The sequence below is a fragment of the Micromonospora sp. NPDC127501 genome, assembly GCF_040302185.1.
Taxonomy (GTDB): domain Bacteria; phylum Actinomycetota; class Actinomycetes; order Mycobacteriales; family Micromonosporaceae; genus Micromonospora.
The window spans coordinates 113,366-170,790 of record NZ_JBEORJ010000003.1; the positions used below are offsets into that span (position 1 = coordinate 113,366).

Genomic DNA, 57,425 nt, shown 5'->3' on the forward strand with positions numbered 1-57,425 from the left:
CGAGACCGACAGCTCCCCCGCGCCGAAGAGCAGACCGAGCAGCCGGGTCACGCCGATCGAGATCCCCACCCCCGGGTACGAGACGGTGCCGGCGCTGGCCAGGTTGTCGTACCGGCCGCCGGAACAGATCGAGCCGAAGCGCTCGTAGCCGCGCAGCTGGGTCTCGTAGACGGTGCCCGTGTAGTAATCCAACCCACGGGCGATGCGCAGGTCCGCCACGCAGAGGCCGGGCGAGTGCTCGGCGGCGGTGTCCACCACCCGGACCAGCTCCTCGATGCCCTCGTCCAGCAGCGGGTCGCTCACCCCGAGCGCCCGCACGGCGTCGGCGAACGAGGCGTCCGGGGCGGAGATCTCGGCCAGCGCCAGGCACGCCTTGGCCTGCGCCTCGCTCGCCCCGGCGGTCTGGGCCAGCAGCTCGGCCACCTTCGCCGGGCCGATCTTGTCCAGCTTGTCCACGGCGCGCAGCGCCGCCTCCGGGTCGGTCAGCCCGATGCCCCGGTAGAAACCCTCGCAGATCTTGCGGTTGTTCACCTGGATCGTCACCGGTGGGATCGGCAACGAGCGCAGCGCGTCCCCGATGACCAGCGGCATCTCCGCCTCGTGGTGCGCGGCGAGGGTGTCCCGGTCGACGATGTCGATGTCGGCCTGGACGAACTCCCGGTAGCGGCCCTCCTGCGGCCGCTCGCCCCGCCACACCTTCTGGATCTGGTAGCGGCGGAACGGGAAGCTCAGCTTGCCGGCGTTCTCCAACACGTACCGGGCGAACGGCACGGTCAGGTCGAAGTGCAGGCCGAGCTGGTCGTCACCACCGGCGCCCTCGGCGTCGGCGTGCAGCCGCCGGATCACGTAGACCTCCTTCGAGGTCTCGCCCTTGCGCAGCAGCTGGTCCAGCGGCTCCACGGCGCGGGTCTCCAGCGGCGCGAAGCCGTACAACTCGAAGGTGGCCCGGATCTTGTCGAGCACGAACTGCTCGATCATCCGCTGGCCGGGGGTCCACTCCGGGAAGCCGGAGATGGGCGTGGGCTTGCTCATCGGCGTACTCCTTGCGGTTCCGCGCCGGTGGCGCGGTGGTGTCGTGGGTCCGCGCGCGGCGCGGACAGAAGATCTAGAGGCCCCGGGTGGGAGCGGCCGGCGACGTGCCAGCCACCTCGATGAGGTACGGGTTGCTGGCGCGCTCACGACCGATGGTGGTGCTGGGGCCATGGCCGGGCAGCACGACTGTGTCGTCAGCCAGCGGAAGGATCTTGTCGCGCAGGCTGGTGAGCATGGCCGGCATGCTCCCGCCCGGCAGGTCGGTGCGGCCGATCGACCCGGCGAAGAGGACGTCACCGGAGAGGCACAGCTCGTCAGCCTCCCAGCTCGACCCGGCACCGGGCAGCCGGAACAGCACCGACCCGCCGGTATGGCCCGGAGCATGGTCGACGGCGATCTCCAGGCCGGCGAGCGTGAGGGTGGCGCCGTCGGTCAACTCCGCCACGTCCTCCGGCTCGGTGTAGCTCAGCCGGCCGCCGAAGAGCGACGTCAGGTCGGTCGAGAGGCCCTTGGACGGGTCGGCCAGCATCTCCCGGTCACCGGGGTGCACGTACGCGGTGATGCCGCGCGCGCCGCAAACCGGCGCGACCGAGAAGGTGTGGTCGAGGTGGCCGTGGGTGAGCAGCACGGCGGCCGGATGCAGGCGGTGCTCGGCGAGCAGCGCGTCGAGCTGGTCGAGCACCCCGATGCCGGGGTCGACCACCACGCACTGCTCCCCCGGCGCGGTGGCAACCACGTAGCAGTTGGTGCCGAAGGCGTCCGCGGGAAAGCCGGCCACGAGCACGGGCGCTGTCCTTTCCGTCAAGCAGCTGTCGTCCTGCACAGCAGCCTATCGGGCGGGCCGAACGAGTTTGCCGCGTCCGTCCCAGGGGCCCCGTAGGGCACAGTGACAACCTCCGATAAGCGCTGCTCGGGATGGGGTGGACCTCGTACACCACATTCCCAGTCACTAGCCGTACACTCTGGCGGGCGTGTGGCGCGGCACACGTGACGCCCGGACGGGCCGGGGCGACCGGCCGCCGGCGACGACCAGGTAGAGGAAAGGGGAGCACGGGTGGCTTCCAGCAGGGACCGGCAGCGCAAACTGGCGCGGGCCAAGCTCGACCGGCAGTTGGCTCGCCGGGCCGCCTCGACGCGGCGCCGACGGCAGATCCAGGCCGGAGTTGGCGCCGCTCTGATCCTCGTGCTGGTCGTGGCCGGCTCAGCCTGGGCGCTCGGGGCGTTCGACTCCGACCCGAAGCAGAACACGGCCGCGGAGGAGACCTGCCTCTGGACGCCGCAGGACGCGACGGCCAACACCAACCTCAAGGACGTCGGCACGCCGGCCACCAAGGATCTGCCCACCGACGGCACCCGGGCGATGACCGTGACCACCAACCAGGGCGCGCCGATCACCGCGGAACTGAACCTGACCAACTCCCCGTGCGCGGCCGCGAGCATCGCCCACCTGGCGAGCCGGTCGTTCTACGACAACACCAAGTGCCACGAGATCACCGCCGAGGGCGCGCTGCGTTGCGGCGACCCCAGCGGCACGGGTCTCGGTGGGCCGACCTACTCGTTCTACGACGAGGAGTTGCCGACCGTGCCGTCGGCGTCGCCGTCGGCCAGCCCGGCCCCCGGCCAGCCGCCGACGTACCCGAAGGGCACGGTGACCATGGTCTCCAACCCGCCGGGCAGCAACGGCAGCCAGTTCCTGATCTTCTTCAAGGACTTCACCACCGCCGACCCGAAGTACCCGGTCATCGGCCGGGTGACCGGCGGGCTGGACGTGGTGGAGAAGATCGGCGCCCTCCCGACCGTGGACAATGGGACCGGGGCGAAGGTCAAGCCCAGCACCGATGTGACGATCCAGAGCCTCACGGTCGGTGAGCCGGTCACCGGTGCGGCACCGGCTCCCTCGGCCTCCGGCACCCCGGCCAGCAGCCCGAGCGCCGGCTGACCGGGCGCCACCACCCACCCAAGCGGCACCCAGCAGCAGACAGCCAGGAGGATCCAGGCGTGACGTCCACCAGAGAGCGGCAGCGCGCGGCGGCACGCGCCCGGCTCGAGAAGGAGATGGCCGAGCGCGCGGCCAAGGCCCGCAAGCGCCGGCAGACGACGGCGATCGTCAGCGCGGCTGCCGCGCTGGTGCTCGTGGTCGCCGGCACCGTCTGGCTGGCGGTGAGCCTCGGCGGCGACGACGACAACAAGAGCGACACCGCCGCGCCGGCGGCGGGCGCGGCCGAGTGCGCGTACACCACGCTGCCCACCGAGCAGCGCCCCCCGCAGATCAAGGACGTGGGGGTGCCGAGCAACCAGCAGTCCGCCAAGGGCATCCAGACCATGACGATCGACACCAACCTCGGCCCGATCACCGCCAAGGTCGACCGGTCGCTGGTGCCGTGCACGGCGGGCAGCTTCACCTACCTCGCGGAGAAGAACTTCTTCGACAACACCAAGTGCCACCGCCTGGTGACCGAGGGCATCAAGGTGTTGCAGTGCGGTGACCCCAGCGCCACCGGCAACGGCTGGCGGGACACCGACGGCCAGGGCGGCCCGAGCTACCGCATGGCCGAGGAGAACCTGCCCACCGACAAGCGCCCGCCGTACCCGGAGGGCGTCATCGCGATGGCCAAATCCCAGGATCCGGGGAGCACGGGCAGCCAGTTCTTCATCGTCTTCGGCGACTCTCCGCTGGACCCGGCGTACACCGTGCTGGGCACCATCACCGGCGGCATGGACCTGGTCAAGGACGTGGCCAAGACCGGCGACGACGGGGCGTTCGCCCAGCAGGCCGGCGGCGGCCACCCGAAGAAGGAGGTCGTCATCAAGGACCTCACGATGAGCAACCCGCAGGGCTGACCCCCGCGCGCACGACGAAGCGCCCGCCGGCTGAGCCGGCGGGCGCTGTCGTTTCCGGGGTACCCGTCGAGCCCCGAGACTAATCAGGTGGGCGTCAGGCGCCGGAGGCGACCCGGTACGCGTCGGAGACGCCTTCGACCTCGCGAACTGTGGCCCAGCAGCAAGAAGCCCTGAACTGCCGCTACGGCGTTCAGGGCTTCTTGTGTGGATGATTCGCTGGATCTCGTTCGGAATAGCTTCAGCTACCGGCTTGGTCGCTGGAAACCCGTCTCATCCGCGGACTGGCGAATCATGGGTTGAAAATCGAGACGCTCGTCAAGCTCGCACCGGGAAGCGGCCACCGATAACTTCCGCCCGGCCGGAGGAGAAGGCTACTCCCGTTCGACAGCCTGACCGAAGCATCGTTGCTCCCAGCCTTGAAGGACACGAAGCTACCAATGAGGGCAGTAGTGCCGTTGCCCGAGAAGCAGGAGCGGATATTGAGAGCGTTGATCAATTCAACGGTGGAACTGGTGCACGGCACCTTCGCGATGGCGAATGCTGGCGTGCTCGGCAGAACCATCGTAGTGAGCCCCATCGCAACTGAAGCAATGAGAGCCCGCTTGACTCCTCTTCGCATCTGAAACACCTTTCTCGCAGCCTGGAATTAGCAGGGTGCAGAGCCCCCGTTGAGGATCACTCCCCGAGGTCAAGCTATCACGGATTTCCATATGACAATGTCCCGGATGGCAGTCTCGCTACGGTGGCCCCGTCGGCGTCGGCCGGCAGGTGCGGTGCCGCTAGTTGGATCGGGGTAGCCGTGGTACCTGGCTCGACCATGACCGGCCGCCGGCGGGCCGCCCATCGGGATCACGTCACCGCCGCGCTCGGCGAGCAGCCTGACGAGTTCGCGGATCTGCGCGGGCTACAGCCCCCAGCGAACGGAAGAACCCACTCCGAGCGGACCGCCGAGGTCACCCGCAGCTCTGCGGCAACCGTCGATGACAGAACCAGGTTCAGGCGCCGGAGGTGACCCGGTAGGCGTCGAAGACGCCGTCGACCTTGCGGACCGTGGCCAGCAGGTGGCCCAGGTGCTTCGGGTCGGCCATCTCGAAGCTGAACCGGCTCACCGCCACCCGATCACGGGTGGTGGTGACGGTCGCGGAGAGGATGTTGACCCGCTCGTCGGAGAGCACCCGGGTGACGTCGGCCAGCAGCTTGTGCCGGTCCAGAGCCTCGACCTGGATGGCGACCAGGAACGTCGAGGCTGAGGTGAGCTTCCAGCTCACCTCGACGACCCGCTCGCTCTGCGCGCGCAGGTCCTCGGCGTTGGCGCAGTCGTCGCGGTGCACGCTCACCCCGCCGGAGCGGGTGACGAAGCCGAACACCGAGTCCGGTGGGACCGGTGTGCAGCAGCGGGCCAGCTTGATCCAGACGTCGCTGACGCCCCGGACCACCACACCCGGGTCGCTGCTGCTCTGCCGGCTACGCGGCGGACGGGTGGCGACGGCGGTCTCGGCGATGTCCTCCGCCGCGCCCTCCTCGCCGCCGTACGCGGCCATCAGCTTCTGCACCACCGACTGCGCGGAGACCTGGCTGTCGCCGACCGCCGCGTAGAGCGAGGCCACGTCGGCCAGGTGCAGGTCCCGGGCGATCGACATGAGCGCGTCGGAGGTGAGCATCCGCTGCAACGGCATGCCCTGCTTGCGCATCGCCTTGACGATGGCGTCCTTGCCGGCCTCGATCGCCTCCTCGCGGCGCTCCTTGTTGAAGTACTGCCGGATCTTCGTCCGGGCGCGCGGGCTCTTCACGAAGCCCAGCCAGTCCTGCGTGGGGCCGGCCGTCTCGGACTTCGACGTGAAGATCTCGATCACGTCGCCGTTGGACAGCGTCGATTCCAACGGCACCAGCTTGCCGTTGACCCGCGCCCCGATGCACTTGTGCCCCACCTCGGTGTGCACCGCGTACGCGAAGTCCACTGGTGTCGACCCGGTCGGCAGCGGGATGACGTCACCCTTCGGGGTGAAGACGTACACCTCCTGGCTGGACAGGTCGAAGCGCAGCGCGTCCAGGAACTCGCTCGGGTCGGCCGCCTCACGCTGCCAGTCGAGCAACTGCCGCAGCCAGGTCATCTCGTCGATGTGCGCGGGCGGACCGACGATCTGGGTGCCCTTGTGCTCCTTGTACTTCCAGTGCGCGGCGATGCCGAACTCCGCGGTGCGGTGCATCGCGTACGTGCGGATCTGCATCTCCACCGGCTTGCCGGTGGGCCCGATGACCGTCGTGTGCAACGACTGGTACATGTTGAACTTGGGCATCGCGATGTAGTCCTTGAACCGACCCGGCACCGGCTGCCAGTTGGCGTGGATGACCCCCAGCGCCGCGTAGCAGTCCCGAACCGTGTCGACCAGGATCCGCACACCGACCAGGTCGTAGATGTCGTTGAAGTCGCGACCCCGCACGATCATCTTCTGGTAGATCGAGTAGAGGTGCTTGGGCCGCCCGGTGGTCTCCGCCTTGATCTTGGCGGCCTTCAGGTCGGTCTGCACCTTCTGCGTCACCTGCCGCAGCAGCGCCTCGCGCTGCGGCTGGTGCTCCCCGATCAGCCGGTTGATCTCCTCGTAACGCTTCGGGAACAGCGTCCCGAAGGACAGGTCCTCCAGCTCCCACTTGATCGTGTTCATACCGAGCCGGTGCGCGAGGGGCGCCAGGATCTCCAGCGTCTCCTTGGCCTTCTGCTCCTGCTTGGGGCGGGGCAGGAAGGTCAGGGTACGCATGTTGTGCAGCCGGTCGGCCAGCTTGATCACCAGCACCCGCGGGTCCTTGGCCATGGCCACGACCATCTTGCGGATCGTCTCGGCCTTGGCCGCGTCGCCCAGCTTGACCTTGTCGAGCTTGGTGACGCCGTCGACCAGCAGGGCGACCTCGCCACCGAAGTCGGCGCGCATCTGGTCGAGGGTGTACTCGGTGTCCTCGATGGTGTCGTGCAGCAGCGCGGCGACCAGCGTGGTGGTGTCCATCCCCAGGTTGCCGAGGATCGTCGCCACCGCGAGCGGGTGGGTGATGTAGGGGTCACCGGACTTGCGGTACTGCCCGGAGTGCCACCGCGCGGCCGTGTCGAAGGCGCGCTGGAGCAGCCGGGCGTCCGCCTTGGGGTGGTTGTCCCGGTGGCTGGCGATGAGCGGCTCCAGCACCTCGCTGACCTGGGAGGTCTGCCAGGGCGCGTTGAACCGGGCCAGCCGGGCCCGGACCCGCCGACCGGTGGGCGCATTGGACAGCCCGAAGCCACCGCCGGGCGACGGGTCGATGCCGGCGTCGGTCGGGAACGGCACCACGACGCCATCGGCGCCGGGGGACGCCTCGACGCTCGGCGGGCCGCTGGTCGGACGCACCGCGCTCTCGCCGGGAACCCGGCCGGAGCCGTTACCGGTGCCCGTCACCCGGGCCGGCGCGTCGCCTGTCCGGTCGGTCACCGAGCCGTCAGCGTCGCCTGTCGGGTGCACCGTGCCCTCCGCCGGAGGGACGACATCGTGGGACACCGGCCTCCTCACCGCTCGCCGGAAACATGCCGGCCGAAGATCGGCCGGCCTGGTCTCGCCCGCCGGACGGGATACCGCCGACGTCAGCAAAGGGCAATGCTACCCGCACGGACGGCCCCCTGCCGCTCCGCCGGACGGTCGGCGCCGGGTCCATCCGACGGGTCCGGGATCAAACGGTCAGCAGAGTATCGACCGGTTCAAACAGTCAGCAGGGCGTGGACGGGACGCGGCGACAGTCGCTCGCGACCACCCAGGAAGCCGAGCTCCAGCAGCACCGTGAAGCCGGCGACGGTGCCGCCGGCCCGCTCGACCAGGTCCAGCGTCGCCTCGGCGGTGCCACCGGTGGCCAGCACGTCGTCGACCACCAGCACCCGGTGCCCGGCGGTGAAGGCGTCCTCGTGCACTTCGAGGGTGGCTTCGCCGTACTCCAACTCGTAGGAGACCGAGTGCGCCGGGCGGGGCAGCTTGCCAGCCTTGCGCACCGGCACCACGCCCACCCCGGTCGCGTACGCGATGGCCGCCGCGACGACGAACCCGCGCGCCTCGATGCCGACCACCACGTCGAAGGCGTCCCGTCCGTGGTACGCGACGATCCCGTCAATCACCTCACGGAAGACCTTGCCGTCGGCGAACAGTGGCATCAGGTCCTTGAACATGACGCCGGGCTTGGGGAAGTCGGGCACGTCCAGCACCCGGCTGGCGACCAGTCGGGCGACCTCCGGGCCACTGTCCCCGCGCGCTGCGGTGCTGTGGGTCTCCGTCACGGCTGTTTCGCTCTCCTTCGACGACGAACGGCGTCCGGCAACAGCATGCCGGACGCCGTTCGGGTGTTTCCTGTCGGGTCAGCGCCGCTTGGCGCCACCCGGCCGGTTGCCGCCGGCACCCGGGCGACCGCCCCGGGCACCGGTGGGCCGCTTGCCCGCCGGCCGGGCGCCCACCTTGGGGGCGGCACCGGCCAGCGCGGCGGCGTCCTGGTCGACCGGCTCGTCGGTCGCGTCGGCCTGGGCCACCGGCCTCGCGGCAGCACCCTTACCGGTGACCTCGCCGCGGGCGACCGCGCCCCGCCGGGTCAGGACGCGCTTGTTGTGCGCCTGGATCCGCGGGTCGTAGTTCTTCAACAGCGCCAGCAGCGGGGTGGCCACCAGGATGGAGGTCAGGAACGCCACCGCCATACCGACGAACAGCACCAGACCGAGGTCCTTCAGCGTGCCGGCACCGAGCAGGCCGGCACCGATGAAGAGCAGACCACCGACCGGCAGCAGGGCGACCACCGAGGTGTTCAACGACCGCATCAGGCTCTGGTTGACGGCCAGGTTGGACGCCTCGCCGTACGTCTGGTTGTTGTTGGCGGTGATACCCCGGGTGTTCTCCTGGACCTTGTCGAAGACCACCACCACGTCGTAGAGCGCGAAGCCCAGAATGGTCAGGAAGCCGATGATCGTCGACGGGGTGACCTCGAAGCCGACCAGCGAGTAGATGCCGGCGGTGAGGATCAGGTTCGTGATCAGCGAGGCGACCGCGGCCACTGCCATCCGCCACTCGAAGCGCAGGATCAGGTAGACCATCACCAGCGCGATGAAGATGACCAGACCGAGCACGGCCCGCTCGGTCACCTGGCTGCCCCAGGCCTCACTGACCTGGTTGCTGCTGATCTGGTCGGCGCTGATGCCGAGGTCCTCGGCGATCTGGGCCTTGACCGAGTTGGCCTGCTCCACGGTGAGCTGCGGCGTACGCAGCTCGTAGGAGTCGCCGCCCGGGCCGCCCACCTTCTGCGTGGTGGCCACCGTGACGCCGGTGTTCTCCGCGGCGAGGGCCGAGTTGACCTCCCGCTCGGCGTCGTCCAGGGTGCCGACGCTGGCCGGCACCTGGAACGAGTTACCGCCGGCGAACTCGATGCCCAGGCTGAACCCACGGATCGAGAAGCTGAGGATCGCGATCAGGACCAGGACCCCGGCGACGCCGAACCAGAGCTTGCGCCGGCCGACGATGTTGAGACCGGCCTCGCCGTTGTAGAGGCGGCTCGCCAGACCGTTTTCAGCCATCTCAGGCCTCCTTGGCGCGCGGGTTGCGGGGCTGAGTCGGCTGGTTGCGGGCCGGCAGTGCCCGGCCCAGACCGCTGACCCGCGGGGACAGGAACGCCCGGGTCCGGGCGAACATCGTCATGATCGGGTGCCGGAAGAGGAAGACCACCACCAGGTCCAGCACGGTGGCCAGGCCGAGGGCGAAGGCGAAGCCCTTGACCGTGCCGACCGAGACCACGTAGAGCACCACAGCGGAGAGCAGGGTGATCGCGTTGGCCGAGATGATCGTCCGGCGGGCCCGGATCCAGGCGCGGGGCACCGCGCTACGCGGGCTGCGCCCCTCCCGGATCTCGTCTTTCAGTCGTTCGAAGTAGATGACGAACGAGTCCGCCGCCACACCGAGCGAGACGATCATTCCGGCGATGCCTGCGAGGGTGAGCGTGAAGCCGATCTGCCGGCCGAGCACCACCAGCGCGCCGAAGACCAGCAGCGCGGAGAGGATGAGGCTCAGGAAGATCACCGAGCCGAGCAGCCGGTAGTAGAAGAACGCGTAGATGATGACCAGCAGCATGCCGATGCCGGCCGCGAGCAGACCGGCGCGCAGGTGGCTGGCACCCAGCGTGGCGGTGACGTTCTGCGCCTCCTGCTGCTCGAAGGTCACCGGCAGCGCGCCGTAGCGCAGCTGACCGGCGAGGGTGCTGGCGTCCTTCTGGGTGAAGGTGCCGGTGATCTGGGAGTTGCCGGTCAGCACGGCCTGGATCTCCGGGGAGGAGACGATCTCGTTGTCCAGCACGACTGCCACCCGGCACTTGCCGTCCTGGCCCAACGCGGTCGCGTCGCAGGCCTGGCCCTCGTTCTGGAACGCCTCACGGGTCAGCGAGGTCCACTTGCCCTGGCCGTCCTTGGTGAAGTCCAGGCTGACCACCCAGGCGTTGGTCTGGTCGAGCACCGCGTCGGCGTCGGACACGTCGGTGCCCAACACCTTGGCCTGGTCGAGCAGGTACTTCGACGCGCCGTCCTCGCAGGAGACCACCTGCTGCTTCGGGTCGGAGATCGACGCCGGGGGGCGCTGGTCGAGCTGCGCGCAGCCGATCGTCGGCACGTTGAACTGCATCTGCGCCGGCAGCACCGCTACCTCCTGCGGAGACAGCGTGCCGAACGGCTTGAGCTTCTCGGCCAGCGAGGGGTCGGCGGTCAGGTCGGCCGGGGCCTGCAGCCCGTTGGCGGCCTGCCACGCGGCCGCGCCGACCTTCTGCTCGACGACCTTGCGCTGCTCCTCGACGCTGGCCGGCACCGGCTCGGCGCTGGCGCTGGGCGCGGCGGCGCTCGGCGAGGCCGTGGCGGACGCGGCGGGGGTCGGCGTGGCGCTGGGCGATGCCGGTGCCATTCCGCCCTGACCGCCGCTGGGCGACGAGGTCACCTTCGGCGAGGCGCTGCCCGTCGGGGTCGTGGTCGCGGCGCCGGACGGGGTCGCGCTGCCGGTCGGGGCGGCGCTACCGGACGGGGCCGGCGTGGCGGCGGGCGGCGCCTCGGCCACCCCGCTGCCGGAAGCGGCCTTGAGCACCTTGCGGAAGCGCAGTTCGGCCGCGCTGCCCACGTCGGTGAGGTCCCGGTTCTCGCCGGGCAGGGAGATGACGATGTTGCGATTGCCCTCGGTGACCACCTCGGCCTCGGCCACGCCGAACGCGTTGACCCGGCTCTCGATGATCTCCCGGGCCTCCTCGAGGTTCTCCGCCGTCGGGGGCTTGCCGTCGACGCTGTTGGTCGCCTCCAGTGTCACCCGCGTGCCGCCGATGAGGTCCAGGCCGAGCTTGGGCTCGAGCCGGTCCTTCCAGCTGCCGCTGGCGCCAGCGAAGAACACCAGAAGATAGAGGACCACGAAGATGAACCCGAGCACGGCGAGCTGCCGCCCGGGGCGCATCTGTCCCTGAGGTGGTGCCACGGCTGTCCTGTCTCCCTGTACGGTCGCGCCGCTGTCGCAGCGGCGGCGGTGTCGGGCCGGGGGTCCCGCCCGACGGGGTCTGCCTTGAGCCGACGGAATGCCGACACGAGGACCGGGCACCCCCGGCGCGGAACGCCGACGGTCACGGGAACGTGCCGACGCCCGGCGTCGACCCAACTATCCAGTTTTCACGTCTCGCCCGCTGCCCCGTTCGGCGCGATGACCCGGAAGCCGACCGACCGGCCGTACGCCGGACTCGCCGCTCCCGAGGGGAGGGGTCAGTCCTTGACGGTGTCCGCGTCCTCGGTGACCGGCTCGCTCGGCAGCTCCGCGCGGGTGACCACCCGCGCGATCGCCGGGCGGGCGTAGCGGGTCTGCACGCCCGGGGCGACCTCGATCAGGACGGTGTCGTCCTCGATGCCGGTGACCGTGCCGTAGAGCCCACCGATGGTCACGACCTCGTCGCCGGGGCCGAGGTTGGACTGCATCGCCTCCGCCTCTTTGCGGCGCTTCTGCTGGGGCCGGATCATCATGAAGTACATGACGCCAAAGAGCAGGGCGATCATCAGGATCGGCGTGAAACCGCCGGCCCCGCCACTCGGTGCTGCCAAATGCACGGTTACTGACCTTCCCATTGGCCACCTCCCCGGCACCGTGGGTGCCGGAGCGGAGGCGGATTCTCACGTCCTGTACAGACCGCGGCGAAGTCTAAACCCTGCACCTGAGAACGCCGAATGCGGCACAGATCACGTTCACATCACGGCTGATCGACATCCAAGGAGAACAAGTCGGGCACAGGTGGACTATCCGTACCAAATATACCATTCGGCGGTGTGCGCCCCAGATGCCGCCAGGCGGCCTCGGTCGCCACCCGCCCCCTGGGCGTACGGGCCAACAGCCCAGCCCGCACCAGGAACGGCTCGCAGACCTCCTCGACCGTGTCCGGCTGCTCCCCCACCGCCACGGCGAGGGTGGACAACCCGACCGGGCCGCCCCGGAACGAGTCGACCAACGCGGTCAACACCGCCCGGTCCAGCCGGTCCAGGCCGAGCGCGTCCACGTCGTACACGATCAGAGCCGCGCGGGCGGTGTCGAGATCGACCACCCCGTCCGCCCGGACCTCCGCGTAGTCGCGGACCCGGCGCAGCAGCCGGTTGGCGATCCGCGGCGTGCCCCGGGACCGACCGGCGATCTCGGTCGCGCCCTCCGGCGTGATGGGCACCCCCAGGATCCGCGCCGAACGGTGCAGCAACGTCTCCAGATCCGCCGGGGCGTAGAAGTCGAGGTGCGCGACGAAGCCGAACCGGTCCCGCATCGGCCCGGTCAACAGGCCCGAGCGGGTCGTCGCGCCAACCAGGGTGAACGGCTCGACGTCCAGCGGGATCGCCGTCGCCCCGGGCCCCTTGCCCACGACCACGTCGACCCGGAAGTCCTCCATCGCGCTGTAGAGCAGCTCCTCGGCCGGGCGCGCGATCCGATGGATCTCGTCGATGAAGAGCACGTCGCCCTCGGCGAGGCTGGTCAGGATCGCCGCCAGATCACCGGAACGCTCAATCGCCGGGCCGCTGGTCACCCGGATGCCCGCGCCCAGCTCGGCGGCGACGATGTTGGCCAGACTCGTCTTGCCCAACCCGGGTGGGCCGGAGAGCAGGATGTGATCCGGCGGCGACCCCCGCCGCATGGCGCCCTGCAACAACAGGTCGAGCTGGTCGCGTACCCGGTCCTGGGCGATGAACTCGGCCAGCCGCCTCGGCCGTACCGTGGCCTCCGCGTCCCGATCGGCGTCGCTGACGTACGCCGAGACGAGCCCCTCGGTCTCGCTCATCGTGCGGCCCGGGCGGTCATCGGGTACGACCGAGCAGTCGGATGGCCTGCTTGAGCAGGACCGGCACCGGCGGGGTCTCACCCTCGATCGACTCCGCCACCGCGGCCACCGCCTGGTCGGCCTGACCGGCCGTCCAGCCCAGCCCCACCAGCGCCTGGCGGACCTGGTCGGGCCAGCTGCCGCGGGTCACCCCGGCCACCCCGTCGGCGCCGATCGGCACCGGGCCGATCCGGTCACGTAGCTCCAGCACCAGACGTTCCGCGCCCTTCTTGCCAATCCCGGGTACGCGGGTCAGGGCGGCCGTGTCGGCGTTGGCGATCGCCTTGCGAACCGCGTCGGGGGTGTGCACCGCCAGCACCGCCTGGGCCAGTCGCGGGCCGACCCCACTGGCGGTCTGGAGCAGCTCGAACAGCGACTTGGCGTCGTCGTCGGCGAAGCCGTAGAGGGTCAGCGAGTCTTCCCGCACGATCAAGCTGGTGGCGAGCCGGGCGACCTGGCCGACCCGCAGCTCCGCGAGGGTCCCCGGGGCGCAGTGCACGGCGAGCCCGACCCCGCCGACCTCGATCACGGCCTGGTCCGGACCCGTCGCGGTCACCGTGCCGCGCACGCTGGCGATCATCGTGCTCCTCCTCGTCGTGCCCGGTCGGCCGCGGCGGCCAGCTTGGAGCGGGTGCCGCCGCGCCAGACGTGGCAGATGGCCAGGGCCAGCGCGTCGGCGGCGTCCGCCGGCTTCGGCGGCTCGGCCAGCCGCAACAGCCGGGTCACCATGGCGGTCATCTGCGCCTTGTCGGCCTGACCGGACCCGGTCACGGCGGCCTTCACCTCGCTCGGGGTGTACGTCTGCACCGGCAGCCCGGCCCGCGCCCCGGCCAACACGGCGATGCCGCTGGCCTGCGCGGTGCCCATCACGGTACGAACGTTGTGCTGGCTGAACACCCGCTCCACGGCAACGCTCTCCGGTTCGTGCTTGGCGACCAGCTCGTTCAGCGACCGGTCCAGGTGCAACAGACGCAACGCGAGGTCGTCGGCCGGGTCGGTGTAGACCACGTAGTAGGCGACCAGTGTGCAGGGCCGGCCGGGCACACCCTCGACCACGCCCACCCCGCACCGGGTCAACCCCGGGTCCACACCGAGCACGCGCACGCCGCCCCCTCCCCAGCCGTCAGCAGTACGTGTGTTCGACACCCTAACGGTCGCCGTTCCCACCAGCCCCACGGGACACGCCCTCCGCACCCGCACCCCACACCCAGCCCCTCGCCGTGGCCGGCCGTCAAGGTCACGCTCGATCCTGGATCACGTGGCCACGACGAGCCCGGATGCCACTACATCCAGGATGTTGCGCGATCTTGCGGCGCGAGGTGACAGCGCGGCGGGGCGGGGGCGGGTGGCAGGGGCGGGTGAGGCCACACAGCTTTGGTACGGAGTATGTGTCGCGGGCCCATGTGCCAGGGAGCACACAGCTCGTAACTTCTTGCGCCATGACGGCAGAACCCGTGGCGGTCCCCCACGTCGTACAGGTCGACCTCTCCGGTCGGACCGCCCTGGTCACCGGGGGCGGTAGCGGCATCGGGCGGGCGTGTGCCCTGCGGCTGGGCGCGGCCGGTGCCAAGGTGCTGGTGGTGGACCGCAACCTGGAGGCGGCCAAGGCGGTGGCCGCCGAGACCGGTGGCCGGGCCGAGGGTGTGGACCTGTCCGACGCCGCGGCGGTGGATTCACTCGACGTGGACGTGGACATCGTGGTGAACAACGCCGGGCTCCAGCACGTCGCGCCGTTGCAGGACTTTCCCGTGGAGCGGTTCGAGTACATCCAGCGGGTGATGGTGGAGGCGCCGTTCCTGCTGATCCGCCGGGCGCTGCCGCACATGTACGCGCGGGGCTGGGGGCGGATCGTCAACATCTCTTCGGTGCACGGGTTGCGCGCCTCGCCGTACAAGGCGGCCTACGTCTCGGCCAAGCACGCCCTGGAAGGGCTGTCGAAAGTGGTGGCGTTGGAGGGCGCCGCGCACGGGGTCACCGCCAACTGCATCAACCCGGCGTACGTGCGGACCGCGCTGGTGGAGAGCCAGATCGCCGACCAGGCGGCCAGTCACGGCATCGACGAGGCCGAGGTGATCGAGAAGATCATGCTGGCCCGGGCCGCGATCAAACGGTTGATCGAGCCGGAGGAGGTGGCCGAGCTGCTGGCGTACCTCTGCTCGCCGCCAGCGGCGTTCATCACCGGGGCGTCGATCGCCCTCGACGGGGGCTGGACGGCCAACTAGTGGGGCTGAGCACAATGTCGACCATGTCTTCGCCGGTGGAGTTCCTGGAGCTGCTCGCCCGAGAGGCCGCGGCGGTCGAGTTCGAGGGACCGCTGGTGGCCGCGCGGGCGGCCGGACTACCGCCGGACCGGCTGGCCGAGCTGGAGCAGGCCAAGTCGGTGGCGTTGCGGGTCCGCGCGCTGCTGGAGCGTCGCCGCCGCCGGGAGAGCGAGCTGTCCGGCCTGTACGACACGGTCAGCGACCTGGCTGGGCTGCGCGATCTGGACGACGTGCTGCGGGCGATCGTGCACCGGGCCCGTCATCTGCTCGGCGCGGACGTGGCGTACATGACGCTCAACGACGACGAGCGTGGCGACACCTACATGCGGGTGACCGACGGGTCGGTCTCGGCCCGCTTCCAGCGGCTGCGCCTGCCGATGGGCGCTGGCCTCGGTGGCCTGGTGGCCCAGTCCGGTGCCCCGTACGTCACCGCCAACTACGGCGAGGACGCGCGCTTCCACCACACCGGCGAGATCGACGCCGGGGTGGGCGAGGAGGGTCTGGTGGCGATCCTGGGGGTGCCACTGCGGCTCGGTTCGACCTCGATCGGGGTGCTCTACGCGGCCAACCGTTCGGCCCGGCCGTTCGTCCGGGAGGAGGTGGCGCTGCTGGTGTCGCTGGCCGCGCACGCCGCGGTGGCGATCGACACCGCCCGACTGCTGACCGAGACCCGTTCGGCGTTGGCCGAGTTGTCGGCGGCGAACACCACCATCCGGGCGCACAGCAGCTCGGTGGAGCGGGCCGCGGCGGCGCACGACCGGATGACCGCGCTGGTGCTGCGCGGTGGCGGTGTGGAGGACGTGGCGGCTGCCGTGACCGAGGTGCTGGGCGGCGCGCTGCTGGCGCTGGACGCCGAGGGCCGTCTGCTGGCCCGGGTGGGTGAGATCGAGGAGCCGGACCGCGCGGACATCGTCGAGGCGGTGGCCGCGTCCCGGACCGAGGGGCGCAGCGTACGCCGGGGCCCGCTCTGGTACGCGGCGGTGGTGGCCGGCGCGGAGAACCTGGGCGCCCTGGTGCTGCGCCCGGACGACGAGTTGGTCGACGCCGACCAACGCATCCTGGAGCGGGCCGCCTTGGTGACCGCGCTGCTGCTGCTGTTCCGCCGGACGGTCGCGGAGGCGGAGGGGCGGGTGCGTGGCGAACTGCTGGACGATCTGATCGCCCGCCCGCTGCGCGACACCGACGCGCTGCGCAGTCGGGCCCGTCGGCTCGGGGTGGACCTGGACGCCCCGCACGTGCTGGTGGCGGTGGGCGACGACGCGATCGCCGCGACCGGCTCGGCTCGGCAGCGGGTGCTCTCCTGGGCCACCACGTACGCCTCGGCGCGCGGCGGACTGGCCGCGGCGCGCGACGGCCGGGTGGTGCTGATGCTGCCGGGGTTGGACGCGGGCGGCAGCGCCCGCGCGGTGGCCCGGGACCTGTCCCGGGTGACCGGTCGACCGGTGACCGCCGGGGCGAGTGGCCCGTCGAACACACCGGCGGCGCTGGCCGGGACGTTCCAGGAGGCGGACCGGTGCCTGACGGCGCTGGGCGCGCTGGGCCGCGCCGGGCAGGGCGCGAGCACCGTGGAGTTGGGCTTCGTCGGGTTGTTGCTGGGCACGGTCGGTGACCGGGGTGAGAAGGACGTGACCGAGTTCCTCAGCGCCACCGTCGGGCCGGTGCTCGACTACGACGCCCGGCGGGGCACAGCTCTGGTGAAGACGCTGGAAGCGTACTTCGGGGTGGGTGGCAGCCTGGCCCGGGCCGCCGAGCAACTGCACGTGCACGTCAACACGGTGACCCAGCGGTTGGAGCGGGTCGGGCAGTTGCTCGGCGTCGACTGGCAGCGGCCCGAGCGGGCGCTGGAGGTGCAGCTCGCGCTGCGTCTGCACCGCCTGCGCGCTCCGGCCGGCTGACCGACGCCGGCCGGCTGACCGACGCCGGCCGGCGGCACGAACGCCGCCGACCGAGCACCCGACCTCAGCGGGCACAACAGCCGCCGACCGAGCACCCGACGTCAGCGGACCTGGATGCCCTCCAGCACGGCGTCGACGACCCGTTCGGGCAGGGACTGCTCGTCCAGGTCCGGGTTCCACTGGAGCACCCGCTGGATCAGCATCGGCCCGGTGAGCAGCGCCATCGTCACCTCGACGTCGATGTCGGCGCGCAGCACCCCCTCGTCGATGCCGCGCCGCAGCACCTCGCGCATCAGCTGCCGCCGGGGCGAGATGATGTTCTGGTAGAGCTGGAACTGGTCGGCGCTGCGGTTCACGGCGGGTGCCAGGCAGGGCATGATCTTGGCTGCTCGTGGGTCCACGTTCTTGCCGATCGCGCCGACCAGCAGCACCAGGTCGTCGCGGACGGAGTGGCCCGCCGGCTGGGCCAGGACGCCCTTGAGGCGGCGCAACGCGTCCAGCAGCAACGCGTCCTTGCCGGCCCAGCGGCGGTAGATGGTGGCCTTGCCGACCCCGGCGCGGGTGGCGATCGCCTCGATCGAGAGCGCTTCGATGGTGCTGCCCTCGGCGAGCAGGTCGAGGGTGGCCTCGATGATCGCCTCGTCGGCGCGGATGCTCCGCGGTCGACCGGGCGACCGCGGAGCATCGGCAGTGGACGTCATGTCCGCCATTCTCCCCGAACCTATGCCGTACCGGCGAGCTCAGGCTCGGCGACCGGCGCCGCCGGGGCGACGCTCGTGTCCTCCTTGCCCGGCATCCAGCGCAGCACCACGATGATCCCGAGTGCGGCGATCACCGCGGAGAGCCCGGCCGCCCAGTGCATGGCGGTGACGAAGGCGTCGTTGGCCGCCGAGATCAGCCCTGGCGCCGCCGGGCCGAGCTGGCCCGCCGCCGCGTACGCGCCGGAGATCGACTCGTTGGCCGCGTCCTGGGCCTGCGTGGGCAGGCCGGTCAGCGCGTCACCGATGTCGCTGCGGTAGACCGCGGAGAGCACCGAGCCGAGGACGGCGACGCCGAGCGCGCCGGCCACCTGGCGGATGGTGTTGCTGACCGCGGAGCCCACTCCGGCCTTCTCCCGGGGCAGCGCCGACATGATCGACTCGGTGGCCGGCGGCATGATGTTGGCCATGCCGGCGCCCTGGATGAGGAAGACCAGCAGCACGATCCAGATCGGGGTGGAGGCGCCGATGAAGACGAACGCGCCGAGTGACACAACGGTCAGCGCCAACCCGACGGTGGCGACGGCCTTACCGCCGTAGCGGCGGACCATCGCGGCGCTGCGCGGCGCGAAGACCAGCTGGGCTCCGGCGAAGGGCAGGAAGAGCAGACCGGTCTGCAACGGGCTGTAGTCGCGCACGAGTTGCAGGTAGAAGGAGCCGAAGAACATCGAGCCCATCGCGGCGAAGAACACCAGGCCGACGATGGCGACCGGCGCGGCGAACCGGGGCACCTTGAACAGTCGGACGTCCAGCGACGGGTGGTCGCTGCGCCGCTCGTGCTGGACGAACCAGGCCAGCACCGCGACGCCGACCAGGATCGAGCCCCAGGCCACCGGGCGGCCGAAGCCGTGCTCGCCGCCGTCGATGATGCCGTAGGAGAGGGCGACCAGGCCGACCACGGAGAGCAGCACGCCGAGTACGTCGATCCGGCCGGGCCGCGGGTCACGCGACTCGGGGACCAGCAGCGCCACCAGAATCACGCCGGCGACGACCACCGGCACGTTGATCAGGAAGACCGAGCCCCACCAGAAGTGCTCCAGCAGCGCGCCGCCGAGGATCGGGCCGATCGCCACGGCGAGACCGACCGCGCCGGCCCAGACCCCGATGGCCCGCCCACGCTCGCGCGGGTCGAAGACGTTGGAGATGATCGACAAGGTCACCGGCATGATGGCCGCGCCGCCGACCCCCATCAGGGCGCGGGCCGCGATGAGCTGTCCGGGGCTCTGGGCGTACGCGGAGAGCAGCGACGCCAGGCCGAACAGCACCAGTCCGATCATCAGGAAGCGCTTGCGGCCGGCGCGGTCGCCGAGCACCCCGAAGGTGAACAGCAGCCCGGCGAAGACGAGCGTGTAGGAGTTGATGGACCACTCCAGCTCGCCCTGGCTGGCGCCGAGACCATGCACCGGGTCGGCCAGGGTGCGCAGGGCGACGTTGAGGATCGTGTTGTCGAGGACGACCACGAGGAGGCTGATCACCAGCACTCCCAGGATCGCCCACCGCCTCGGGTGTCCGGTGTTGTTGTGCAGCTCCATGCCTGGCTTTCCCCCCACGCTGATCACCCGCGACGAAATACGATACGGGTCAGACTCGTAACGCGGGTCAGCCTACGACGGCTATTAACGATACGGCACCGATCCGTATCGTATGTGGTGGGCATCACGCCCGGGAGCGGCCGCCAGGCAGGCGTCCACGGCCTCCGTCAACGTGCCGAGACGGACCGCCGGACCGCCGAGCGGCTCGATCCAGCCCGGCCCCGCGCCGTACACCCGAAGGAGCGGGAAGTCCCGGGCGAAGCGCACCAGGCGGTACGCGCGGCCGGTGAGCGGCGTCTGCGACCAGAGCACGACGGTGCGCGGGCGGGCCCGGTACACCGCGCTGGTGAGCGCGGTCCAGGGCAGCGCGGGGCCGAGGTTCAGACAGCCGCGGCCCTGCTCGCGCAGCGCGGCGGTGAGCGCCAGCAGACCGAGGCTGTGCGCCTCCTTCTCGGCGCCGGCCAGCAGCACCCCGCCGGTGGGCAGTGACCGGCCCGGCTCCCGGCGGTGGACGTCCAACCCGACCCGGACACCCTCGCAGAGGGCGTGCTCGACGACGACCTCGGCGGCGGTACGCCCCGACAGCCGGGCCAGCAACGGACGACAGACCTGCTCCCAGAGCGCCGGCACGCCCCAGGCCTCGGCCAACTCCAGCACCAGCGTCGCGACGGCGTTGGCGTCCAGGTCCTCGGCAGCCAGCGACACCTGCTTGTGCGCGATCTCCACGGCCTCCGCCGGCATCGGATCGGTCAGCACCAGACGTACCCCCGGGTAGACGGTCTCTACCCGGGGGTTCGCTCGGCGGGCACCTGGTGGATGCGCCGTCGCGGAATTTCAGCGGCGACGGGCCGCCAGCCGGTGGGCCAGCGCGGCGACGCTGCCCCAGATGCCGCGCCGGAACAGCACCACCACCAGGACGAAGATGCCGCCGGTGACCAGGCCGATCGCCTCGAACCCGGAGAACGACAGCCAGTCCTCCAGCCGGACCACGAGGGCAGCGCCGAGCACCCCACCCCAGAGGGTGCCGATCCCGCCGAGCACCACCACGATGACCGCCTTGCCGGAGGCGGTCCAGTGCAGCACGTCCAGCGAGACGAACCGGTGACCGACCGCGAACAACCCGCCACCGAGGCCGGCGATGAACCCGGAGAGCACGAACGCGGTGAGCTTGTAGCGGTGCACCGGGTAGCCCAGCGCCCGCGCCCGCGCCGGGTTGTCCCGGATGCCGACCAGCACCCGACCGAACGGTGAGTGCACGATCCGCCAGGCGGCGGCGAGCCCGAGCAGCACGATCGGCAGGATCGCGTAGTAGAAGAAGTAGTCGTCGGTGAGGTCGACGCCGAACAGCTCGCGGGGCACCCCCTGGAGACCGTTCTCGCCCTGCGTCACCGAGCGCCACTCGTTGGCGAAGTAGTAGACCATCTGCGCGAAGGCCAGGGTCACCATGGCGAAGTAGATGCCGGTCCGCTTGACCGCCAGGTACCCGATCGGCACCGCCAGCACGGCCGCGGCGAGGGCCCCGGCCAGGACCGCGAGGGGAAACGGCAGGCCGGCGTGGATGGCCACCAGCCCGGTGACGTACGCGGAGGTGCCCCAGAACGCGGCGTGACCGAAGGACATCAGCCCGGTGAAGCCGAGCAGCAGGTCCACCGCCACGGCGAAGAGCGCCCAGCAGAGGATGTCCACCGCGACCGCCGGATAGAGGCCGTTGGGCAGCCACGCCGCGACGGCCAGGCCGACGGTGAGCAGCGCGTACCGGACCCAGCCGGGGGCCCGGGCCACGGCGATCAGCCCGGACGGTGGCGTCGAACGGGGCGCGTCGGTAGGAGTGTCCACGGTGTTGGTCATGCGGGGGCCTCCTCCCGACCGAACAGGCCGGCCGGGCGCCAGAGCAGCACGCCGGCCATCACGACGAAGACGATCGTCTGCGAGACGAGCGGGAAGTTGGAGAGGTACGCCTCACCCCACGCCTGCACGAGTCCGATGCCGAAGCCGGCGGCGACCGACCCGAAGATCGAGCCCAGCCCGCCGATCACCACCACCGCGAACACCACGATGATCAGGTCGGCGCCCATCAGCGGGTTGACCGCGCGCATCGGCGCGGCCAGCACGCCGGCGAGGCCGGCCAGCCCGATGCCGAAGCCGAAGACCGGAGTCACCCACCGCCCGACGTCGATGCCGAACGCGCGGGTCAGGTCCGGGCGCTCGGTGGCCGCACGGACCACCATGCCGATCCGGGTCCGGGTCAGCACCCACCACACCGCGACGCAGAGCAGCACCGCGAAGCCGAGGATGAACACGCGGTACGTCGGGAAGTCGAACAGCCCGAAGTCGACCGACCCGCTCAACAGCGACGGCGTCTCGTACGGGCTGGACTGCACGCCGTAGCGCAGTTTCACCAGGTCCTGAAGGATCAGCGTCAGACCGAAGGTGAGCAGGAAGTTGTAGAGCGGGTCCAGTTTGGTCAGCCGGTGGATCACCGCGCGTTCCAGCGCCATGCCGAGCAGACCCAACCCCACCGGCATGATCACCAGGGCGGCCCAGAACGGCACGCCCGCCTCGCTGAGCAGCACGTACGCCCCGAACGCGCCGAGCATGTAGAACGCGCCGTGGGCGAAGTTGACCACTCGCAGCATGCCGAAGATGACAGCGAGCCCGAGGGCGAGCAGGGCGTAGAACGCCCCACTCACCAGCCCGTTGAACGTGTTCTGCGCGAATCCGCTCATAGTTTGCAGTCCGCCGAGGGCGCGCGGAACGCCTCCGCGGCGGGGATCGTCTTGAGCACCTTCACGTAGTCCCACGGCTCGGCGACCTCGGACTGCGGCTTCACCTGGGCCAGGTACGCGTCGTGCACCACCCGGTGGTCCTCGGCGCGGATCTTCCCGTTGCGCAGGAAGACGTCCTCGACAGTCTTGCCCTCCAGGCCCTTGACCACGGCGTCCGCGTCGTCGGTACCGGCGGCCTGCACCGCCTCCAGGTACTGCGACGCCGCGGAGTAGTTGGCGGCGTGCGCGAAGGTCGGCCGGGTGCCGGCCTTCTGTTGGAAGCGGTCGGCGAACTCCCGGTTCTTCGCGTCGAAGTTCCAGTACCAGGCGTCGGTGTACGTGGTGCCGGCCAGCGCGGCCGGGGTGAGCGAGTGGATGTCGGTGAGGAACATCAGCCCCACCGCCAGGCCGACGCCCTTGTCCCGCAGCTTGAACTCGTTGTACTGCTTCACCACGTTGACCAGCTCCGCGCCGGCCTGCATGGTGCCCAGCACGTCCGGCTTCGGGTTCAGGTTCGGCGCCTTGAGCAGGAAGGTGGAGAAGTCACCGCTGGTGTTCGGGAACGGCGCCCCGTCCTTGCCGACGACAGTGCCGCCGGCCGCCGTGATCGCGGTGGAGAAGCTCTTCTCCATGTCCTGACCGAAGGCGTAGTTCGGGTAGAGGATGTACCAGTTCTTGCCGATCTGCTCGGTGGTGGTCCTTCCGGTGCCGTTGGCCAGCATGTACGTGTCGTACGCGTAGTGGAAGGTGTACTTGTTGCAGCTCTTGCCGGTCAGGTCGGTGGTCGCCGCCCCGATGTTGAAGTAGAGCTTCTTCTTCTCCTTGGCCACGTCGGCGACCTTCAGCGCGGCCGACGAGGTGGGCACGTCCAGGATCAGGTCGACGCCCTTGCGGTCGTACATCTCCTGGGCCTTGGAGTTGGCCACGTCCGGCTTGTTCTGGTGGTCGGCGGTCTCCACGGTGATGTCAGTGGTCACCGCCTTGTCGCCGTACTTCGCGGTGAAGTCGGCGATGGCCATCTCCACCGCCGCCACCGAGTTCTTTCCGGACAACTCCGAGTACGCCCCGGACTGGTCGTTGAGCACGCCCAGCACGATCTTGTCGCCGGTCAGCTTCTGGTCGCCACTCGACTGGGGGCCACCACCGCCGCACCCGGCGGCCAGCACCACCACGGCCGACGCCGCGGCCACACCCATCGTCCTGCGCATGCCCACTCCATCCATTCCGCGCGGCGTCGCGCGGGTCGTCGTTGAGAAAATTCAGATCCCGAGGTACGCGAGCAGTTCGCGTTCGCGCGAGCGCACCTCGGAGTTGTCCATCGCCTCGGCGACCCGGCCCTCGGCCAGCAGGTAGTGCCGGTCGGCGACACCGGTGGCGAAGTGCAGGTTCTGTTCGACCAGCAACACGGTCACCCCGTGCCGTTTGGCCTCGCGCAGCAGGTCGCCGACCTGCTGCACCAGCAGTGGCGACAGCCCCTCGGTGGGCTCGTCGCAGAGCAGCAGCCGGGCGCCCATCCGCAGCACCCGGGCCAGCGCCAGCATCTGCTGCTCGCCGCCGGAGAGCATCGTGGCCGCCGAGTCCCGTCGGGTGTACAGGGCGGGAAACGCCTCGTACACCCGTTCCAGCGACCACGAATCGGGGCCGACAGTGGGTGGCAGCGTGAGGTTCTCGGTGACGGTCAACGTGGCGTAGCTGCCCCGGTCGTCCGGCACCCAGCCCAGCCCCAGCCGGGCCCGCTTGTGCGCCAGCAACCTGGTGATGTCCCGCCCGTCCAGCTGCACCGTGCCGCGCTGACCGGGGTGCAGTCCCATCACGCAGCGCAGCAGGGTGGACTTGCCGGCACCGTTGCGGCCGACAAGGGTGACCACCTCACCGGCGGAGACCTCGAGGCTGACGTCGCGCAGCACCTGCGCCTCGCCGTAGAAGGCGGACAGGTTCTCAATGCGCAGCATCGGCGGCTCCCAGGTAGGCGGTGATCACGCGCTCGTCGGCGCGGACCTGCTCGTACGGGCCCTCGACGAGGACCTTGCCGGCCTGGAGCACGGTGACGGTGTCGGCGAGACGGCCGACCACGCTCATGTTGTGCTCGACCATCACCACGGTTCGGCCCTGCCGGACCCGACCGATCAGCTCGACGGTGCGGTCGACGTCCTCCAGGCCCATGCCCGCGGTCGGCTCGTCGAGCAGCAGCACCTTCGGGTCCAGCGCCAGGGCGATGGCCAGCTCCAGGGCGCGTTTCCGGCCGTACGCCAGGGACGCCGAGGGGGCGTGCGCCAGCTCGACCAGTCCCACCATGGCCAGCAGTTCGTCGGCCCGTTCGGTGTAGCGACCCATCAGCTTCGCCGACCGCCAGAACCGCCAGCCCAGCCCGCTGGGCGACTGCAACGCCAGCGCGACGTGTTCGCGCGCGGACAGTTGGGGAAAGAGGCTGGTGATCTGGAACGAACGGGCCACGCCGAGCCGGGCCACCTGCTCGGGGGGCAGCCCGGTGACGTCCCGCCCGGCCAGCTCGATCCGGCCACCACTGGGTCGCAGGAAGCCGGTGAGCAGGTTGAACAGGGTGGTCTTGCCCGCACCGTTCGGGCCGACCAGCGCGTGCACGCTGTCCGACGCCACGTCGAGGTCGACGTCGTCGACCGCCCGGAAGCCCCGGAAGTCGCGGGTCAGCCCACGGGCCGACAGGAGCGCTTGCCCGGCCATCGCCTCATCCTCCGCACGTCGCGGCGACGGTCGGTTCGGTGACCGTGGTCACAGGCCCGTCGCGTGGACGAAACCTACGGCGGGCCGCCGGAGTCGAACCATGTCGATGGGCTCCATATTCGACCCACAGTTGACGTGCGCGAACTCCACTCCCCCGCGCCGTCGACTTGACCGGACCCCCTAGGTTGATGATCCACACAGCCCATCGGAAGGTCCCCACCCCATGCCCGTCGGCTTCACCATGGCGATCGTCTTCGCCGTCGCCCTGGCGGTCAGCGCCGTCGTCGCACTCGTCGCTCCCGCACGGCCGCTCAAGCGGATGGCCGCCCTCGCGGCGCTCGGCTTTCTCGCCCTCACGCTGGTCGTCGGCATCGCCTCCAGCGCCCACTCGGTGCCCATCCGTTCGGTCGGCATCGTCACCAGCTTCGGCAAACCCACCGGCGAGGTGACCGGCTCGGGCCTGAAGTGGGTGGCGCCCTGGCAGAAGGTCGGCGAGTGGGACGCGGGCCGCCAGAAGTACGACCACATCGGCGGCAACAACTGCGTACGCGTGCGCACCGGCACCCTCGCCGACGCCTGCGTCGAGGTGCTGGTCGAATGGCAGGTCAAGCCGGAGAACGCGCCGAAGCAGTTCATGGACTACAAGGGCGACTTCGGCAGCTTCCGAGGTCAGCGGGTGGGTGTGCAGCTCGACAGCGCGGTCAACGACGCCTTCGCCGCGTACAACCCGCTGGAGAAGATCGACGCCCAGACCGGCGACCTCAACGTCGACCTGAAGCCGTTCGCGGCGAACATCAAGACCAGCGCGGAGAGCCGCCTCGCCACCGACGTGGACATCCTCTCGGTGACCATCACCCGGGTGAACCACGACGACAAGACCGAGGGCAACATCAAGGCGTTCCAGGACAAGCTGGCGCAGACCCGCAACCTGGAGCAGGACCGCAAGAACGCCGAGATCTCCAAGCAGATCACCGAGACCAACGCGACTGTCGACAAGGTGACCCGTTGTCTGGAGATCGCGGAGAAGAACGGCGCGAACCCAGGGCTCTGCATCAACCCGGGCATCGTCACCGGTAAGTGATCCGCAACTCCAGGGCGATCACCATCGGTCACCTTCGTCGGGGCGGATCCGGCGCCAAGCGGTATACCTCAGAGGAATATTCATTCCTCTGAGGTATACCGCTCCTCGGCAGATCGACATGGCGGGCCAGCCGAGCGCACTGTGGAGGCCGTGCGGAACTACTCGTCTAGGCGAAGCTGAACAGCGGCGGGAAGACGAGGACCACGATCCAGGCCCACGCGGCGTACACCGGCAGGTAGCCGGTCTGCCACCGTTCGAGCGCCGCGAACGGCGTGCGCCGACGGATGAAGGACAGCAGCAGCCAGGCCGACCACGCGAGGTTGACCAGCAGGATCACGTTCTCACCGAGCGCGGCCGCCCGGTTCGGCGTACCGCCGTACTCGTCGGTGATGCGCCCGGTGATCTCCAGCAGCACCAGCACGTCGATGGCCAACGCACTGAGCACCAGCGCGAGTTGGAGTTTGTCGAACGGGCCGGGCGGGGCCAGCGGGTCACGGGCCGAGAGTGAGTACAGCAGCAGCCCCAGCACCACGACCAGCAGGAGGTCGAAGAGGAGCAGCGCCTCCCGCTCGACGTCGATGCCGTGGCTGGTCCAGACGACAGCGACGAGGAAGGCGAGCAGGGCGGCCGTGAAGAGCGGGGTGAACAGCCGGGTGAGGACCGGCGCGATGTTCTCGACGACACTCTGCTTGGCCTCGACGAGCCACCCGGCCACCACGATCGCGGCCGCGGCACCACCGGGCAACAGCCACTGCGAGATGAACGCCTCCGGGACGATCCCGATGGCCGCGAAGGTGTTGAACAGGAACGCGGAGAGCACGCCGCCGCCGAGCGCCATCAGCACCAGGTAGATGAACCACTCGCCGGTGAACCGGATGAAGTCCATGCGTCGACGGGAGGAGCGCCAGTCGTCGGCGACATAGGCCAGGCCGACCACCAGCCACAGGGCGATGGGCAGGTGGATGCTGGTGACGACCACGGACTGCGAATCGTCCGCCAGGGGGTAGGCGTTGGCCGCCACGGCGCCGAGGACGAAGAGCACCGCCAGTGCCGCGATGACCGTCCGTCGGGCTCCCCGCCGCCAGGCCAGGTACGCCGCCAGCCAGGGCAGCGCCAACACTGTGAAGTTCCGCGCGTAGAACGAGCCGTCGTCGGCGAAGCTCAGCCCGAACAGCGCCGGCACCTTGACGGACACCACCGCACCCGCCGCACAGCCGAGCATGACCCACAGGTCCCGGACCGAGCGCGTGCCGCCGACCGGGCCGCCGGAGTCGCCGGTCAGCACCAACTGCTTCCATAACCGTTCGGAGTGTTCCCGGGCGAACTCCCGGGAGAGGTCGTCGAGGCTGCCCATTCGTTTCACCGCCACCAGGAACGCCTCGTCCGGGCTCAGGCCGGTGGCGACGAGCTCGTCGACGGAGCCGCGAAGGTGGTCTTCCAGTTCGTCGGCGTCCACCGCTTGCAGCTCCCGGCGGCGCAGCACGTACTGGCGCCACTGCTCGAACTGCGCTTCCAATCCCTGCGGCCCGTCGTGCGTCGTCATGCCAGGCCCTCCAACGGGCGCACCGTCAGCGGCGCGCGGTCGTGCCAGATCTCCTTGAGCGCGCCGACCACGGTGTCCCACTGCCGGCGCTGCTCGGCCAGCTCGGCCAGACCCCGGTCGGTGATGCGGTAGTACTTACGCTTCCGCTCGCCGGCGACCGCCTGCCAGCTCGACTCCAGGTGACCGAGGCGCTCGAGCCGGTGCAGCAACGGGTAGAGCAGCCCTTCGGTCCAGTCCAGCTCACCCCCGGACAACTCGTTGATCCGCCGGAGGATGGCGTAGCCGTAGCTCTCACCCTCGGCCAGGATGCCGAGCACCATCGGCGTCGCCGAGGCGGCGACCAGATCCTTGGCGACCTTCATGAAACCCTCCACTTCCAAACCTAGAGGTACAATGCATAGTACTGCTAGGTATGGCTCCCGGCGCAACGTCCCGGGACGAGAGGTCAACCGAATCGCCGTTCCGGGCAGCTGTGGTGCCGCGAACGGCATGGTCCGGGTTAGCCTTGGCGCATATGGCTACCTTTCGCAGCGCCTCAGTGCTCCTTTCCTCAGACGGCACCAGGACTCCCGGCACCGCCGCGCTCTTCGCCGAGCCGGCCCGTAGGGGCGGGATTCCGCCCTGGGCAGGCGACTTCCGACCCGCCAACAGCGCCGGCAACGGCCCCAAGAACGCGGTCGGAAAGACCTTCACCTTGGAGCTGCCCGACGGCAGCACCGGCAAGGTCGTCGTCCAGGGCCTCAAGAGCGGCAAGGGCGGCGTCGTGCTGGCGCTGATGGGCGAGGACGCCCCACCCTTCTGACCAGTCGCCCGGCTCTCGTTGCCCGGGTGCCCCGGGTTGGCCCTTCCCGGGTCGGCCCAGGGCGCCTGGCCAACCACGCCGGTCGCCCCCGACAAAATCGCTGGGGTGGCGATGGTCGTGTCGCGACAATGGCCGTTGTGCCGGAGGTCGAAGTCGTCGTCGCCCACCAGGAACGGGCGACCCTGCGCGTCGGTGACCTGTTCCTGAAGATCGACACTGACCCGGGACGCACCGACGTCGAGGTCGAGGCGATGGCGCTGGCGCCGGTCCCGACCCCCGAGGTTCTCTGGCGCAAGCCGCCCGTGCTCGCGCTCGCCGCCCTTCCCGGAACGGCGCTCGGTCGCCTCGGCGAGCCGTCGACCTCGTCGCCTGCGGCGTGGGCCGCGGCGGGTGCCGCCGCTCGCAGGCTGCACGACGCGCCGCTACCGCCATGGCCCGGCCGCAGCCGCGAGGAGTTGACATCGCAACTCGACGCCGAGTGCGAGTGGCTCGTCGCCAACGGCGTCCTCCCCACCGACCTGGTCACGCGCAACCGCCAGGTCTCCCAGGCGGCGCTCCGCCCGTGGACCCCGGTATTCACGCACGGCGACCTACAGATCAGCCACGTGTTCGTCGACGGTGACCAGATCACCGGCGTGCTCGACTGGTCCGAGGCGTGCCAGGGCGACGCCCTCTTCGACCTCGCCACGCTGACGCTCGGCCACGAGGAGCACCTCGGCGACGTCCTGGCCGGTTACCGCGCCGACGTCGACGTCGACGTGATCCGCGCGTGGTGGTCGTTGCGAAGCCTGCTGGCCATCCGCTGGCTCGTCGAGCACGGCTTCGACCCGTGGGCACCAGGCTGCGAGGTCGACGTGCTGAGGTCGTCGACGTGCTGAGGTCGTCGACGTGCTGAGGTCCCGGCTGTGACCAGCGTCAGTCCAGGGTGACCACCCAGCGGGCGCCCTCGCCCCGGGCCAGTCGGTCGAACGCCGCGGGCGCCTCGTCCAACGGAACCGTCCCACTGACCAGCACACCCAGATCCAGTGCGCTGTCGGCGAGCTCGGCAGCCAGCACCGGCACCTCCCGGTCCGGATCGGACGAGCCGTACACCGAGGAGCGCAGCGTGCGCGCGGAGTGGAAGATGTCCAGCGCGCCCAGGCTGACCATGTCGTCCTTAGCGCCCATGCCGACCACTGTCACCGCTCCCCCGCGCCGGGTCAGCCGCCAGGCGGCGCGGATGGTGGCGGCCCGACCGACGCACTCGAAGGCGTGGTCGACGCCGCGGCTCTCGGTACGCGCCCGTACCTCCTTGGAGAGCCGGTCGTCGGAGAGCAGGAAGTCGGTCGCCCCGGCGGCGAGCGCCAGGTCCCGTTTCGCCTCGGCGACGTCGATGGCCAGGATCGTCGTGGCACCGGCCCGGCGGGCCGCGCTGAGCACGGCGAGCCCGACCCCACCGAGCCCGACGACAGCGACCGACTCGCCGGGTGCCACCCGGGCGGTGTTCCGGACCGCGCCGACGCCGGTGAGCACCGCACAGCCGAGCAGTGCGGCCTGCTCGGGCGGCAGCCCGGCGGGGATCGGGATGACGGCACGCTCGGGTACCACCACCGCCTCGGCGAGCGCGCCGAGGCCGAGGGTCAGGTGCAGCGGGACCCCGTCGTCGGTCTCGCCGCGTGGCACGGTCGGGGCCGTGGTGTCGGCGCAGAGCCACGGCTCGCCGCGCCGACACCACCAGCAGGCCCGGCAGGCTGGTGCCCAGTTGAGCACCACCGGCGTGCCGACGGTCAGCTGACTGCCCGGCCCGACCTCGGCCACCACGCCGGTCGCCTCGTGCCCGAGCACCAGCGGAAACCTCGCGGCGAGGGTGCCGTTGACCATGGACAGGTCGGAGTGGCAGACCCCGGCCGCCTGGATCGTCACCCGCACCTCGCCGGGGCCGGGCGCGGGCAGGCGTACCCGCTCGACCCGCAGCTCGGCGCCGGAGCCGCGCGCGACCAGTGCGCGAACAACGACCGGCGCGGCCGCCGGCTCGATGCCGCCACCCGGCGCGGCCGGGGACAGTTCGGTGCGGCCTGTGGCCGCGGTCGGGGGCAGTTCGGGCTCGGTCATCGCTGGATCGCCTTCAGCTCGCAGAACTCGGCCAGCCCGTGCACGCCCAACTCCCGGCCCAGGCCGGACTGCTTGTAGCCGCCGAACGGGGCGAGCGGGTTGAACGGCGCACCGTTGATGTCGACCGCACCGGTGCGCAGCCGCCGGGCCACGGCGAGCGCCGCGTCGGTGTCGGCGGACCAGACAGCGCCGGCCAGCCCGTACCTCGAGTTGTTGGCGATGGTGACCGCCTCGTCGGTGTCGGCGAAGGGGATGACGGCGAGCACCGGGCCGAAGACCTCCTCCTGGGCGAGCGCGCTGTCGGGGTGCACGTCGGCGAAGACGGTCGGGGCGACGAAGTGCCCCCGGGTCGGCACCGGGGCGTCGGGCCCGCCGGCGACCAGCCGGGCACCGTCGGCGAGGGCCCGGTCGATGTGGCCACGCACACGCTCGGCCTGGGCGGCGGAGACCAGCGGGCCGAGCCGGGTCGCCGGGTCGAACGGGTCGCCGAGGCGGTAGCCGGCCACCGCCGAGGCGACCAGGTGGAGGGCTTCGTCGTACCGGTCGCGGTGCACCAGCATCCGGGTCCAGGCGGTACAGGTCTGCCCGGAGTTGAGCAGGGCGTTACCGACGCCCACCTTGACGGCGGTGGCCAGGTCGGCGTCGGGGAGGATCACGTTGGCAGACTTGCCGCCCAGCTCCAACGCGACCCGGGCGATCCGGTCGGCGGCGAGCCGCATGATTCGCGCGCCGGTGGCGGTGGAGCCGGTGAAGGAGACCAGGTCGACGTCGGGGTGCCCGGCGAGCGCCTCACCCACCACCGGCCCGGTGCCGGAGACCAGGTTGAGCACACCCGGCGGCAGGCCGGCTTCGGTGACCGCGTCGAAGAGCAGGTACGCGGTCAACGGGGTCAGCTCGCTGGGTTTGAGCACCACCGTGCAGCCGGCGGCCAGGGCGGGTGCGAGCTTCGCCATCACCTGGTGCAGTGGGTAGTTCCACGGGGTGATCGCACCGACCACGCCGATCGGCTCGCGGACGACGAGGGAGTTGCCGATGCTCTCCTCGACCGGCGCGCGGGCGGCGAGCGCGACGTGGTCGCGCAGCACTGTCAGTGGGAGCCCGACCTGCACCCGGGTGGCGAGCTTGAGCGGCGAGCCCAGCTCCACGGCGATGGCGCGGGCGAGGTCGTCGGCGCGGGCGGTGAGCGCCGCGTGCAACCGGTCGAGGTGGGCGGAGCGCTCGGCGGGGGTGGCGGCCGACCAGCCGGGAAAAGCGGCCCGGGCCGCGGCCACGGCGCGATCCACGTCGGCCGGGGTGCCGGCCGGCACCTGCCCGATCAGCTCTCCGGTGCTCGGGTTCTCCACGTCGATGAGACCGGCGTCGGCGGGAGGCGTCCACTCCCCGCCGACGTGCAGGTGGCGCCGCAGGCGCAGGGAGTCGGGCAACAGCGACGGCGGGGCGGCGAGGTCCATGTCGTCCCTTCGAGGGTGGGCGATGGCGACGGGCGATGAAACTAGCGCTGGGAGTTTGGACGCTACCCGTTGGGCCGGGCGGACTCCACCGTCTCGACGGTGCGGGTGTACTCGGCGGCCAGACCGTGCAGCAGGGCGTCCAGGCCCAGGGCGAAGGCTCCCTCGTCCACGCTCTGCTGGTGTTCGGCGAGCCGGTGGGCCTGGCGCAGGTGCGGGTAGTGCGCCGCGTACAGCTCCGGGTCCTCGACAAAACCGCGGGCGAACGAACCGAGCGCCGACCCGGCCACGAAGTAACGCAGCGCCGCACCGATGTGGGTGGCGCGGGCCGGCGGCCAACCGGCCCGGACCAGCCCGCCGTAGACCGCGTCGGCCATGGCGAGGGCAGCCGGTCGACGACCCGGCCCCTGCGCCAGGTACGGCACGATGTTCGGGTGGGCGGTGAGCGCCCGCCGGTACGACCACGCCCAGTCCCGGAGCGCGGCGAGCCAGTCCCGGCTGGCGAAGCCACCGGTGTCGACGGCAACGGTGACCGTGTCGGCGACCGCGTCGAGGATCTCGTCCTTGGTGGCGAAGTGGTTGTAGAGCGAGGGGCCCTGTACGCCGAGCGCGGCGGCGAGTCGGCGGGTGGAGAGCGCGCCGAGCCCGTCGGCGTCGATCAGCGCGAGCGCCGTCTCGACGATCCGGTCGCGGGTGAGCAGAGGCCGTCGAGGTCGGGGCACGTCAGAACTCCTCGGTCTGCGGTGTCCCTCCCCGTGGGAACCACCTGTTCACGCACCCTATCGGGGACCGCCTGCGGGTAGGCGTCACCACGTCGGCCGGAGAAGGGGTCTGGACGAATGAAAACTTACACCGCTAGTTTATGAGGGACCGCCGCGGCCCGTGGCGGCGCACCACCACGCCGACCGAGGGGGAACCGTGGACTTCGCACTGTCCGACGAGGAACGCGCCGTCCGGGACACCGTGCGCGCGTTCATCACCCGCGAGGTGATGCCCCTGGAAGCGGAGGTGCTCCGCCGGGAACGGGCGCATCAGCCGGGCCTCGACCACTCCGAGGTGCGCGAACTGCAACTCAAGGCGCGCAAGTTCGGCTTCTGGGGCCTGGCCACCCCGGAGGAGTACGGCGGGATGAACCTGCCGGCCGTACTCCAGTCGTTGATCTGGACCGAGCTGGGCCGCACGTTCGTGCCGTTCCGCTTCGGCGGCGAGGCGGACAACATCCTGTTCCACGCCACCGAGGAGCAGAAGCGGGAGTTCCTCATCCCGACCATCGAGGGTGAGCGACGCTCCTGCTTCGCCATCACCGAGCCGGGCGCCGGATCCGACGCGGCCAACATCCGGCTGTCCGCCCGCCGCGACGGCGACGACTGGATCCTCGACGGCGAGAAGACCTTCATCACCGGCGGTCACGACGCCGACTTCGCCATCGTGGTCGCGGTGACCGACCGGGAGAAGGGCGCCCGCAAGGGCGGCGCCACCGCCTTCCTGGTGGACCGGTCGATGGGCTGGCGCTCGGAGTTCATCCAGACGATGGGCGAGGGCGGGCCCGCGTCACTCATCTTCGACGGCGTACGCGTGCCGCACCGCAACATCCTCGGTGAGATCGGGCAGGGCTTCACGCTCGGGATGGAGTGGATCGGCAAGGGGCGCTACACCATCCCGTCGCACGCCATCGGCATCGCCGAGCGGGTGTTGCAGATGGCCATCGACTACGCCAACACCCGGGAGACCTTCGGCACGAAGATCGGCACCAACCAGGCCATCCAGTGGATGATCGCCGACTCCGAGACGGAGCTGGAGGCGGCCCGCTGGCTGGTGCTGCGCTCGGCGTGGACGGTCGACGCGGGCCTGGACCCCCGGCACGCCTCGTCGATGGGCAAGCTCTACGGCGCCGGCATGGTCAACCGGGTGGTCGACCGGGTGCTCCAGATCCACGGCGGCATGGGCTACACCCGAGAGCTGCCGATCGAACGCTGGTACCGGCAGGTCCGGCTCTACCGGATCTTCGAGGGCACCGACGAGATGCAGCGACTGATCATCTCGCGGGACCTGCTGCGCGGGTACACGAAGATCGGCGGCCACCTGGCCTGAGCCCAAGTGTCCGCCTCCTGACTGACCTGCAACGAAGCGGCGTGGCCAGACGTGTATTCGCGTACCACCCGCCCGATCAGTCAGAGGGGGATACGCATGTTCCTACGAATCAGAGCAGCCACGGCGGCGATGGCCGTCGCCACCGCCGCCGCTGTCGTCATCGTGGCCGCGCCCGCGTCCGCGAGCGTCAGCCAGGGGTACGTCGCGGGCTCCGGCACCTGGACCGACGACTGGAACGACGAGGGCCCCATCTCCGCGTCGACCCGGTCGTACAGCAACGTCGTCGCCATGTGGCAGAAGATCCTGGTTGCCGACGGCTACCTCGCCGCCTCCGGCGTCGACTGCAGGTTCGGTGCGGTCACGACGGCCGCCACCAAGCGGTGGCAGAGCGACCGGGGCCTCGTGAGCGACGGCGTCGTCGGCCCCAGGACCCTCGCGAGGGCAGCGACCCGCCTCAGCACGTACGAAGGCGACAACTGGTTCTACTACGACGGGCTCGGCAGCAACTTCATCTACTTCGGCCGCCTCCCGGACGGCAGGTGGGACATGAGCCTCGGGCCCGATCTGGAGTGGAAGCCTCTCGCGTACACGAGTGCGACCTTCAGCATCTGCTCCTGACCGACCGGCCGGCCGTGCCCCGCACCGGGCGCGGCCGGCCTATCCGGTCAACGCGGTCAACGCGGCGTCCACGTCCGCCTCGGTGGAGTAGATGTGGAACGAGGCCCGGACCCGTCCGGCGCGCACCGCCGCCCGGATGCCGGCCGCCGCCAGACGCTGCTCCGCGTCCGGCACGTCCACGCTGACGATGGCGCTCTCCCCCGGTGCCCGGCCCAGCCCGGTCAGGAAGCGGTTGGCCAGCGCCACGTTGTGCGCGCCGATCGCCGGCACGCCGATCTCGGCGACCACCTCCAGGGCGGGCGCCGCACCGACCCAGCTGAACCAGGCCGGTGAGATGTCGAACCGGCGGGCGTCGTCGGCCAGCCGCAGCGGCGGGCCGTAGTAGGAGGCGTGCGGGTCGCGGCCCGCGTACCAACCGGCCGCGTCGGGGCGCAGCCGCTCGCGCAACCCGGGGGCCAGATAGGCGTACGCGGTCCCGCGCGGATTCATCAGCCACTTGTAGCCGCCCACCGCCACCGCGTCGGCCCGGCTGCCGTCGAACGGCAGCCAGCCGCACGCCTGGGTCGCGTCCACCACCACCAGCGCGTCGTGGGCGCGGGCCGCGGCAACGATCTCGTCGTACGCGGCGACCGCCCCGTCGGCCGACTGCACCAGGCTGAACGCGACCAGGTCGGTTTCGGCGTCGATGGCGTCGACCAGAGACTCCAGCGGCACCGTGCGGACCTTGACGCCACGCTCCTCCTGCACCAGCCAGGGGAAGAGGTTCGAGGTGAACTCGACCTCGGGGACCACCACCGTGGCACCGGCCGGCAGCGCCGCCGCGACCGGCGCGAGGAGATGGGACACCGCCGCGCCGACCGCCACGTCACCGACCGGCACCCCGATGAGGTCGGCGAAGGTGACGCGAGCCCGGTGCGTCGACTCGCCCCAGCCCTCCCACGACGTACGGCCAACCCGCCAGGCCGCGAGAGCCTCCTGCAACGCCGCCCACGCCGGCTCCGGTGGCAACCCGTAGCTGGCGGTGTTCAACCAGCCAGGCTCCGGCTGCCACAGCTTCTGCGCCTGCTCGATCTCCATGCCGTCGACGCTAGGCCGAACGACGCGCGACGGGCACGGCCAATCGGCGATCGGCGGCCTGTCAGATGCGGACGAAGTCCTGACCGAGCAACGCCCGCAGCCTGGTCAGCGCGCGGGCGTTCCGCACCTTGACCACCGACACGGAGACGTCGAGGGTGCCGGCGACCGCCTCGACGCCGGGCGCACCGGCCTCACCGCTTCCGGCGGCGCCCGGTCGACTCGTCGGCAGCGGGCAGGGGGATCCGGGCGAGACTGTCGGCGAGGCCGGCGAGCCACCGGTCGACCTCCACCAGGTGCCGGACCGACTGATGGTCGGCCTCGCCGAGGAGCGGACGGATCCGGTCCAGCTGGTCGACGCAGCTGGTCGAGACCGGCGCCCGGTCCGACGTCCGGCCGTGCGCGACCTCGTCGGCGAGGGCGTCGTACGCCGATCGCAGGCGTGCGGCGGAGTCCCGCAGCAGCGCCGCCGCCCCGGGCCAGCCGGCGAGGCAGCCGGGCGGGTTGCGGCGCAGCAGCGACTCCGCTCCGGGCACGACATGATGCCCGGCGCTCAGCACGGCGTCCCAGTTCACCTGTTGACGGTGCGGATCGTGCCGCTCCGAGTGGTACTGGCAGTACGACGAGTCGATCAGGACCATCCGGCGACGGACCCGGCCGAGGGCGCTCGCGGGTGGCGGAGCATCGCCGAGCATCGACTGGACCGTCCGTTCGACCGCGTCCGCGCTGGCCGCCAGGTACCGGGTGGCGTTGTGCCGCAGGTCGTGGCCCGCGCCGCGCGGCCAGATCGCCACCCCGGCGAGCACACCGATCACCGCGCCGAGCAGCACGTCGACGAGGCGGGCCTCGGCGAGCCGCCACCCTTCCGGGCTGAGCTGGGCGAAGACGACAGTCAGCAGCACCGTGAACAGCGCCTGCTGCCACACCGGACCGAGCAGGCGTCCGACGCCGAAGGCCAGCAGCAGGGTGACCGGCAGGACGACGGCGTACACGATCGGCTCGTCGACGACGAGCATCACCCCGCCGCTGACGACCGCACCGACGATCGTGCCGAGCACGGCCGGCCGCAGGGCGGTGCGGGTGTCGGCGGCCGACGTGCGCAGGACCGTGAGGGTGGCTAGCAGCACCCAGAAGCCGTGGGTCAGCTGCAACACCCCGGCGGCCACCCGGGCGATGGCGAGCGCCACGGCCAGCCGCAGCGAGCTGTGCAGGTGAACCGAGCGCGGCGCCAGGTGGGAGCGGAACTGCCACCAGTACAGCGTCCACGGGCTGCGCTGCGCGAACTCGAACAGCGCCGAGGAGGCGTCGCCGCCGCCGAGCCGCGCCCCGGTAGCCACCCGGGAACCGACGACGAAGACCCGCACCTGGTCCGCGAGGGCCAGCGCGGTCGCGTCCCGGCACAACCGGGGTACGTCCGGCGCGTCGCGGACCTGGCCGGCTCCCACCGGGTACGCCGCCTCGGCTCGTCCGACCGCCACGTCCAGGTCGGCCGGGGCCACCGCCGGGGCACCCGGCGACAGGCTCCGGCCGACGGCGCGGGTGATGTCCGCGCACGAGCGCAGCAGACGCGCCGCTGCCAGGTCCGGAATCGGCTCCGGCGGGGCGTCCGCCGCCAACCGGTCCGCCTCGGCGAGCACCTCCCGTAACGCGGCCGCGCAGATCCGCAACGCCCGGTCCTGGGCGCCCGCCGCGGTGGGCGCCCACGCCGGAGGGCTGCGGTTCAGCTCGATCGCCGCCACCACCTCGTGCGCCCGCTCGCGACGCCTGCCCGGGTCATCCGCAGCGGCGTGCGGGTCGGTCAACTTCTCGACGGCGGCGTCGAGGAAGGCGGCGACGCCGTCCGCCGCCTCGGCGAGGCGCTGCCGGTAGGAGACCGGCACCGGGTCGGGCCAGAGGAACACCTCGGCCACGGCGAGCAGCACGACGGCGAGGGTCACCCCACCGAGTCGCTCCGGCAGGGTGCCCGGCTGGTACGGCGGAAACGACGCCAGGATGTAGAAGAGCTGGAACGCGCTCGCCAAACCCACCAGGCGCGGGTTGCCGACCCCGGCGAACGCCACCACGAACCCGACGACCAGCATGCCACCGGCGGCCGCCCAGGTGCTCCACGCCAACAGCGAGCCCGCCGCGATCAGCGCCCACACCACCGGCAGCGACAGCACGAGGATCCGCGCCCGTTGCGGCGCCGGACCAGGTAGCTGCGCGAACGACCCGGCGGCGATCGTGCCGAACAACCCGTACGTGGCGAGCGTCGAACTGCCCGCGCCGTACCGGCAGCCGTAGAAAACGACGGACGCGACGAGGGTCAGCCGGGCCGCGCGTCGCAGGACGGCGTCACCCGGGTCACGGCGGCGAAGCCGGCCAAGGAGGCTGGTTCCGAGCACGACCGCTCCCCCGGTTCGTCGCAGCACCCCTCCCCGGCCCACCATTCTCCACCGCGCCTCGCGGTGGGCGGCGAGTTTGGCGACGAATCACCGCCGGGAGCCGCCGAGCAGGCCTAGCCGGAGGGCCCGGAACAGGGTGCCGGGGCGGCTCAAGGCGGCCGGGTGGTCGAGCATGGTGGTGACCCGGCCCAGCCGGGCGTTGAGCACCGGGTCGGTCAGCGACGCCCGGAAGAGCAGGTCTCCGAACCACTTGGTGACCTTGTAGCCGGGCGGGTACGGCCCGTCGACGTGCGGCAGCTCGATGTCGGCGGTGGTGGAGATCTGCCAGGCGGCGTCGACCACCACACGGACCTGGTCGAAGTACGCGTGCGCGGGCTCGTCGTGTGGCTTCGGACCGGAGCGCAGGTACTTCGACAGGCAGGAGGCGTGCAGTGTCGCGGAGGTCATGCCCTGGCCGTACACCGGGTTGAAGGACGCGACCGCGTCGCCGGCGGCGACCAACCCGGCGGGCAGACGGTCGAGCTTGTGGAAGTCGCGCCGTCGGCTGTCCGCCTGGTGGTACGTGACCACCCCGCCGAGCATCTCCCCGTGTTCGGCGATGTCACCGAACATCTGCGGGTAGTGCTCCCGGCACCGGGCGGTGAAGTCGGCGACGTCGCGGCTGGGCCGGTCCCCGTCGTAGCCGGCCACCAGCATGATCCAGCGGTCCCCCTCGACCGAGTTGATCCCACCGATCCGGGCGGTACGCCCCTTGCCCGCCATGGTGTGGAAGACCGCCACCCAGGCGTCGCTGACCGACTCGTCGCGCTTGAAGAGCGCCGTGGCGTAGTTCAGCTTGATCGGCATGCGGTGCAGCGGCGGGCGCGGCCACCCGTGCTCGGCCAGCCAGTCGCTCAACCGGCTGGACCGCCCCATCGCGTCGACCACCAGGTCCGCCGCTTCGACGATGGGCTCGGTGCCGCCCTCGGGCACGTACCGGGCGCCGTTGACCCGCCGCTCGTCGAAGAGCAGACCCTCCGCCCGGCCGTAGACCATGCGGATGTTGTCGATGGCGAGGGTGCGTCGTCGGACCAGCGCCTCCAGGAACGGACGCGTGGTGATCAGCGCCGGCCCGGTGCCGGTCGCCGCGGGCGGCAGACCCAACATGCCGTTCACGAAGACCTTCGCCGTCCCCGGGTCGCGCGGTGGCGGCGGGGCGCCGAGCGCGAGCGCCTCGTCGGCGATGCCGGGAAACCAACGCTCCAACTGGACCTGACCGGCGGGCAGCAGCGCGTGCACCTGACTGCCCTGGGGCACACCCGGCCGTGGACCGGCGTCGACATCGGACGGATCCCGTTCGATGATCAGCACTTCCTCGGCGTGGTCGCTCAACACCCGGGCCGCCAGCAACCCGGCAATGCTGCCACCGAGCACCACCGCCCGCCGCATGACCACTCTGGTCTCGGCGGGTGGTTCGGCCGTCGCTATCTCGGCGAAGAGCCGGGACGGAGAGGGGGGCATGCGATCACTCCTCGAACGGTCGGGATACCTCGGCATCCACGACCGTAACCACCTCAGCCCCTGCCGTCAGCGCTGAGTTGGCCCGCCACTTCGAGTTGGCGTCCCGGATGCGGTGGTCAGACAGGCGGCGATCCCCGCCGGCCAGGACCGCGCCGGGTCCGGAGACCAGCTATGAATGTCTGATGAGTGCCAATGTCGGTGCAACCCGGCCTCCGCGTGCCCCGGCCCTTCCGGATCCCGGGGCGGGCAGCCGGACCAGGCCGGTCGCCTGGTGGGGCTTGCTGAGCCTGGTGGTGGTCCTGGCCGCCTGCACGCCGGCGGGTGACCCGCGTCAGCACGCCACCCCGCCGGCCGACGTGGCGGCGCCGTCGACGAACGCCAGTGGTGGTGGGCCGCCCTGCACGACATCGGTCGACACGCTTTCAGCACCGCCGGCGGGCTACCGGTTGGTGGGCGAAGACGTGGCGGTGCCCGACACCCCCGTGATGTCGGCGGAAGATTCCACGGAGGCCGATCCGGCGGCACGGCTGTTCGCCAAGTGGGGCCTCGTCGTCCGCGCCGGCACGGTCGTCGACCTGCGGGTGGCACCGGGCTGGCAGGACAGGGCCCGGCTCGGCTGGGGCGGCACCGGCACGCCAGCGGCGACCGTCACCGTGCACGCCTGCGCGCCGGAGGGTGGGCAGGCTCAGTGGATGGCCTTCGTCGGTGGCACCTGGGTCGCGCGGGCCGCCTGCGTACCGCTCATCGTGACGTCGAACGGCCACAACGACCGCGTCAACCTCGGCATCGGCGTCCCCTGCGACAAACCCACCACCCCCACCCCCAGCCCTCGTTGATCAAGAGGTTTGCGTCATCCATCCCGGGTGTCGTGACGCAAACCTTTTGATCAACGGGAGGGGCGTCGCGGCGGCACTGCGCCGCCGCGACCCCGGGTCCACGCCGTGACTCAGGCCGGGATTGCAGCCGGCGCGGCCTCCTTCTCGTCGGGGCGGGACGCCGCCTCCTCGTCGGGGCGGGACGCCGCCTCGTCGTCGTGCTCGTCGAGCATGGTGGCCTCGTCGAACGGGTCGTTGCCGCTCAGCACACCGGCCGCCCGTTCCCTGTCGAACTCGCCGGTCCAGGTTCCCACCAGTACGGTCGCCACCGCGTTGCCGGCGAAGTTGGTCAGAGCCCGAGCCTCCGACATGAACCGGTCGATGCCGACGATCAGCCCGACCCCGTCGACGAGGTCCGGCCGATGCGACTGGAGGCCGCCGGCCAGCGTGGCCAGCCCCGCGCCGGTGACCCCGGCAGCACCCTTCGACGCGATGATCATGAACAGCAGCAGCGAGATCTGCTCGCCGACGGCCAGCGGCTTACCCAGCGCGTCGGCGATGAACAGCGACGCCATGGTCAGGTAGATCGCCGTACCGTCCAGGTTGAACGAGTAGCCGGTCGGCACCGTGATGCCGACGACCGGCTTGCTCACACCGAAATGCTCCATCTTGGCGATCAGCCGCGGCAGCGCCGACTCCGACGACGAGGTCGACAGGATCAGCAGGAACTCCCGGCCCAGGTAACGCAGCAGCGAGAAGATCGAGATCCGGGCCACGAACCACAGCAGCGCGCCCAGGAACACCAGCACGAAGATCAGACAGGTGGCGTAGAAGCCCACCATGATCTGGGCGAGGCTCTTGAGGGCGTCCACGCCGGTCGCGCCGACCACGGCGGCCATCGCGCCGAACGCCCCGATCGGTGCCAGCCACATGATCATGGCGAGGATCTTGAAGACGACCCTCTGGATGACGGTGATGGCGCTGAGCACCGGCTCACCGCGCTGGCCCATGGCCTGGACGGCGAAGCCGACCAGCAGGGCGACCAGCAGCGTCTGGAGCACCTCGCCCTCGGTGAGCGAGGAGATCAGCGTCGTCGGGATGATCCCGAGCAGGAAGTCAGCCGTACCGGCGGCCTCGTCACCGGCGGCGGCCTTGCCGGAGCCGACGAGGTCCGGGCCGAGGTTCAGGCCCGAGCCGGGGTGGATGAGGTTGCCGACGACCAGGCCGATGGCGAGCGCGACGGTCGACATGGTCAGGAAGTAGCCGAGGGCCAGGCCGCCGACCTTGCCGACCTTCGCGGCCTGCCGAACGGAGCCGACGCCGAGCACGATGGTGCAGAAGATGACCGGGCTGATCATCATCTTGATCAGGTTGACGAAGCCGGTGCCGATCGGCTTGAGTTCCTTGCCGAAATCGGGGGCGACCAGGCCGACCACGATGCCGGCGACCACGGCCACGATGACGGCCAGATACAGGTAACGGGTACGGTCCCGGCGGACCGCCGGTGCCGGGGTGGTGGCGGATGCGGTGGTGTCCATGTCGACAATGTGAAGCGCGTCTCACCCGTTGACAGCCTTGCGGTCATTCTGTTCACCGCGATGGCGGAAACGGTGGCGCGACGAGGGAGGTGGTGGAGGTGGCCCGACGCCAGTGGAGCATCGCGGGGCAACTCTTCGCCCTCCAGGCGATGGTGGTGACGCTGCTCGTGCTGGCCGGCGCGGCGGGCGCCGTCTGGCTGGCCCGCAGCGACTCCCGCCAGGCCGCGCAGGAGGAGGTGCTCGCGGTGGCGCAGACCGTGGCCGGCTCCCCCGACGTCCGGGCGGCCCTCACGACCGCCGACCCCGCGAGGATCCTCCAGCCGTACGCCGAGTCGACCCGGAAGGCCACGGGCACCGACTTCGTGGTGGTGATGGCCCCCGACCGCACCCGTTTCTCGCACCCGACCCAGGACCGGATCGGCGAGCCGTTCGTCGGTGAGATCGGGCCCGCTCTGGCGGGCCGCGCGTTCACCACCACCAACGTCGGAACGCTCGGCGAGTCGGTGCGCGCGGTCGTCCCGGTGTACGACGAGCAGCGACGCCTCGTCGGTCTGGTGTCGGTGGGCATCACCACCCGCGAGATCGACAAGAAGTTGCTCGGCCAGTTGCCGGTGCTGTTCGGTGTGGTCGCGCCGGCTCTGGCGCTCGCCGCGACGGGTTCCTGGCTGCTCAGCCGCCGGCTCCGTCGCCAGACGCACGGTCTGGGGCCGGCCCAGATGACCCGGATGTACGAGTACTACGACGCCGTTCTGCACTCGGTGCGCGAAGGTCTCGTCGTGCTGACCACCGATCGTCGGGTGGCGCTGGTGAACGACGAGGGCCGCCGGCTGTTGGGGCTCGACGCGGACGCGCTGGTGATCGACCAGCCGGTGGCCGGGATCGACCTGCCACCCGCGGCGTCCGAGCTGCTCGACTCCGGGCGCGACGCCCGCGACGAGCCGATCCTCGCCGGAGACCGGGTACTCGTCGCCAACCAACGGACCACCCGCTTCGAGGGCGCGGTGCTCGGCACCGTGCTGACCCTGCGCGACCAGACCGAGCTGCGCACCCTCGCCAGCGAGCTGGATTCGGTGCGCGCGCTGACCGAGGCGTTGCAGGCGCAGACCCACGAGTCGGCCAACCGGCTGCACACCGTACTGACCCTGGTGGAGCTGGGCCGCGCCGACGAGGCAGTCCGGCTCGGCACCCGGGACCTGGCCCTCGCCCAACAGCTGACCGACCGGGTGGTCGGCGCGGTGACCGAGCCGGCGTTGGCCGCGCTGCTGCTCGGCAAGTCCGCACAGGCCGGCGAGCGCGGGGTGGATCTGGTCATCGAGCCGGACTGCCGCCTCGACGACAGTCCGCTGCCGACCGGTGACCTGCTCACCGTCGTCGGCAACCTGGTCGACAACGCCCTGGAGGCGGTGGCCGGCACGCCGGCGCCGCGCCGGGTGCGGGTCTTCGTCGGCGCGACCGACGACGAGCTGGTGGTCCGGGTAGCCGACAGCGGCCCCGGTCTGGCCCCGGAGCGGGTCGCCGACGCGTTCCGGCGCGGCTGGTCCACCAAGAGCACCGGCCGAGGTCTCGGCCTGGCGCTGGTCGGGCAGGTGGTACGCCGCCACGGCGGCAGCGCCGAGGTCTGCCGCTCGGACGACGGCGGCAGCCTGTTCACCGTCCGGCTGCCGAGCAGGATCGAGCGGTCGTGACCGCCATCCGGGTGCTGGTCGTCGAGGACGAGCCGCTGCTGGCCGAGGCGCACAGCGCGTACACCGAACGGGTTCCCGGTTTCGTGGTGGTCGGGGTGGCGCACACCGCGCGGGCGGCGATGGCGGCCCTGCGCGCCAACGACGGCGGCGACGTGGACCTCGTACTCCTTGATTTTCGGCTGCCCGACCTGCACGGCCTGGACGTCTGCCGGGCGCTGCGCGCGGCCGGCAGCAGCGTCGACGTGCTCGCGGTGACGTCCGCGCGGGACCTGGCGGTGGTGCGCACCGCGGTGTCCCTCGGGGTGACCCACTACCTGCTAAAGCCGTTCACGTTCGCCGCGTTCCGCGACAAGCTGGAGCGGTACGCCGACTACCGCGCCCAGGCGCTCGCCGACGGCGAGGTCGCCGCCCAGCACGAGGTGGACCAGATGTTCGCCACCCTGCGCGGCACCGCCGGGCACAGCCTGCCCAAGGGACTCGACGCGCAGACCCTCGATCGGGTACGCGCCGCGCTCACCGACGGCACCCGCGCGGCGGTCGGGCTGTCCGCGACCGAGGTGAGCGCGGCGACCGGCATCTCCCGGGTGACCGCCCGCCGCTACCTGGAGTACCTGGTGACTGTCGACCGGGCCGCCCGCACCCCCCGCTACGGCACCCCCGGCCGCCCCGAAGTCGAATACCGCCCCCGCTGACGCCTCGCCGATCTTGCATTTTCTGCTGGGACCATTGCCCGCAGAAGCGACATTTCTACAACCGCAAGTGCAAGATCGGCGGGGGTGGGCCGAAGTCGGTGGCGGGGTGGAGATCCGTTGTTAGAATCGGCGGGTTGGGTTAGCGGTACGACCAGGGAGACCAGACATGGCGGGTGACGACGACATCTCCGGGTGAGACCGGATGTGTTCGGCCATCGGTTCGGCGCGCGTAGGCGCAGCCGCCGAGGCCATGTCGTCGTTCCACCGGTTCCCGTTGTCGTCGGGCAGCTGAGGCGCGCCCACCCCACCCTTTGAGGTCACTCGCATGTCTGATGCGTTCATTGTCTGCTCGAACCTGTCCTTCTCCTGGCCGGACGACACCCCGGTCTTCTCGGAGCTGTCCTTCACCGTCCCGGGCGGTCGCACCGGCCTGGTCGCGCCCAACGGCGCCGGCAAGAGCACCCTGCTGCGGCTGATCGCCGGGGAGCTGCGGCCCAGCGGCGGCAGCGTCACCGTCGACGGTGTTCTCGGCTACCTCCCGCAGACCCTGCCGCTGGCCGGCGACCTGAGCGTGGCGCAGGTGCTGGGCGTGGCCGAGCGGATCGCGGCGCTGCACGCCATCGAGGCCGGCGACGCCAGCGAGGAGCACTTCGCCACCATCGGCGACGACTGGGACATCGAGGAGCGCACCCGCTCGGAGCTGGACCGGCTCGGCCTGGGTGAGCTGTCGCTCGACCGGCGACTGCACACCCTCAGCGGCGGCCAGGTGGTCTCCCTCGGTCTGGCGGCGCAACTGCTCCGCCGCCCGGACGTACTGCTGCTCGACGAGCCGACCAACAACCTGGACCTCGATGCCCGGCACAAGCTCTACGACGTCCTCACCGAGTGGTCCGGCTGCCTGCTGCTGGTCAGCCACGACCGGGAACTGCTGGACCGGATGGACCGCATCGCCGAGCTGGACCAGGGCGAGATCCGCTGGTACGGGGGCAACTTCACCGCGTACACCGAGGCGGTGCGGGCGGCACGGGAGGTGGCCGAGAGCAACCTGCGCAACGCCGAGCAGGAGGTCAAGCGGGAGAAGCGGGAGATGCAGCAGGCCCGGGAGCGGGCCGACCGGCGGGCCAGCAACGCCTCGAAGAACCTGAAGAACGCCGGCCTGGCCCGGATCGTCGCCGGTGGGCTCAAGCGCAGCGCGCAGGAGTCGGCGGGCAAGGCACAGGAGACGCACTCGTCCCGTCTCGGTCAGGCCAAGGCCCGACTCGACGAGGCCGGCCGGGCGGTACGCGACGAGGACCGCATCGTCGTGGACCTGCCCGACACCACCGTCCCGGGCGGCCGCACGGTCTTCTCCGGCCACGGGATGCGGGCCCACTTCGACGGCCGGGAGCTGTTCGGCGGCGACGGCGCCGACCTGGTGATCCGGGGACCGGAACGGATCGCTCTGACCGGGGCGAACGGCGTCGGCAAGTCGACACTGCTGCGCCTGGTCAACGGTGACCTCGAACCGTCCGGCGGTGAGCTGAAGCGCGGCGAGGGGAGGATCGCGTACCTGTCGCAGCGGCTGGACCTGCTGGACCTCGACCGTACGGTGGCGGAGAACTTCGCCGCGTACGCGCCGAGCCTGCCGGACGCCAGGCGGATGAACCTGCTCGCCCGGTTCCTGTTCCGGGGTGCCCGGGTGAACCTGCCGGTCGGGGTGCTCTCCGGCGGTGAACGGCTGCGCGCCACCCTCGCCTGTGTGCTCTGCGCCGAGCCGGCGCCGCAACTGCTGCTGCTCGACGAGCCGACCAACAACCTGGACCTGGTCAGCGTGGGCCAGTTGGAGAGCGCCTTGTCCGCGTACCAGGGGGCGTTCGTGGTGGTCAGCCACGACGAACGGTTCCTCGCCGAGATCGGCGTGCAGCGCTGGTTGCGGTTGGCCGACGGCCGGCTGCGCGAGATCAGCGCCCCCGAGCGGGTCTGAGCCCGGCGGTCCGGCCGGCGCACGCCGGCCGGACCGAGGCCGGGTCAGCTCACGTTGGCCGGGCCGAGGACGCTCTTCAGGTCACCCATCAGCGCGGTCGTCGCCGCCACCCGGAACGGGCCCAGTCGCAGGGTGGTGGTGCGCCCGCCGTTCTGGAGTTTGACGTGCACCTCGGTGTCGCCCGGGTGCAGCACCAGGGTCTCCTTGAGTTTCTCCACCAGCGGTGGCGTGCAGCGGTGCACAGGGATGGTGAGGGTGACCGGCTTGTTGGTGGCGCTGGTGCTGACGTCCGGCATGGACATGTCCATCGCCATGATCCGTGGGGTGTCGTCGCGGCGGTCCACCCGACCCTTGACCACCACGATGGCGTCCTCGGCGATGTACTGCCCGATCACCTCGTAGGTGTTGGGGAAGAACAGCGTCTCCACCCCACCGGCCAGGTCCTCCAGGGTGGCCGACGCCCAGGCCCGGCCCTGCTTGGTGACCCGGCGCTGCACCCCGGAGAGGATGCCGGCGAGGGTGACGACCGCCCCGTCGGGCACCCCGCCCTCCTCGGCCAGGGAGGCGATGGTGGTGTCGGCTGCCGCGTTGAGGATGTGCTCCAGGCCGAACAGCGGGTGGTCGGAGACGTACAGGCCGAGCATCTCCCGCTCGAAGGCCAGCTTGTCGCGCTTGTCCCACTCGCTGTCGCCGATGGTCGGCATCACAGTGGTGCTGCCGGTGTCCGCGTCACCGAAGCCGGCGCCGAACAGGTCGTACTGGCCGACGGCCTCCTTGCGCTTGACGTCGGCGTACGCGTCGATCGCGTCGGCGTGCACCGCGAGCAGGCCCTTGCGGGGGTGGTCGAGGGAGTCGAAAGCACCCGCCTTGATCAGCGATTCGATGGTCTTCTTGTTGCAGACCACCGCGTCCACCTTGGACAGGAAGTCGTAGAAGTCGGCGTACTCGCCCTTCTCCTCCCGGCAGCGCATGATCGAGGCGACCACGTTCGCGCCGACGTTGCGGACGGCGGCGAGGCCGAAGCGGATGTCCTTGCCGACCGGGGTGAACGGCCCGGCCGAGGTGTTCACGTCCGGCGGCAGCACCTGGATGCGCATCCGGCGACACTCGGCCAGGTAGAGCGCCATCTTGTCCTTGTCGTCGCCGACGCTGGTCAGCAGCCCGGCCATGTACTCGGCCGGGTAGTGCGCCTTCAGGTACGCGGTCCAGTAGGAGACCAGGCCGTACGCGGCGGAGTGCGCCTTGTTGAAGGCGTACCCGGCGAACGGCACCAGGACGTCCCACACCGCCTGGATCGCCTCGTCGGAGTAGCCGCGCTCGCGGCAGCCGTCCCGGAACGGGATGAACTCCTTGTCGAGGATCTCCTTCTTCTTCTTACCCATGGCCCGGCGCAGCAGGTCCGCCTGGCCGAGGGTGTAGCCGGCGAGGATCTGCGCGGCGCGCTGCACCTGCTCCTGGTAGACGATCAGGCCGTGGGTGGGCGCCAGGATCTCCCGCAGCGGCTCCTCCAGCTCCGGGTGGATCGGCGTGATCTCCTGGAGGCCGTTCTTGCGCAGCGCGTAGTTGGTGTGCGAGTCGACGCCCATCGGGCCGGGTCGGTACAGGGCAAGGACGGCGGAGATGTCCTCGAAGTTGTCCGGCTTCATCAACCGCAGCAGCGACCGCATCGGCCCACCGTCGAGCTGGAACACGCCCAGGGTGTCACCGCGGGCCAGCAGCTCGTACGCGGCCTTGTCGTCCAGCGGCAGGCCCAGCAGGTCGAGCTTGAGGCCGTGGTTCAGCTCGATGTTCTTGACCGCGTCGTCGATGATCGTCAGGTTGCGCAGGCCGAGGAAGTCCATCTTCAGCAGCCCGAGCGACTCGCAGGTCGGGTAGTCGAACTGCGTGATGATCGCCCCGTCGGCGTCGCGGCGCATCAACGGGATGTGCTCGATGATCGGCTCGGCGGACATGATGACGCCGGCGGCGTGCACACCGGTCTGCCGGATCAGCCCCTCGATGCCCTTGGCCGTGTCGATCACCTTGCGGACGTCCGGGTCGGAGTCGTACAGGCCGCGGATCTCGCCCGCCTCGGCGTAGCGGGGGTGCTTGTTGTCGAAGATGCCGGTGAGCGGGATGTCCTTGCCCATCACCGCCGGCGGCATGGCCTTGGTGATCCGGTCGCCGACCGCGTACGGGAAGCCCAGGACCCGAGCCGAGTCCTTGATCGCGGCCTTCGCCTTGATCGTACCGAAGGTGGCGATCTGGGCGACCTTGTCGTCGCCCCACTTGTCGGTGACGTACTTGATCACCTCGCCGCGCCGACGCTCGTCGAAGTCGATGTCGACATCCGGCATCGAGACCCGCTCGGGGTTGAGGAACCGCTCGAAGATCAGGCCGTGCTGGATCGGGTCCAGGTCGGTGATGCCCAGCGCGTACGCGACGAGCGACCCGGCGGCCGAACCACGGCCCGGGCCCACCGCGATGCCCTGGTTCTTCGCCCACTGGATGAAGTCGGCGACCACGAGGAAGTAGGACGGGAAGCCCATCTGGTTGATGACGCCCAGCTCGTACTCGGCCTGGACGACGTGCCCCTCGGGGATGCCGTTCGGGTAGCGGCGGGCCAGGCCGGCGAAGGTCTCCTTGCGGAACCAGGACTCCTCGGTCTCCCCCTCGGGCACCGGGAAGCGCGGCATCAGGTTGTGGAACTCGAACATGCCCTTCGGGTCGACCTTCTCGGCCACCAGCAGGGTGTTGCGGCAGCCCTGCTGCCACAGCTCGGACGAGTCCACCGCGCGCATCTGGTCGGCACTCTTGATGAAGTAGCCGCCGCCCTCGAACCGGAACCGGTTGGGGTCGTCGATGTTGCTGCCGGTCTGCACGCAGAGCAGCACGTCGTGGGCGGTGGCCTGCGCCTCGTGGGTGTAGTGCGAGTCGTTCGTGACCACCGGGGGGATGTCCAGCTTGCGGGCGATCTCGGTGAGCCCCTCACGGACCCGGCTCTCGATGGAGAGGCCGTGATCCATGATCTCCAGGAAGTAGTTGTCCTTGCCGAAGATGTCCTGGTAGCTGGCGGCGACCTTGAGGGCCTCGTCGAACTGGCCCAGCCGCAGCCGGGTCTGCACGGCGCCGGACGGGCAGCCGGTGGTGGCCATGATTCCCTCGGCGTGCTCGGCGATCAGCTCCATGTCCATCCGGGGCCACTTGACGTAGTGCCCCTCCATGGAGGCGCGCGAGTTGAGGGTGAACAGGTTCTTGAGGCCCTGCGCGTTCTTCGCCCACATGGTCTTGTGGGTGATCGCGCCGTTACCGGAGATGTCGTCGCTCTTCTGCTCCGGGCGACCCCACTTGACCCGCGCCTTGTGATAGCGCGACTCCGGCGCCACGTACGCCTCGACGCCGAGGATCGGGGTGATCCCGGCGGCCATCGCCTGGTTGTAGAAGTCGTTCGCGCCGTGCATGTTGCCGTGGTCGGTGATCGCCACAGCGGGCATGCCCAGCCGCTTGGCCTCGGCGAACAGGTCCTTCAGTCGGGCCGCTCCGTCGAGCATCGAGTACTCGGTGTGCACGTGCAGATGCGCGAACGAATCAGCCATGCGTGGCGCCCCCCGGCGGTGTGGATCTTGTTGGTCGGAGCCGACCGGGACCTACCCTACCGAGGTGATCTCGGCGGCTCCACCGTCCGCGCCGAGGGTGGCCCTCGTCTCCTGATCCTCCCCGTGTGCGCCTAGTCTCGGAGGATGGCGAGGTACTACGACGTACACCCGGAGAACCCACAGCCCCGGGTCATCGGGCAGGTCGCCGACCTGATCCGCGGCGGTGGGCTGGTCGCCTACCCGACGGACTCCTGCTACGCGCTCGGCACCCGACTGGGCAACCAGGACGGGCTGGACCGGATCCGGCAGATCCGACACCTCGATGATCGGCACCACTTCACGCTGGTCTGCCACGACTTCGCCCAGCTCGGCCAGTTCGTGCAGATCAGCAACTCGGTCTTTCGGCTGGTGAAGGCGTCCACCCCGGGCAGCTACACGTTCATCCTGCCGGCCACCCGAGAGGTGCCCCGCCGGATGCTGCACCCGAAGAAGCGGACCGTCGGCGTGCGGGTGCCCCGGCACACCGTCACCCAGGCGTTGCTGGCCGAGCTGGCCGAACCGCTGGTCTCCAGCACGCTGGTCCTGCCCGGCGACGAGGAGCCGATGACCCAGGGCTGGGAGATCAAGGAACGGCTCGACCACCAGCTCGACGCGGTGCTCGACGCCGGCGACTGCGGTAAGGATCCGACGACCGTGATCGACCTGTCCGGGCCCGAGCCGGAGATCCTGCGCAGGGGCGCCGGGGACGTGTCCCGCTTCGAGTAGCGTGCCGGTTTCGCGTCGGGTGCCGGACGCTACGGTGCCGCCGCGGCGGCACCGGTCGTACGCTCAGGGATCGGCACCGGCGAGCATTGGACATCCGGCATGCCCGACGCGGACGACATCGACGCCCTGGCCCGGTCCGCCGCGCACGGCGACCCGGCCGCGCTGAACGCCCTGCTGGTCGCGGTGCGCCCGGAGGTGCTGCGACTGTGCGCCCGCTTCCTGCCCAGCCGGGAGGACGCCGAAGAGGCCTGCCAGGACACCCTGCTGGCGCTCGCCAACGGCATCACCCGGTTCGAGGGGCGCTCCTCGTTCCGCACCTGGCTGCACCGGCTGACCGCGAACCGGGCCCGCTCCACGTACCGCACGCTACGCCGCCGCTGCCGGCTGGAGGCCGAGGGCGTACCGCTGCCCGACCAGGCCGACCCGCGACGGACCAGCGTGGTCGCGGGGACCCGACTCGACCTGCTCGACGCCTTCGACGCGGTCCACCCCGACCTCGCCGAGGTGATCGCCCTGCGCGACGTCCTCGGGCTGAGCTACCCGGAGATCGCCGCCCTGCTCGACGTGCCGTTGGGCACTGTGAAGTCCCGGTTGCACCTGGCCCGGCGGCAGGTCCGGCAACGGCTCGGCGCGGAATGAGCCCCGCGTCGTTGCGCCGGGTCGTCGTCGTCCTCGCGGCCACCGCGGGGGTCGCCGCCTGCGGCGGCGCCGACGCCGTCTCGCCCCTGCCCGTCCAACCGCCAGGTCCGACCCGCACGACGCCGACACCCTTCACGATCTCCACGACCTCCGCGATTCCCACGCCCACCGGGTCGCCGTCCCGACCGCCGCCGACCAGCGCGCGTCCGGCCGCGCCACCGCCCGCACCCAGCAGGACAAGGGGTACGCCCCGGACGACTCCCCCGCCGACCGACGCGACGCCGGCCTGTCAGGGTGCGGTCCGCTACGACCTGCCGCTCGCCGAGACCGAGATCGAGCTGCTGAAATCGCTCTGCTTCGCCACCGGTGCGGTGCTGCGCATCCAGGGCATCGGGCCGGGGCTGGTCACCGTGGACCGCGCGGAGCTGGTCTCCCAGCACTACGAGGCGGGCGTGGTGGACATCCGCTTCGTCCGCCCCGGCACCGTCGCCGTGACGATCCCCAAGGACGGCCGGGAGCACACCATCACCGTGGTGGTCCGCTAGTCGGTGGCTCGGCGCCGGGCCCGGAGGAACTCGGCGGCGGCGGCCCCCAGCAGCACCAGACCAGCCGCGACGCTCACCGCCAGGCCGGGCACGTGCGGTGCGACCGGGGCGAGCGCGATCGTCACGGCGACGCTGACGACGTGGGACAACGGCAGCCGGTCGTAGAGCTCGTACTCGAGCACCGCCCGACCGCACAGCACCAGCCCGGCGCCGCCCAGGATGAGCGCGGTCATCGGGGCGTCCGGCCGCTCGCCGGGATGCTCGATGATCCGCTCGACACCGGCGGCCGTGCCGACCACCCCGGCGAGCATCAGCCAGTGCGCGTACGGGTTGGTCTGCACCAGTCGGGCCGGGTGAGGCGCCGACTCGATGGCGGCGCGAAGGGCCGCGCCGGCTCCCCGGGCGTAGCTCCACCAGAGCACCACTGCCGTGAGGAACGCGGTGCCGAAGGTGGCCACCCGATCCGCTGTGAACGGTTGGTGGCCCAGGCTGAGGACGCTGACCAGGACCAGCTCACCCAGGGACAGAATGTAGATCTGCTGGTAGCGCTCGGCGAGGTGCTCGGGCACCACCCGGTAGCGCGGTAGAGGTGCCCGACCGGGGATCGGATAGCGCAGACCGTACGCGGTGTAGTCCACCGTCAGCGCGGCCAGCCACAGTCCGAGCCGCCAATCGGGATCGGCCACCAGACCGCCCACGACCCACAGGGTCCCCGTGCCGGCGTCCCAGATCAGGGCGCGGACGGGACGCTCCTGTTCCGGCCGGCCCCGCAGGTACCAGGCGAGGACCAGCCCCCGGATCAGGAAGATCACGACCCAGGTACCGCTGAAGATCAACCCGTGGTCACCGAACGCCGTGGGCAGCGTGGCGGACATCAGCATCAGGCCGAACATGGTGCCCAGGATCAGCAGGGGGACCGGATGCCTCCGGGGGCTGTAGCTGTCGGTGATCAACGTGGTGGTCGCCCATACCGCGAACAGCGTCGACAGCAGGACCAGCGCTTGGGCGATGCCCGTCCAGCTCTGGTCGGCGGCCATCTTCATCGAGGTCATCGCCAGACCGGCGACCAGGGCGAGGTCGAAGAACAGTTCCAGCAGATCGGTACGCGGCGACCCGTTCGGCGTACGGATCGGCGCCCGACGCGTGCCACCGCTCACCGGCTCGCGCTTCTGGGCCACGGTGACAGCTTCACACCCGGAGGACCGCCGACGGGCGGGTTCGGTCGCACCTACCGCAGGCGTACGCCGGCGAGCAGCGTGTCCACGAAGGCGGGTCCGCTGTCCGGGGGCGGGGCGATCTGCACGTACACCAGGGCGGGTCGGCCGGGGTGCGGGGCGGCCGACTCGATGATCTGCGGCCGGCCCCGGTCGCAGTGGTACGCCACCACCGTCCACTCGACGCCCGCCTGCCGGGTGGTCCGGGTCGGCGCGGGCGTGCAGTCGCCGTGGGTGCGCTCGGCCAGGAATCCGGCCGGCGTGGCGCGGGCCGCCGCGCTGGCGGAGAGACCCACGAACGCGCCGGGCAGGCGGGGGTCGGTGGCCCACCGACGGGGTTGCGGTGACATCACCAGCGCCGGTTCGGGTTCGCCGTCGGCACCGTACTGACCGGCCCAGGTGGCACCCGTGGCGGACCAGCCGGGCGGCAACGCCACTGTCAACGGCCCGGCCGTGTACGTGCCGCCGACCGGACGAGCCGGCCCGGCACCGCCCGGCTCGGCGCCCACCGCACCCACCGCGGCGACGGCCACCACAGCGGCCCCGGCCAGCCGCGACCGGTACGGGCGGCGCCCTCCCGACCGCTGCGACGGCTGCTGCCGTACCGCGCCGCTCGCGCGGGTCAACGCGGCGTGCAGGGTGGCGGCATCGGGGTAGCGGTCGGCCGGGCGGTGGGCGGTGGCTCGGGCGAGCACCGCCGCGACCGCCGGGGGCACGTCGTCCCGCAGTCGAAGCTCCGGTGGGTGCCGATCGCTTCTGGTCGGGTTCGCGCCGGTGGGGTCGGCTCCCAGCAGTCGGATGCCGAGCCGGCCGAGCCCGTACACGTCGGCGCGGGTGTCGACCACCGCACCCGGATCGTCCTGCTCGGGGGCCATGTAGCCCGGGGTGCCGGCCCGGGCGGTCAGCCCGGAGGCGGCGGCGAGCGCCTTGGCGAGGCCGAGGTCGGCGATCAGCACCTGTTCCCCGCCGCCGGGGCCGGCGGAGCGGAACAGGATGTTGCCCGGGGTGAGATCACGGTGCACGACGCCGTGGCGGTGCAGCACGGCGACCCCGGCGCAGATCTCGCCGAGCAGCCGCAACGCCGCCGGCGCGGGGATCTCGCCCGCGGCCAGCCGGTCCCGCAGACTGCCCCCGTCCGCCCAGGCCAGGACCGCGTACGGGCGGCCGTCGGGCAGCTCACCGACGGCGTGCACCCGGATCAGCCGCTCGTGCTCCAGCCGGCGCAGCAGCCGGGCCTCGTCGAGGAAGCGTTCCCGCACCCGTAGGTCGTGGCTCCAGTTCTCGGCCAGCACCTTGATCGCCACGTGCGCGTCGAGCGCCCGGTCGTAGCCCAGCCAGACCGTCGCGAACGAACCGACGCCGAGCAGTCGCTCGACGGCGTAGGGCCCGATCCGCAGTGGAGCCGTCACCCGTCTCACCCCCGGCCCGCACGGTCGGTCGGCGTTTCTCTGCACAGTAGACCCGGCCGGTCGGAATCCCGACGAACCGTTGGCCCTGGGGCGGTGACTAAGAGGGCAGGAGACCCATGACCGAAGGAGCCACCATGAACCGTCCCGCGATCCTCCTCACCACCGCCGCGTTGGCGCTCGGCACGCTCGCCCCGGCGACCGTCGCCGGCCCGGCGGCGGCAGCGCCCCCGGCCGGCGGCACCGCGCCGGCCTCGGCCCGCGGTCCGCTCGCCGTCGCCGCCGGGCACAGCCACCCGCAGGTGCTCAGCGTTCGTGGCGTCGGCGTGTACCGCATCGGCGCGAGCCTGGCGTCGCTCACCGCCAACGGGCACATCGACTGGACCGTGCCGACCTGCGGCGGGGTGGTGCACGCCGGTGCGACCGGTTCCTGGGCGGGCGTGATCCTGCTGGCCTTCCGCGACGGGCGGCTGGTGGAGGTCGGTACGGCCACCGTGCCGCCACGTTCCCCCGCCGGCGCCTCGGTCGGCATGTCCTTCGACGAGTTGGAGGCGATCTACGGGCGGCGGGGTTCGCTGATCCGCAACGACGCGGGGGACGCCGAGGCGTACCTGGTCCGGGTGGGATCGCGGGTGGAGTTGTTCACCGGGCACCCGATCCGGCCGGGGGTGGGCTACTTCCAGGTCGGCCCGGCCAGCTTCGTCGAGCGGAACTTCCGGCAGGGCGCGTCCTGCTGAGTTTTCCCAGGTGCGGGGCGTCCGGTGTCGACCGGACGCCCCGCACGTCGTATCGGCCCGAGACGGAGGCTGGGCGGACACGATGATGTCGGGTGGACAACACTGTGTGGCACACAGTATGGTGTGACACATGGTTAGCGAGGACGTTCTACGGACGCACCTACAGGAGTTGCGTCGAGGCACCGTCGTGGTGGCCAGCCTGGTCGCGCTACGCCGACCGGACTACGGCTACGCACTGCTGCAACGGCTCAGCGACCACGGCTTCCCGGTCGATGCCAACACCCTCTACCCGCTGCTGCGCCGCCTGGAGGACCAGGGGCTGCTGACCAGCGAGTGGAACACCGAAGAGAGCCGACCGCGCAAGTTCTACCGGACCAGCGACGAGGGCGAGTCGATGCTGAACCGGCTCCTCGACGACCTCGCCGCCGTGCAGACCTCCATCACCGGGCTGATCCAAGGAGTCGACCGATGAACACCCTGACCGACCGCTACCTCGCCGCCACCCTGCGATCGGTGCCCACCCAGCGCCGCGACGAGATCGCCACCGAGCTGCGGGCCTCCATCGAGGACATGATCGACGACCGCACCGGCGGCGGCGCGGACCCGACGGTGGCCGAGCGGGAGGTGCTCACCGAGCTGGGCAACCCCGACGTGCTGGCCGCCCGGTACGCCGACCGCCGGTTGCAGCTCATCGGCCCGACCTACTACCTGCTCTGGCTGCGACTACTGAAGCTGCTGCTCAGCTTCATCCCGGCACTCGTCGGCACCATCGTCACCGTGGTCGAGGCGGCCGAAGGAAAGGGTTTCGGGGCCATCGGGCCCGGCATCGTCGCGGCCATGCAGGTGGCCGTGCAGATCGCCTTCTGGCTCACCCTGACCTTCGCCATCATCGAGCGCACCCAGACGGCCGTCGACCTGCCGGAGTGGACGGTCGACCAGCTGCCCGACGCACCGGTGCGACGAGGCATCCCCCTCGCCGACACCATCGCATCGGTGATCATGCTGGTGCTGACCATCGCGTACCTGCCGCTTCAGCACTACCACTCCTGGGTGCGCGGCACCGACGGCGAGAACATTCCGATCCTCGACCCGGCTCTGTGGTCGTTCTGGCTGCCGGCGCTGGTCGGGGTGCTGGCGCTCAGCGTGATCTTCGAGATCGTCAAGTACCGGATCGACCGCTGGACCTGGGACCTGTTCGGCATGAAGGCGCTGCTCAACCTCGCCTTCTCGGTGCCACTGGCGTGGCTGGCGCTCTCCGACCGACTGCTCAACCCGGCCCTCGGCGAGCGGCTCAGCTGGCTGGCGGAGGCAGACAACCGGGACTCCCTCGGCCTGGCCATCGCGGTGGGCGCGGCAGCGATCGTGGTCTGGGACCTGGTCGACACAGCCCGGAAGACCCGCCAGCAGACGACCGCGTGAGCGACACCAGAGTAGGCGGCCCGGCGCGTACCTCGCGTCGGGCCGTCGGCCGTCGTGGTGACCACGGCGGGCCGCCCGGGTGGAGGGCCTGGTGGGCGGCGTGGCATCGTTCCCGGATGACAGTGGCACCGCGACCGGAGTGGCGTCGTCCGGGTCCGACGGCGGAGCAGCGCCGAAACGACCTCTGGATCGGCCTGGGGATGACCGGGCTGGCGCTGGTCAGTCTGACCCTGGCCCGCAGCACCGGCGCATTCCTGCTGGGCCCACCGCCGTCCGGGCCGGAGCAGCTGTTCTGGACCGTCGCGGTGACCCTCCCGCTGATCTGGCGACGACGCCGGCCGACCGCGACCCTGCTGGTCGTCGCGGTGGCGTTCATCGCCGCGCAGGCGCGCTCGGCCCCGGAGAGCCAGTTCTCCTCCTGGGCCCTGTTCTGCGCCCTCTACACCGTCGGCGCCTGGGGGCAGGACCGCCAACTGTCCCGCCGGCTGCGGATCGGCGTGATCGCCACGATGTTCGCCTGGCTGGGGATCTACTACGCGGTGATGATCGACCACATTCCGGCGGACACCTTCGCCGACGCGGTCGGGCCGGTGCCACCGGTGCTCGCCGCGATGGTCAACGGTGTGCTGCTCAACGTGCTGGTCTTCGGTTTCGCGTACTTCTTCGGCGAG

The 57,425-nt window shown here is 71.0% G+C and carries 50 protein-coding genes (2 of these 50 running past the window's edge); 20 read left to right on the forward strand and 30 right to left on the reverse strand.

Annotation, left to right across the window (positions count from 1 at the left end; genetic code table 11):
* Positions 1–1,032, reverse strand: the 5' portion of a protein-coding gene (hisS, locus tag ABTW72_RS07905) for a histidine--tRNA ligase (RefSeq protein ID WP_350855697.1). 297 nt of this gene lie to the left of the window's left edge; the window shows 1,032 of its 1,329 coding nt (coding positions 1–1,032); its start codon is at positions 1,030–1,032; the stop codon falls past the left edge of the window.
* Positions 1,033–1,105: 73 nt separating this feature from the next.
* Positions 1,106–1,816, reverse strand: coding sequence for an MBL fold metallo-hydrolase (locus ABTW72_RS07910; protein ID WP_030488361.1), 711 nt, complete (start codon positions 1,814–1,816; stop codon positions 1,106–1,108).
* 270 nt (positions 1,817–2,086) lie between these two features.
* Between ABTW72_RS07910 and ABTW72_RS07915 the strand changes: the two genes are divergently transcribed.
* A complete protein-coding gene (locus tag ABTW72_RS07915; RefSeq protein ID WP_091401832.1) occupies positions 2,087–2,971 on the forward strand; it encodes a peptidylprolyl isomerase in 885 nt (294 codons plus the stop codon).
* A gap of 59 nt (positions 2,972–3,030) precedes the next feature.
* Positions 3,031–3,873 carry a peptidylprolyl isomerase gene (locus ABTW72_RS07920; RefSeq protein ID WP_350855701.1) on the forward strand — a complete coding sequence of 281 codons (843 nt, stop codon included), beginning with the start codon at positions 3,031–3,033 and terminating at the stop codon, positions 3,871–3,873.
* Between the two features lie 995 nt (positions 3,874–4,868).
* On the opposite strand, the gene ABTW72_RS07925 is transcribed toward ABTW72_RS07920, so the two are convergent.
* The 8 genes from ABTW72_RS07925 to ruvC form a co-directional block, all read right to left on the reverse strand.
* Positions 4,869–7,391: a RelA/SpoT family protein gene (locus ABTW72_RS07925; protein ID WP_350855704.1), complete on the reverse strand. Its 2,523-nt coding sequence runs from the start codon at positions 7,389–7,391 to the stop codon at positions 4,869–4,871.
* A gap of 197 nt (positions 7,392–7,588) precedes the next feature.
* Positions 7,589–8,155: an adenine phosphoribosyltransferase gene (locus ABTW72_RS07930; protein ID WP_350855707.1), complete on the reverse strand. Its 567-nt coding sequence runs from the start codon at positions 8,153–8,155 to the stop codon at positions 7,589–7,591.
* A gap of 78 nt (positions 8,156–8,233) precedes the next feature.
* Positions 8,234–9,433: a protein translocase subunit SecF gene (gene secF / locus ABTW72_RS07935; protein ID WP_350855710.1), complete on the reverse strand. Its 1,200-nt coding sequence runs from the start codon at positions 9,431–9,433 to the stop codon at positions 8,234–8,236.
* Between the two features lies 1 nt (position 9,434).
* The gene (gene secD, locus ABTW72_RS07940; protein ID WP_350855713.1) at positions 9,435–11,354 is read right to left on the reverse strand and encodes a protein translocase subunit SecD; all 1,920 of its coding nucleotides are present in this window, start codon (positions 11,352–11,354) and stop codon (positions 9,435–9,437) included.
* Between the two features lie 278 nt (positions 11,355–11,632).
* Positions 11,633–11,971 (reverse strand): preprotein translocase subunit YajC, encoded by a 339-nt coding sequence (gene yajC, locus ABTW72_RS07945; RefSeq protein WP_350855715.1) that lies wholly within the window; start codon positions 11,969–11,971, stop codon positions 11,633–11,635.
* Positions 11,972–12,111: 140 nt separating this feature from the next.
* Positions 12,112–13,179, reverse strand: coding sequence for a Holliday junction branch migration DNA helicase RuvB (ruvB, locus tag ABTW72_RS07950; protein WP_350855718.1), 1,068 nt, complete (start codon positions 13,177–13,179; stop codon positions 12,112–12,114).
* A 16-nt stretch (positions 13,180–13,195) separates the two neighbouring features.
* Entirely contained in the window at positions 13,196–13,798 is a 603-nt protein-coding gene (gene ruvA, locus ABTW72_RS07955) for a Holliday junction branch migration protein RuvA (RefSeq protein WP_091401818.1), read from the reverse strand.
* Positions 13,795–14,322 carry a crossover junction endodeoxyribonuclease RuvC gene (gene ruvC, locus ABTW72_RS07960; RefSeq protein WP_030488351.1) on the reverse strand — a complete coding sequence of 176 codons (528 nt, stop codon included), beginning with the start codon at positions 14,320–14,322 and terminating at the stop codon, positions 13,795–13,797. Before ruvC ends, ruvA begins: the two co-directional genes overlap by 4 nt.
* Before the next feature lie 335 nt (positions 14,323–14,657).
* On the opposite strand from ruvC, the gene ABTW72_RS07965 reads away from it, so the two are divergent.
* Together ABTW72_RS07965 and ABTW72_RS07970 are read left to right on the forward strand one after the other, a co-directional pair.
* Entirely contained in the window at positions 14,658–15,440 is a 783-nt protein-coding gene (locus tag ABTW72_RS07965; RefSeq protein WP_350855722.1) for a 3-hydroxybutyrate dehydrogenase, read from the forward strand.
* Positions 15,441–15,454: 14 nt separating this feature from the next.
* Positions 15,455–17,374, forward strand: a complete 1,920-nt coding sequence (locus ABTW72_RS07970; RefSeq protein ID WP_145795539.1) for a helix-turn-helix domain-containing protein — start codon at positions 15,455–15,457, stop codon at positions 17,372–17,374.
* 101 nt (positions 17,375–17,475) lie between these two features.
* On the opposite strand, the gene ABTW72_RS07975 is transcribed toward ABTW72_RS07970, so the two are convergent.
* The 8 genes from ABTW72_RS07975 to ABTW72_RS08010 form a co-directional block, all read right to left on the reverse strand.
* Entirely contained in the window at positions 17,476–18,084 is a 609-nt protein-coding gene (locus ABTW72_RS07975) for a TetR/AcrR family transcriptional regulator (RefSeq protein WP_350855725.1), read from the reverse strand.
* Positions 18,085–18,095: 11 nt separating this feature from the next.
* Positions 18,096–19,664 carry an MFS transporter gene (locus ABTW72_RS07980; protein ID WP_350856705.1) on the reverse strand — a complete coding sequence of 523 codons (1,569 nt, stop codon included), beginning with the start codon at positions 19,662–19,664 and terminating at the stop codon, positions 18,096–18,098.
* A gap of 84 nt (positions 19,665–19,748) precedes the next feature.
* On the reverse strand, positions 19,749–20,420 hold the full coding sequence (locus tag ABTW72_RS07985; RefSeq protein WP_350855728.1) for a transcriptional regulator: 672 nt from the start codon (positions 20,418–20,420) through the stop codon (positions 19,749–19,751).
* A gap of 78 nt (positions 20,421–20,498) precedes the next feature.
* A complete protein-coding gene (locus ABTW72_RS07990; RefSeq protein ID WP_350855731.1) occupies positions 20,499–21,512 on the reverse strand; it encodes a branched-chain amino acid ABC transporter permease in 1,014 nt (337 codons plus the stop codon).
* Positions 21,509–22,390, reverse strand: a complete 882-nt coding sequence (locus tag ABTW72_RS07995; protein ID WP_112583340.1) for a branched-chain amino acid ABC transporter permease — start codon at positions 22,388–22,390, stop codon at positions 21,509–21,511. The genes ABTW72_RS07990 and ABTW72_RS07995 overlap by 4 nt, the downstream gene beginning before the upstream one ends.
* The gene (locus ABTW72_RS08000; RefSeq protein ID WP_502892171.1) at positions 22,387–23,637 is read right to left on the reverse strand and encodes an ABC transporter substrate-binding protein; all 1,251 of its coding nucleotides are present in this window, start codon (positions 23,635–23,637) and stop codon (positions 22,387–22,389) included. The genes ABTW72_RS07995 and ABTW72_RS08000 overlap by 4 nt, the downstream gene beginning before the upstream one ends.
* 51 nt (positions 23,638–23,688) lie before the next feature.
* On the reverse strand, positions 23,689–24,381 hold the full coding sequence (locus ABTW72_RS08005) for an ABC transporter ATP-binding protein (protein WP_350855734.1): 693 nt from the start codon (positions 24,379–24,381) through the stop codon (positions 23,689–23,691).
* On the reverse strand, positions 24,368–25,129 hold the full coding sequence (locus ABTW72_RS08010) for an ABC transporter ATP-binding protein (protein WP_350855737.1): 762 nt from the start codon (positions 25,127–25,129) through the stop codon (positions 24,368–24,370). The genes ABTW72_RS08005 and ABTW72_RS08010 overlap by 14 nt, the downstream gene beginning before the upstream one ends.
* Positions 25,130–25,352: 223 nt before the next feature.
* Here ABTW72_RS08010 and ABTW72_RS08015 point away from each other — a divergent pair, with 223 nt between their 5' ends.
* Positions 25,353–26,210: an SPFH domain-containing protein gene (locus ABTW72_RS08015; protein ID WP_350855740.1), complete on the forward strand. Its 858-nt coding sequence runs from the start codon at positions 25,353–25,355 to the stop codon at positions 26,208–26,210.
* A gap of 166 nt (positions 26,211–26,376) precedes the next feature.
* Here the strand turns inward: ABTW72_RS08015 and ABTW72_RS08020 are convergent, their stop codons facing one another.
* Complete coding sequence (locus tag ABTW72_RS08020) at positions 26,377–27,753, reverse strand: permease prefix domain 1-containing protein (RefSeq protein WP_350855743.1); 1,377 nt, start codon at positions 27,751–27,753, stop codon at positions 26,377–26,379.
* Positions 27,750–28,115, reverse strand: a complete 366-nt coding sequence (locus ABTW72_RS08025) for a PadR family transcriptional regulator (RefSeq protein WP_030488338.1) — start codon at positions 28,113–28,115, stop codon at positions 27,750–27,752. Before ABTW72_RS08025 ends, ABTW72_RS08020 begins: the two co-directional genes overlap by 4 nt.
* Positions 28,116–28,291: 176 nt before the next feature.
* Here ABTW72_RS08025 and ABTW72_RS08030 point away from each other — a divergent pair, with 176 nt between their 5' ends.
* Together ABTW72_RS08030 and ABTW72_RS08035 are read left to right on the forward strand one after the other, a co-directional pair.
* Positions 28,292–28,555 carry a hypothetical protein gene (locus ABTW72_RS08030; RefSeq protein ID WP_091402229.1) on the forward strand — a complete coding sequence of 88 codons (264 nt, stop codon included), beginning with the start codon at positions 28,292–28,294 and terminating at the stop codon, positions 28,553–28,555.
* A 128-nt stretch (positions 28,556–28,683) separates the two neighbouring features.
* Positions 28,684–29,433 (forward strand): phosphotransferase family protein, encoded by a 750-nt coding sequence (locus ABTW72_RS08035; RefSeq protein ID WP_350855747.1) that lies wholly within the window; start codon positions 28,684–28,686, stop codon positions 29,431–29,433.
* A gap of 37 nt (positions 29,434–29,470) precedes the next feature.
* On the opposite strand, the gene ABTW72_RS08040 is transcribed toward ABTW72_RS08035, so the two are convergent.
* From ABTW72_RS08040 to ABTW72_RS08050, 3 genes are all read right to left on the reverse strand, one after another.
* Entirely contained in the window at positions 29,471–30,646 is a 1,176-nt protein-coding gene (locus ABTW72_RS08040) for an alcohol dehydrogenase catalytic domain-containing protein (protein ID WP_350855750.1), read from the reverse strand.
* Positions 30,643–32,097 (reverse strand): aldehyde dehydrogenase family protein, encoded by a 1,455-nt coding sequence (locus ABTW72_RS08045; protein ID WP_350855753.1) that lies wholly within the window; start codon positions 32,095–32,097, stop codon positions 30,643–30,645. The genes ABTW72_RS08040 and ABTW72_RS08045 overlap by 4 nt, the downstream gene beginning before the upstream one ends.
* Positions 32,098–32,159: 62 nt before the next feature.
* Complete coding sequence (locus ABTW72_RS08050; RefSeq protein WP_350855756.1) at positions 32,160–32,816, reverse strand: TetR/AcrR family transcriptional regulator C-terminal domain-containing protein; 657 nt, start codon at positions 32,814–32,816, stop codon at positions 32,160–32,162.
* A 196-nt stretch (positions 32,817–33,012) separates the two neighbouring features.
* On the opposite strand from ABTW72_RS08050, the gene ABTW72_RS08055 reads away from it, so the two are divergent.
* A complete protein-coding gene (locus ABTW72_RS08055; RefSeq protein ID WP_091401789.1) occupies positions 33,013–34,185 on the forward strand; it encodes an acyl-CoA dehydrogenase family protein in 1,173 nt (390 codons plus the stop codon).
* Between the two features lie 96 nt (positions 34,186–34,281).
* Positions 34,282–34,803: a peptidoglycan-binding domain-containing protein gene (locus ABTW72_RS08060; RefSeq protein ID WP_350855759.1), complete on the forward strand. Its 522-nt coding sequence runs from the start codon at positions 34,282–34,284 to the stop codon at positions 34,801–34,803.
* 39 nt (positions 34,804–34,842) lie between these two features.
* Here ABTW72_RS08060 and ABTW72_RS08065 read toward each other — a convergent pair whose 3' ends face one another.
* From ABTW72_RS08065 to ABTW72_RS08075, 3 genes are all read right to left on the reverse strand, one after another.
* Positions 34,843–35,880, reverse strand: a complete 1,038-nt coding sequence (locus ABTW72_RS08065) for an aminotransferase class V-fold PLP-dependent enzyme (protein WP_350855762.1) — start codon at positions 35,878–35,880, stop codon at positions 34,843–34,845.
* 191 nt (positions 35,881–36,071) lie between these two features.
* On the reverse strand, positions 36,072–38,261 hold the full coding sequence (locus ABTW72_RS08070) for an FUSC family protein (protein WP_350855765.1): 2,190 nt from the start codon (positions 38,259–38,261) through the stop codon (positions 36,072–36,074).
* 87 nt (positions 38,262–38,348) lie between these two features.
* Positions 38,349–39,761, reverse strand: a complete 1,413-nt coding sequence (locus ABTW72_RS08075; RefSeq protein WP_350855768.1) for an FAD-dependent oxidoreductase — start codon at positions 39,759–39,761, stop codon at positions 38,349–38,351.
* Positions 39,762–40,039: 278 nt separating this feature from the next.
* Between ABTW72_RS08075 and ABTW72_RS08080 the strand changes: the two genes are divergently transcribed.
* Positions 40,040–40,597 (forward strand): hypothetical protein, encoded by a 558-nt coding sequence (locus ABTW72_RS08080; protein WP_350855771.1) that lies wholly within the window; start codon positions 40,040–40,042, stop codon positions 40,595–40,597.
* A gap of 110 nt (positions 40,598–40,707) precedes the next feature.
* Here the strand turns inward: ABTW72_RS08080 and ABTW72_RS08085 are convergent, their stop codons facing one another.
* On the reverse strand, positions 40,708–42,114 hold the full coding sequence (locus tag ABTW72_RS08085) for a cation:dicarboxylate symporter family transporter (protein WP_350855774.1): 1,407 nt from the start codon (positions 42,112–42,114) through the stop codon (positions 40,708–40,710).
* 98 nt (positions 42,115–42,212) lie between these two features.
* On the opposite strand from ABTW72_RS08085, the gene ABTW72_RS08090 reads away from it, so the two are divergent.
* The 3 genes from ABTW72_RS08090 to abc-f all read left to right on the forward strand — a co-directional run bounded on the left by ABTW72_RS08090 (position 42,213) and on the right by abc-f (position 46,454).
* Entirely contained in the window at positions 42,213–43,799 is a 1,587-nt protein-coding gene (locus tag ABTW72_RS08090; RefSeq protein ID WP_350855776.1) for an ATP-binding protein, read from the forward strand.
* Positions 43,796–44,491, forward strand: a complete 696-nt coding sequence (locus ABTW72_RS08095) for a response regulator (RefSeq protein ID WP_350855778.1) — start codon at positions 43,796–43,798, stop codon at positions 44,489–44,491. Before ABTW72_RS08090 ends, ABTW72_RS08095 begins: the two co-directional genes overlap by 4 nt.
* 325 nt (positions 44,492–44,816) lie before the next feature.
* On the forward strand, positions 44,817–46,454 hold the full coding sequence (gene abc-f / locus ABTW72_RS08100) for a ribosomal protection-like ABC-F family protein (protein WP_350855781.1): 1,638 nt from the start codon (positions 44,817–44,819) through the stop codon (positions 46,452–46,454).
* A gap of 44 nt (positions 46,455–46,498) precedes the next feature.
* Here abc-f and dnaE read toward each other — a convergent pair whose 3' ends face one another.
* On the reverse strand, positions 46,499–50,029 hold the full coding sequence (dnaE, locus tag ABTW72_RS08105; protein ID WP_350855783.1) for a DNA polymerase III subunit alpha: 3,531 nt from the start codon (positions 50,027–50,029) through the stop codon (positions 46,499–46,501).
* A 144-nt stretch (positions 50,030–50,173) separates the two neighbouring features.
* Between dnaE and ABTW72_RS08110 the strand changes: the two genes are divergently transcribed.
* The 3 genes from ABTW72_RS08110 to ABTW72_RS08120 all read left to right on the forward strand — a co-directional run bounded on the left by ABTW72_RS08110 (position 50,174) and on the right by ABTW72_RS08120 (position 51,978).
* Positions 50,174–50,794, forward strand: a complete 621-nt coding sequence (locus tag ABTW72_RS08110) for an L-threonylcarbamoyladenylate synthase (protein ID WP_350855786.1) — start codon at positions 50,174–50,176, stop codon at positions 50,792–50,794.
* 99 nt (positions 50,795–50,893) lie between these two features.
* Positions 50,894–51,433, forward strand: coding sequence for an RNA polymerase sigma factor (locus tag ABTW72_RS08115; RefSeq protein ID WP_350855789.1), 540 nt, complete (start codon positions 50,894–50,896; stop codon positions 51,431–51,433).
* Positions 51,430–51,978, forward strand: coding sequence for a hypothetical protein (locus ABTW72_RS08120; RefSeq protein ID WP_350855792.1), 549 nt, complete (start codon positions 51,430–51,432; stop codon positions 51,976–51,978). The genes ABTW72_RS08115 and ABTW72_RS08120 overlap by 4 nt, the downstream gene beginning before the upstream one ends.
* Here the strand turns inward: ABTW72_RS08120 and ABTW72_RS08125 are convergent.
* Positions 51,975–53,156, reverse strand: a complete 1,182-nt coding sequence (locus tag ABTW72_RS08125) for a low temperature requirement protein A (RefSeq protein WP_350855795.1) — start codon at positions 53,154–53,156, stop codon at positions 51,975–51,977. The two genes, ABTW72_RS08120 and ABTW72_RS08125, sit on opposite strands and share 4 nt — an antisense overlap.
* 50 nt (positions 53,157–53,206) lie before the next feature.
* On the reverse strand, positions 53,207–54,601 hold the full coding sequence (locus ABTW72_RS08130; protein ID WP_350855798.1) for a serine/threonine-protein kinase: 1,395 nt from the start codon (positions 54,599–54,601) through the stop codon (positions 53,207–53,209).
* A 134-nt stretch (positions 54,602–54,735) separates the two neighbouring features.
* Here ABTW72_RS08130 and ABTW72_RS08135 point away from each other — a divergent pair, with 134 nt between their 5' ends.
* The 4 genes from ABTW72_RS08135 to ABTW72_RS08150 form a co-directional block, all read left to right on the forward strand.
* Complete coding sequence (locus ABTW72_RS08135; RefSeq protein ID WP_350855800.1) at positions 54,736–55,335, forward strand: hypothetical protein; 600 nt, start codon at positions 54,736–54,738, stop codon at positions 55,333–55,335.
* A 130-nt stretch (positions 55,336–55,465) separates the two neighbouring features.
* Complete coding sequence (locus tag ABTW72_RS08140; RefSeq protein ID WP_091401756.1) at positions 55,466–55,807, forward strand: PadR family transcriptional regulator; 342 nt, start codon at positions 55,466–55,468, stop codon at positions 55,805–55,807.
* On the forward strand, positions 55,804–56,754 hold the full coding sequence (locus ABTW72_RS08145) for a permease prefix domain 1-containing protein (RefSeq protein WP_350855803.1): 951 nt from the start codon (positions 55,804–55,806) through the stop codon (positions 56,752–56,754). The genes ABTW72_RS08140 and ABTW72_RS08145 overlap by 4 nt, the downstream gene beginning before the upstream one ends.
* Before the next feature lie 116 nt (positions 56,755–56,870).
* A protein-coding gene (locus ABTW72_RS08150; protein WP_350855806.1) for a sensor histidine kinase crosses the window boundary here: on the forward strand, positions 56,871–57,425 show its 5' end (the start). 783 nt of this gene lie beyond the right edge of the window; the window shows 555 of its 1,338 coding nt (coding positions 1–555); the start codon lies at positions 56,871–56,873; the stop codon falls past the right edge of the window.

Excerpts from the sequence above, each read along its gene's own strand:
- secF (WP_350855710.1), bottom strand. The coding sequence starts at position 9,433 with ATGGCTGAAAACGGTCTGGCGAGCCGCCTCTACAACGGCGAGGCCGGT.
- ruvB (WP_350855718.1), bottom strand. The coding sequence starts at position 13,179 with ATGAGCGAGACCGAGGGGCTCGTCTCGGCGTACGTCAGCGACGCCGAT.
- ruvA (WP_091401818.1), bottom strand. The coding sequence starts at position 13,798 with ATGATCGCCAGCGTGCGCGGCACGGTGACCGCGACGGGTCCGGACCAG.
- ABTW72_RS07965 (WP_350855722.1), top strand. The coding sequence starts at position 14,658 with ATGACGGCAGAACCCGTGGCGGTCCCCCACGTCGTACAGGTCGACCTC.
- ABTW72_RS07970 (WP_145795539.1), top strand. The coding sequence starts at position 15,455 with ATGTCGACCATGTCTTCGCCGGTGGAGTTCCTGGAGCTGCTCGCCCGA.
- ABTW72_RS07975 (WP_350855725.1), bottom strand. The coding sequence starts at position 18,084 with ATGGCGGACATGACGTCCACTGCCGATGCTCCGCGGTCGCCCGGTCGA.
- ABTW72_RS07980 (WP_350856705.1), bottom strand. The coding sequence starts at position 19,664 with ATGGAGCTGCACAACAACACCGGACACCCGAGGCGGTGGGCGATCCTG.
- ABTW72_RS07990 (WP_350855731.1), bottom strand. The coding sequence starts at position 21,512 with ATGACCAACACCGTGGACACTCCTACCGACGCGCCCCGTTCGACGCCA.
- ABTW72_RS07995 (WP_112583340.1), bottom strand. The coding sequence starts at position 22,390 with ATGAGCGGATTCGCGCAGAACACGTTCAACGGGCTGGTGAGTGGGGCG.
- ABTW72_RS08000 (WP_502892171.1), bottom strand. The coding sequence starts at position 23,637 with ATGCGCAGGACGATGGGTGTGGCCGCGGCGTCGGCCGTGGTGGTGCTG.
- ABTW72_RS08005 (WP_350855734.1), bottom strand. The coding sequence starts at position 24,381 with ATGCTGCGCATTGAGAACCTGTCCGCCTTCTACGGCGAGGCGCAGGTG.
- ABTW72_RS08010 (WP_350855737.1), bottom strand. The coding sequence starts at position 25,129 with ATGGCCGGGCAAGCGCTCCTGTCGGCCCGTGGGCTGACCCGCGACTTC.
- ABTW72_RS08015 (WP_350855740.1), top strand. The coding sequence starts at position 25,353 with ATGCCCGTCGGCTTCACCATGGCGATCGTCTTCGCCGTCGCCCTGGCG.
- ABTW72_RS08020 (WP_350855743.1), bottom strand. The coding sequence starts at position 27,753 with ATGACGACGCACGACGGGCCGCAGGGATTGGAAGCGCAGTTCGAGCAG.
- ABTW72_RS08025 (WP_030488338.1), bottom strand. The coding sequence starts at position 28,115 with ATGAAGGTCGCCAAGGATCTGGTCGCCGCCTCGGCGACGCCGATGGTG.
- ABTW72_RS08035 (WP_350855747.1), top strand. The coding sequence starts at position 28,684 with ATGGCCGTTGTGCCGGAGGTCGAAGTCGTCGTCGCCCACCAGGAACGG.
- ABTW72_RS08040 (WP_350855750.1), bottom strand. The coding sequence starts at position 30,646 with ATGACCGAGCCCGAACTGCCCCCGACCGCGGCCACAGGCCGCACCGAA.
- ABTW72_RS08045 (WP_350855753.1), bottom strand. The coding sequence starts at position 32,097 with ATGGACCTCGCCGCCCCGCCGTCGCTGTTGCCCGACTCCCTGCGCCTG.
- ABTW72_RS08060 (WP_350855759.1), top strand. The coding sequence starts at position 34,282 with ATGTTCCTACGAATCAGAGCAGCCACGGCGGCGATGGCCGTCGCCACC.
- ABTW72_RS08065 (WP_350855762.1), bottom strand. The coding sequence starts at position 35,880 with ATGGAGATCGAGCAGGCGCAGAAGCTGTGGCAGCCGGAGCCTGGCTGG.
- ABTW72_RS08075 (WP_350855768.1), bottom strand. The coding sequence starts at position 39,761 with ATGCCCCCCTCTCCGTCCCGGCTCTTCGCCGAGATAGCGACGGCCGAA.
- ABTW72_RS08085 (WP_350855774.1), bottom strand. The coding sequence starts at position 42,114 with ATGGACACCACCGCATCCGCCACCACCCCGGCACCGGCGGTCCGCCGG.
- abc-f (WP_350855781.1), top strand. The coding sequence starts at position 44,817 with ATGTCTGATGCGTTCATTGTCTGCTCGAACCTGTCCTTCTCCTGGCCG.
- dnaE (WP_350855783.1), bottom strand. The coding sequence starts at position 50,029 with ATGGCTGATTCGTTCGCGCATCTGCACGTGCACACCGAGTACTCGATG.
- ABTW72_RS08110 (WP_350855786.1), top strand. The coding sequence starts at position 50,174 with ATGGCGAGGTACTACGACGTACACCCGGAGAACCCACAGCCCCGGGTC.
- ABTW72_RS08115 (WP_350855789.1), top strand. The coding sequence starts at position 50,894 with ATGCCCGACGCGGACGACATCGACGCCCTGGCCCGGTCCGCCGCGCAC.
- ABTW72_RS08120 (WP_350855792.1), top strand. The coding sequence starts at position 51,430 with ATGAGCCCCGCGTCGTTGCGCCGGGTCGTCGTCGTCCTCGCGGCCACC.
- ABTW72_RS08135 (WP_350855800.1), top strand. The coding sequence starts at position 54,736 with ATGAACCGTCCCGCGATCCTCCTCACCACCGCCGCGTTGGCGCTCGGC.
- ABTW72_RS08140 (WP_091401756.1), top strand. The coding sequence starts at position 55,466 with ATGGTTAGCGAGGACGTTCTACGGACGCACCTACAGGAGTTGCGTCGA.
- ABTW72_RS08145 (WP_350855803.1), top strand. The coding sequence starts at position 55,804 with ATGAACACCCTGACCGACCGCTACCTCGCCGCCACCCTGCGATCGGTG.